The sequence below is a fragment of the Lentibacillus salicampi genome, from assembly GCF_004565465.1.
Taxonomy (GTDB): domain Bacteria; phylum Bacillota; class Bacilli; order Bacillales; family Amphibacillaceae; genus Lentibacillus; species Lentibacillus salicampi.
On the sequence record NZ_SRHY01000002.1, the window covers coordinates 1 to 57671 of the forward strand.

Annotated in this window: 44 protein-coding genes and 4 pseudogenes (1 of these 48 running past the window's edge); 29 read left to right on the forward strand and 19 right to left on the reverse strand. The window is 44.7% G+C overall.

Annotated elements, in window-relative coordinates; genetic code table 11:
- Positions 1 to 512 precede the first annotated feature (512 nt).
- From E4U82_RS02345 to E4U82_RS02365, 5 genes are all read left to right on the forward strand, one after another.
- Positions 513 to 1574, forward strand: a complete 1062-nt coding sequence (locus E4U82_RS02345) for an Rpn family recombination-promoting nuclease/putative transposase (RefSeq protein ID WP_135108438.1) — start codon at positions 513 to 515, stop codon at positions 1572 to 1574.
- Between the two features lie 496 nt (positions 1575 to 2070).
- Positions 2071 to 2283: a hypothetical protein gene (locus E4U82_RS02350; RefSeq protein WP_135108439.1), complete on the forward strand. Its 213-nt coding sequence runs from the start codon at positions 2071 to 2073 to the stop codon at positions 2281 to 2283.
- A 510-nt stretch (positions 2284 to 2793) separates the two neighbouring features.
- A complete protein-coding gene (locus tag E4U82_RS02355; RefSeq protein ID WP_245183498.1) occupies positions 2794 to 3309 on the forward strand; it encodes a hypothetical protein in 516 nt (171 codons plus the stop codon).
- Between the two features lie 368 nt (positions 3310 to 3677).
- Positions 3678 to 3809 (forward strand): SEC-C metal-binding domain-containing protein, encoded by a 132-nt coding sequence (locus E4U82_RS20610; protein ID WP_135108440.1) that lies wholly within the window; start codon positions 3678 to 3680, stop codon positions 3807 to 3809.
- Between the two features lie 487 nt (positions 3810 to 4296).
- Positions 4297 to 5865: a BCCT family transporter gene (locus E4U82_RS02365; RefSeq protein ID WP_245183499.1), complete on the forward strand. Its 1569-nt coding sequence runs from the start codon at positions 4297 to 4299 to the stop codon at positions 5863 to 5865.
- A gap of 131 nt (positions 5866 to 5996) precedes the next feature.
- On the opposite strand, the gene E4U82_RS02370 is transcribed toward E4U82_RS02365, so the two are convergent.
- A complete protein-coding gene (locus E4U82_RS02370) occupies positions 5997 to 6833 on the reverse strand; it encodes a YitT family protein (RefSeq protein ID WP_135108442.1) in 837 nt (278 codons plus the stop codon).
- A gap of 162 nt (positions 6834 to 6995) precedes the next feature.
- Here E4U82_RS02370 and E4U82_RS02375 point away from each other — a divergent pair, with 162 nt between their 5' ends.
- Together E4U82_RS02375 and E4U82_RS02380 are read left to right on the forward strand one after the other, a co-directional pair.
- Positions 6996 to 7397 carry an alkaline phosphatase family protein gene (locus tag E4U82_RS02375; protein ID WP_167751299.1) on the forward strand — a complete coding sequence of 134 codons (402 nt, stop codon included), beginning with the start codon at positions 6996 to 6998 and terminating at the stop codon, positions 7395 to 7397.
- Positions 7398 to 8055: 658 nt separating this feature from the next.
- Positions 8056 to 10785 carry an MBL fold metallo-hydrolase gene (locus tag E4U82_RS02380; protein WP_135108444.1) on the forward strand — a complete coding sequence of 910 codons (2730 nt, stop codon included), beginning with the start codon at positions 8056 to 8058 and terminating at the stop codon, positions 10783 to 10785.
- A gap of 89 nt (positions 10786 to 10874) precedes the next feature.
- On the opposite strand, the pseudogene E4U82_RS20230 reads toward E4U82_RS02380, so the two are convergent.
- The 3 genes and pseudogenes from E4U82_RS20230 to E4U82_RS02395 all read right to left on the reverse strand — a co-directional run.
- Positions 10875 to 10970, reverse strand: a pseudogene (locus E4U82_RS20230) (AEC family transporter); the annotation flags it as partial.
- 358 nt (positions 10971 to 11328) lie between these two features.
- The gene (locus E4U82_RS02390; protein WP_135108445.1) at positions 11329 to 12291 is read right to left on the reverse strand and encodes a hypothetical protein; all 963 of its coding nucleotides are present in this window, start codon (positions 12289 to 12291) and stop codon (positions 11329 to 11331) included.
- Positions 12292 to 12313: 22 nt separating this feature from the next.
- On the reverse strand, positions 12314 to 14341 hold the full coding sequence (locus E4U82_RS02395) for a DEAD/DEAH box helicase (protein WP_245183500.1): 2028 nt from the start codon (positions 14339 to 14341) through the stop codon (positions 12314 to 12316).
- 269 nt (positions 14342 to 14610) lie between these two features.
- Between E4U82_RS02395 and E4U82_RS20235 the strand changes: the two are divergent.
- Positions 14611 to 15348, forward strand: a pseudogene (locus E4U82_RS20235) (DUF1186 domain-containing protein); the annotation flags it as partial.
- A gap of 84 nt (positions 15349 to 15432) precedes the next feature.
- Positions 15433 to 15525: pseudogene (locus E4U82_RS20745) on the forward strand (SEC-C metal-binding domain-containing protein); the annotation flags it as partial.
- A 135-nt stretch (positions 15526 to 15660) separates the two neighbouring features.
- On the opposite strand, the gene E4U82_RS02405 reads toward E4U82_RS20745, so the two are convergent.
- Positions 15661 to 16548 carry a fructose bisphosphate aldolase gene (locus E4U82_RS02405; RefSeq protein WP_135108448.1) on the reverse strand — a complete coding sequence of 296 codons (888 nt, stop codon included), beginning with the start codon at positions 16546 to 16548 and terminating at the stop codon, positions 15661 to 15663.
- Positions 16549 to 17189: 641 nt separating this feature from the next.
- Between E4U82_RS02405 and E4U82_RS02410 the strand changes: the two genes are divergently transcribed.
- The 4 genes from E4U82_RS02410 to E4U82_RS02425 all read left to right on the forward strand — a co-directional run bounded on the left by E4U82_RS02410 (position 17190) and on the right by E4U82_RS02425 (position 22977).
- Positions 17190 to 18080: a DMT family transporter gene (locus E4U82_RS02410; RefSeq protein WP_135108449.1), complete on the forward strand. Its 891-nt coding sequence runs from the start codon at positions 17190 to 17192 to the stop codon at positions 18078 to 18080.
- Between the two features lie 491 nt (positions 18081 to 18571).
- A complete protein-coding gene (locus E4U82_RS02415) occupies positions 18572 to 19924 on the forward strand; it encodes an alanine/glycine:cation symporter family protein (protein ID WP_135108450.1) in 1353 nt (450 codons plus the stop codon).
- A gap of 178 nt (positions 19925 to 20102) precedes the next feature.
- Complete coding sequence (locus E4U82_RS02420) at positions 20103 to 21458, forward strand: MFS transporter (RefSeq protein ID WP_135108451.1); 1356 nt, start codon at positions 20103 to 20105, stop codon at positions 21456 to 21458.
- Between the two features lie 226 nt (positions 21459 to 21684).
- Complete coding sequence (locus E4U82_RS02425) at positions 21685 to 22977, forward strand: acetamidase/formamidase family protein (RefSeq protein ID WP_135108452.1); 1293 nt, start codon at positions 21685 to 21687, stop codon at positions 22975 to 22977.
- Positions 22978 to 23125: 148 nt separating this feature from the next.
- Here E4U82_RS02425 and E4U82_RS02430 read toward each other — a convergent pair whose 3' ends face one another.
- The gene (locus tag E4U82_RS02430) at positions 23126 to 24235 is read right to left on the reverse strand and encodes a glycerol dehydrogenase (RefSeq protein ID WP_135108453.1); all 1110 of its coding nucleotides are present in this window, start codon (positions 24233 to 24235) and stop codon (positions 23126 to 23128) included.
- Positions 24236 to 24836: 601 nt separating this feature from the next.
- Between E4U82_RS02430 and E4U82_RS02435 the strand changes: the two genes are divergently transcribed.
- Positions 24837 to 25757: a glycine betaine ABC transporter substrate-binding protein gene (locus tag E4U82_RS02435; protein ID WP_245183501.1), complete on the forward strand. Its 921-nt coding sequence runs from the start codon at positions 24837 to 24839 to the stop codon at positions 25755 to 25757.
- 79 nt (positions 25758 to 25836) lie between these two features.
- Here E4U82_RS02435 and E4U82_RS02440 read toward each other — a convergent pair whose 3' ends face one another.
- From E4U82_RS02440 to E4U82_RS02455, 4 genes are all read right to left on the reverse strand, one after another.
- On the reverse strand, positions 25837 to 26031 hold the full coding sequence (locus E4U82_RS02440) for an NAD(P)H-dependent oxidoreductase (protein ID WP_135108455.1): 195 nt from the start codon (positions 26029 to 26031) through the stop codon (positions 25837 to 25839).
- Positions 26032 to 26277: 246 nt separating this feature from the next.
- Complete coding sequence (locus tag E4U82_RS02445) at positions 26278 to 28191, reverse strand: glucose PTS transporter subunit IIA (protein WP_135108456.1); 1914 nt, start codon at positions 28189 to 28191, stop codon at positions 26278 to 26280.
- A complete protein-coding gene (gene murQ, locus E4U82_RS02450) occupies positions 28184 to 29104 on the reverse strand; it encodes an N-acetylmuramic acid 6-phosphate etherase (protein ID WP_135108457.1) in 921 nt (306 codons plus the stop codon). Before murQ ends, E4U82_RS02445 begins: the two co-directional genes overlap by 8 nt.
- The gene (locus E4U82_RS02455) at positions 29070 to 29975 is read right to left on the reverse strand and encodes a MurR/RpiR family transcriptional regulator (protein WP_245183515.1); all 906 of its coding nucleotides are present in this window, start codon (positions 29973 to 29975) and stop codon (positions 29070 to 29072) included. The genes murQ and E4U82_RS02455 overlap by 35 nt, the downstream gene beginning before the upstream one ends.
- 289 nt (positions 29976 to 30264) lie before the next feature.
- Between E4U82_RS02455 and E4U82_RS02460 the strand changes: the two genes are divergently transcribed.
- Complete coding sequence (locus E4U82_RS02460) at positions 30265 to 31218, forward strand: hydroxyacid dehydrogenase (RefSeq protein ID WP_135108458.1); 954 nt, start codon at positions 30265 to 30267, stop codon at positions 31216 to 31218.
- 93 nt (positions 31219 to 31311) lie between these two features.
- Here E4U82_RS02460 and rraA read toward each other — a convergent pair whose 3' ends face one another.
- Entirely contained in the window at positions 31312 to 31791 is a 480-nt protein-coding gene (rraA, locus tag E4U82_RS02465) for a ribonuclease E activity regulator RraA (protein ID WP_135108459.1), read from the reverse strand.
- Positions 31792 to 31925: 134 nt separating this feature from the next.
- Complete coding sequence (locus E4U82_RS02470; RefSeq protein WP_135108460.1) at positions 31926 to 33470, reverse strand: multicopper oxidase family protein; 1545 nt, start codon at positions 33468 to 33470, stop codon at positions 31926 to 31928.
- 568 nt (positions 33471 to 34038) lie between these two features.
- Between E4U82_RS02470 and E4U82_RS02480 the strand changes: the two genes are divergently transcribed.
- Both E4U82_RS02480 and E4U82_RS02485 read left to right on the forward strand, forming a co-directional pair.
- Entirely contained in the window at positions 34039 to 34968 is a 930-nt protein-coding gene (locus E4U82_RS02480; protein ID WP_135108462.1) for an LCP family glycopolymer transferase, read from the forward strand.
- Positions 34969 to 35149: 181 nt separating this feature from the next.
- Positions 35150 to 35515, forward strand: a complete 366-nt coding sequence (locus E4U82_RS02485; RefSeq protein ID WP_245183502.1) for a hypothetical protein — start codon at positions 35150 to 35152, stop codon at positions 35513 to 35515.
- Between the two features lie 130 nt (positions 35516 to 35645).
- Here E4U82_RS02485 and E4U82_RS02490 read toward each other — a convergent pair whose 3' ends face one another.
- From E4U82_RS02490 to E4U82_RS02500, 3 genes are all read right to left on the reverse strand, one after another.
- A complete protein-coding gene (locus E4U82_RS02490) occupies positions 35646 to 36428 on the reverse strand; it encodes an ABC transporter ATP-binding protein (protein ID WP_135108464.1) in 783 nt (260 codons plus the stop codon).
- Positions 36429 to 36448: 20 nt separating this feature from the next.
- Positions 36449 to 37624, reverse strand: a complete 1176-nt coding sequence (locus E4U82_RS02495) for a pyridoxal phosphate-dependent aminotransferase (protein WP_135108643.1) — start codon at positions 37622 to 37624, stop codon at positions 36449 to 36451.
- A 184-nt stretch (positions 37625 to 37808) separates the two neighbouring features.
- Positions 37809 to 39395 carry an amidohydrolase gene (locus E4U82_RS02500; RefSeq protein ID WP_135108465.1) on the reverse strand — a complete coding sequence of 529 codons (1587 nt, stop codon included), beginning with the start codon at positions 39393 to 39395 and terminating at the stop codon, positions 37809 to 37811.
- Between the two features lie 212 nt (positions 39396 to 39607).
- Between E4U82_RS02500 and cbpA the strand changes: the two genes are divergently transcribed.
- The 4 genes from cbpA to E4U82_RS02520 all read left to right on the forward strand — a co-directional run bounded on the left by cbpA (position 39608) and on the right by E4U82_RS02520 (position 44150).
- Positions 39608 to 40231, forward strand: a complete 624-nt coding sequence (cbpA, locus tag E4U82_RS02505) for a cyclic di-AMP binding protein CbpA (protein WP_135108466.1) — start codon at positions 39608 to 39610, stop codon at positions 40229 to 40231.
- Positions 40232 to 40600: 369 nt separating this feature from the next.
- Complete coding sequence (locus E4U82_RS02510) at positions 40601 to 41350, forward strand: DeoR/GlpR family DNA-binding transcription regulator (RefSeq protein WP_135108644.1); 750 nt, start codon at positions 40601 to 40603, stop codon at positions 41348 to 41350.
- Positions 41347 to 42264, forward strand: coding sequence for a 1-phosphofructokinase (pfkB, locus tag E4U82_RS02515; protein ID WP_135108467.1), 918 nt, complete (start codon positions 41347 to 41349; stop codon positions 42262 to 42264). Before E4U82_RS02510 ends, pfkB begins: the two co-directional genes overlap by 4 nt.
- Positions 42265 to 42278: 14 nt before the next feature.
- Complete coding sequence (locus E4U82_RS02520) at positions 42279 to 44150, forward strand: PTS fructose transporter subunit IIABC (RefSeq protein WP_135108468.1); 1872 nt, start codon at positions 42279 to 42281, stop codon at positions 44148 to 44150.
- Positions 44151 to 44265: 115 nt separating this feature from the next.
- On the opposite strand, the gene E4U82_RS02525 is transcribed toward E4U82_RS02520, so the two are convergent.
- Entirely contained in the window at positions 44266 to 44733 is a 468-nt protein-coding gene (locus E4U82_RS02525) for a DinB family protein (protein ID WP_135108469.1), read from the reverse strand.
- A 392-nt stretch (positions 44734 to 45125) separates the two neighbouring features.
- Here E4U82_RS02525 and E4U82_RS02530 point away from each other — a divergent pair, with 392 nt between their 5' ends.
- Positions 45126 to 49985, forward strand: a complete 4860-nt coding sequence (locus E4U82_RS02530; RefSeq protein WP_209300529.1) for a 5'-nucleotidase C-terminal domain-containing protein — start codon at positions 45126 to 45128, stop codon at positions 49983 to 49985.
- A gap of 47 nt (positions 49986 to 50032) precedes the next feature.
- Here the strand turns inward: E4U82_RS02530 and E4U82_RS02535 are convergent, their stop codons facing one another.
- Positions 50033 to 50851, reverse strand: a complete 819-nt coding sequence (locus tag E4U82_RS02535) for a metallophosphoesterase (RefSeq protein WP_135108471.1) — start codon at positions 50849 to 50851, stop codon at positions 50033 to 50035.
- A 247-nt stretch (positions 50852 to 51098) separates the two neighbouring features.
- Between E4U82_RS02535 and hmpA the strand changes: the two genes are divergently transcribed.
- The 4 genes from hmpA (at position 51099) to E4U82_RS02555 (ending at position 54022) form a co-directional block, all read left to right on the forward strand.
- The gene (gene hmpA / locus E4U82_RS02540) at positions 51099 to 52325 is read left to right on the forward strand and encodes an NO-inducible flavohemoprotein (RefSeq protein ID WP_135108472.1); all 1227 of its coding nucleotides are present in this window, start codon (positions 51099 to 51101) and stop codon (positions 52323 to 52325) included.
- A gap of 3 nt (positions 52326 to 52328) precedes the next feature.
- A complete protein-coding gene (locus tag E4U82_RS02545; RefSeq protein ID WP_245183503.1) occupies positions 52329 to 52823 on the forward strand; it encodes a zinc-ribbon domain containing protein in 495 nt (164 codons plus the stop codon).
- A 392-nt stretch (positions 52824 to 53215) separates the two neighbouring features.
- The gene (locus E4U82_RS02550; RefSeq protein WP_135108473.1) at positions 53216 to 53548 is read left to right on the forward strand and encodes a hypothetical protein; all 333 of its coding nucleotides are present in this window, start codon (positions 53216 to 53218) and stop codon (positions 53546 to 53548) included.
- 285 nt (positions 53549 to 53833) lie between these two features.
- On the forward strand, positions 53834 to 54022 hold the full coding sequence (locus E4U82_RS02555) for a hypothetical protein (RefSeq protein ID WP_135108474.1): 189 nt from the start codon (positions 53834 to 53836) through the stop codon (positions 54020 to 54022).
- Positions 54023 to 54228: 206 nt separating this feature from the next.
- On the opposite strand, the pseudogene htpX reads toward E4U82_RS02555, so the two are convergent.
- Positions 54229 to 55145, reverse strand: a pseudogene (gene htpX / locus E4U82_RS02560) (protease HtpX).
- Positions 55146 to 55309: 164 nt separating this feature from the next.
- Here htpX and E4U82_RS02565 point away from each other — a divergent pair.
- The gene (locus tag E4U82_RS02565) at positions 55310 to 55498 is read left to right on the forward strand and encodes a hypothetical protein (RefSeq protein WP_209300530.1); all 189 of its coding nucleotides are present in this window, start codon (positions 55310 to 55312) and stop codon (positions 55496 to 55498) included.
- Positions 55499 to 55696: 198 nt separating this feature from the next.
- The gene (locus tag E4U82_RS02570; protein ID WP_135108475.1) at positions 55697 to 56557 is read left to right on the forward strand and encodes an EamA family transporter; all 861 of its coding nucleotides are present in this window, start codon (positions 55697 to 55699) and stop codon (positions 56555 to 56557) included.
- Positions 56558 to 56597: 40 nt separating this feature from the next.
- On the opposite strand, the gene E4U82_RS02575 is transcribed toward E4U82_RS02570, so the two are convergent.
- Positions 56598 to 56807: a hypothetical protein gene (locus tag E4U82_RS02575; RefSeq protein ID WP_135108476.1), complete on the reverse strand. Its 210-nt coding sequence runs from the start codon at positions 56805 to 56807 to the stop codon at positions 56598 to 56600.
- A 367-nt stretch (positions 56808 to 57174) separates the two neighbouring features.
- On the opposite strand from E4U82_RS02575, the gene E4U82_RS02580 reads away from it, so the two are divergent.
- On the forward strand, positions 57175 to 57671 hold the 5' portion of the coding sequence (locus E4U82_RS02580; protein ID WP_135108477.1) for a transposase. 265 nt of this gene lie beyond the right edge of the window; only the first 497 of its 762 coding nucleotides appear in the window; its start codon is at positions 57175 to 57177; its stop codon lies beyond the right edge, outside the window.

Genomic DNA, 57671 nt, shown 5'->3' on the forward strand with positions numbered 1-57671 from the left:
AATGATAGAAAAGTGGGTTTGCGACTATTGTTCAATAGGAAAAATTGCAATTGAACCTAAAAAACAGAACTGAAAAGATGTTCTGTTTTTTTCTGGCTCAACTGCAATTCTTTCCTTAATTATTATATCATAGTTAAGGGTATGGTGCCGTCACTTTTCGGTGACTCCTGTTAAATAACGATACTCCCTCACCCGTATAATCGAAACATATCCGGAAAAAGTGGCATGTCCTGATGAAAAAAATTTTAAATATTTTTCAGCATGATGCCCCTAAATCCAAGTTTCTTTCGATTGTAGTACAAAGAGGCCCATCCATTATGTGCTGTGTTGAAAACAGGGCTGAGGGGACGTATTTTACATATGTGTCCAAACAGGAGGGCGTTTCATTTCAGTATCCATGTATAAATAGAGAAATGTATACGGGAACACTTGTTTTTATAACAGTATTTTGATATCATAAAATCAGAAAAACAACTCGTTACGTCCTCACAAATTCTAAAGGAAGTGTTGATATGGCAGTGGCTGAACTGTACAATAAAAACACCCTTGATCACACGGCAAAGTTTCAAGTGTTGGAAGACGGAAGTGAGTATTCCAGGCGAAAACGCGAAAGTAAGGAAAATCGAAAAGCAACATTGCTCAAACGGATCCCGCTCGAACGCTTAATGGATTTGAAAGTCGATTATGCATTCAAGCAACTCTTCGGAAATGAAAAGAACAAAGCGATTACAGTTGTATTTTTGAATGCGATTTTGCAAAAAACAGGCAGAAACCAGATCAAAGATATCTCATTTGTGAATAGGGAACTTGGCGGGGAATATAGTGATGATAAGCAGTCAAGGCTGGACTTGCTGGTTGTAACGGAGGCGGATGAGTGGATTAATGTGGAAATCCAGTTTACGAATCAATATGATATGATTAAGCGTTCGATATATTACTGGTCCAAAGCCTATACCAATCCGCTTGGAAAAGGAATGGCATATAAAGAGCTACGCCCGGTCATTGCGATTAATATTCTTAACTTTGATCTTTTAGAACAAACAGAACGCTTTCACACCTCGTATCATTTATACGATGATGAAGAACAATTCAAACTGACGAATGTGATGGAATTTCATTTCATAGAGATGGGCAAGTTAATAAAGGACTGGAAACGTGATAAACTGGACCCATGGAACAGTGTGCTGGCCAGATGGCTTTTGCTGCTTGGTATGGTCGATCATAGAAACGGGAAAATCTATGATGATATTTATAAGGAATTGGAGGAGATTGCCTTGAAGGATCCATCGCTGTTTGAAGCCTTTCAAAACTGGGAAGGGCTGAGCACGGAACAGGAACAAAGGATAGCTTATGAAGCCCGCTTGAAGCGGATTATGGATGAGGAAGCAGCCAAGCGTGAAGCTGAATTGCGGATACAAGAAGCAGAGCGAAAGGAAAAAGAGGCAGAACAAAAAGCAAAAGAATCTATTGCCCGCCGACTTTTGAAGAAAGGTATGGAAATTGAATTTGTTGCGGATTCCACAGGTTTGGCCAGGAATACAGTCATGGATATCCGAGATGATATGGGAAAATAACGATATTTTGACTAGCTGCAAATTCCACTTTTATACTTATAAGCATTAATTAATTATCATGTACAACTTCATTGTTATTTTGAAGTTGTACATGACCGCTAGTTTTTTGCAACAGAACATGTTCCTTTTTGTTGATCTCAAACTCAAATTTAGTTTACACTTGTTCAAATTAAAACCTAACTAAGAGATATTAAAATATTGAATTTTGTTATGGACAAGAACTCGAATTCTTGTATAATAATAGGTAAATAGTAGTGGTGTTTTAGCATATTTCTTTTAATTTAAACTTCTGAAAATCCTCTTAGATTGGCAAAATGGGAAAATGATAGGATTAGCATCGCTGACAATCTTCACATAGACCTCCAGTATTTTAACATTTCCCGAATAGCAAGTGACCCACTCGTATTACTCAGTCATTAGAAATCAGCTCGATAATAACGATTTTGTTTTTGTCCATTTGCTTTAACAATAAAATAACGAAGGAGCGATTTTTCTCATGGGAACAAATTATACGATTGGTGTTGCTCGGAGCTTTACAGCGACTGCTAATCAAAACCTATCAATGGAAGAATGGCGATCAGCTCTGAATGACCGGCTTGATCTGGACTGTTTTGCGTTGTCACAGGAAGAAAATAAGCTTCATGGAAAATTGGATGAATCTATTTTCGATGATCAAATTACCGATTTTTATCGGCTCCTCGCTATTTGATGTTGGGAGCATAACCAAAAGATAGAATCGTAGTCGGTTTGACACGGAGCCTCTGCGGGCATGATTCACGAGCCAAGACGCCAGTATCAAAGGATATTGGCTCACGCATCCCATGCTATCATGCCCGCCTCTCCGTATAAAACCTCCTAAACTACCTTCTGCCCCCATACTAAATAGCGGGGAGGCTTTTTATCAAGTTCTTGGCTCTATTTTAGGTGAAAAAAGAAACCCGAATTTTGACTATTATTTCGAGACTTATGGAACGGATATTAACAATTACCAGATGGATAATGAACGCATTTCATTTAAAAATGATAATAGATTGAATATACAGCTCCATTTTAGTTATGCACTTTTATTCGTTGAAGGTAAGGTGTTCGCGGAAGAATTTTATACGGAGCCGGTCCTGCTTAATTGGCTGTTCCGCAACAGCACAATCGATAATAAATTAGCGGGATGTGTTGTAAGCGGAATTGTTGGCTGATTAAATAACGTTCGGGAGGTTTTGAGTTGAAATTAACGTTAGCGGAGTTATTACCCCTAAAAGTGACGATGTTGAAGCAGATTCAGGAGAAGATCGATGAGCGGGATAACGCAGCCTATGTCGAATTTGCCAAGGGTGATGTGGAGACATTGCCTGATAAATCATTTGACCAGCTGACACGGGAATTGAAACAGGTTCGGGAAGACTATCGGAAAATTGATTATCTTATTGCCAAGGCAAACACCGACCATATTTTCAAATGGGAAGATGGCGATTTGTCTATTGCTGAAGCGATTGAATTGGCAAAGCAATTGCGTGGTGAAGCAATTTTGTTAAAGAGGTTCGGGGTTCGGAAGCCGATGGAAAGGATTCAAGCCTACCATATGCAAGAGACAATCTATCGGAAAGCCTTGTTTGATCCGGGCAAGTTAAAAGAGCGCGCGATGAAGCTGGAAAAGAAAGCAAATCGGCTGTCAATGGCAATCGAAAAACAGAATCACCAGGTGGAAGTGGAATTTTATGAAGCTGATAAATATTTGTAGCAAGGGTGTTGTACCTTGCTTTGAGCAAAAGAATATCTTTTGTTCAAAGCTGGGTATAACCCGGCTATAAGGGGAAAAAGAAAACATGCTTTTAAACGTTTTGTGCCAAACAAAAGAACACTGATATTACAATGATATGTTAAGCACATGATAAAGCGATACGGATAAACAGTTTACGCGTAAACAAATAACGTTGTGACGGCTGACGGACGTACTTTTGGGATAAATGGTCCAATGATTCTTTCTGACTCCTTATATGAGAGGGGGTAGCCAAGTGGTGTGCCCCCTTGTTTAAAGAATAGGAATAATTACTGCTATAGCCAAGCTTGATGTGACGGATTTTAAACCGAAATAAACGTTATAAAGAAATGAAATCTGTCGAAATAGACGCTTTACAGGCAGGCAAAAAAACAAATGAATTTGTACAGGAAAAGCCAAAAAGGAATGCCTCTTGTCTATGTGGGAATGGGAAAAAGTATAAAAAATGCTGTGGCGAATAATAAGTTTCGAATAATTTGGATCTTAAGTGTGAAGATAATTTTAAACCATTTTGTGTATACCGTAGCAAACAGCCATAAAACCCCATCATTTGAACTCTTTCCTTTGCCTATTGGCTCTGATTCCCTTCCTAAGGACAATCTATTTTCAAGATCAGGTCATTAATAAATGAAGTTATATGATTATTTCGGGAGAAGCGCTGACGTTGTCCAGGTTTATTAATCAAAAAAAAGGTAGAAAAGAGTGAATAAACGTTTCTTCGCAAATTCCACAAAGGTAGTAAAACTATGCCCAGGATAAGCAATTTTGGTGGAATGACAATTGAAAATGGAAGGTATGTGAAAGGAAACGTCCCACTTCCGAGTAAGAAGGACATATACGTACCACTCCGAACACTTGACACGTCTCCTTAAACCCTGTATCGTAATGCATTGTGTCATTTAAAATTTTGGTTCTCACAAACGTATGCTTGCTAAGATAATGCCACTCATGCGATGTGAGTTTTTTTATGGGAGGAAATCATTTTTGACGAGTTTAAGTAAAAATAAGAAAGGTCAAACCATTGATAAACCTGTTCTTTTTCTAAGCGGAGGTGGATTGCTGGCATTTGTGATTCTCGCTTTGATTAATCAGGAGATGGTCTCAGATAGTGTGAATTATTTATTCAACTTGTCCGCAACCTATTTTGGAGCTATTTATCAATTTGTGTTGTTGGGGACATTTTTTATTGCGTTGTTTCTGGGGTATTCAAAATATGGGAAGATCCGCTTAGGTAAGTTGGACAAACCGGAAATGAGCAATTTTAAATGGATTTCAATTATTATGTGTACATTACTGGCGGCTGGCGGTGTGTTCTGGGCTGCCGCTGAGCCGTTGAGTCACTTTTTAACGGTGCCGCCGCATTTTTCGGGTATAGAGGCTGGTACGGCTGAGGCGGTTTCACCTGCACTTGCTACCAGTTTCGTTGACTGGGGCTTTCTTGCATGGGCGATACTAGGTACACTTGGCACTTTTGTATTGATGTATGCCCATTATCATCGTGGGGCGCCTCTAAAGCCGAGAGCATTGCTTTATCCGATTCTCGGCAATAAAATCTTGAAGAATAGCGTGCTTGGAACGTTTGTGGATGTATTTTCGGTTATCTCGGTAGCGGCTGGTACCATTGGGCCGATCGGATTTCTTGGCCTCCAGGCTGGTTACGGGCTGAGTGCCTTGTTTGGTGTTCCGAATAATATCTATGTGCAATCATTAATCATAATTGGTGTTGTAGTTGTGGCCGCGATTTCGGCAGCTACTGGGATTCATAAAGGGATTCAGATCATGAGTAGTTATAATGTGATTTTATCGATTGTTATCGTTGGGGCTATTCTTGTGCTCGGTCCGGCGTTGTTTATATTCGATTCATATCTAGAGTCGTTTGGCTTATATGTCCAAAATTTCATTGATATGAGTACGTTCCGCAGTGACGGGGCTTGGCTCGGCGGATGGACTGTCTTCTTCTTTGCCTGGTTCCTTGGTTATGCACCGATGATGGCTATGTTTGTCAGTCGTATTTCCCGAGGACGTACGATTCGGGAAATTGTGACGGCTGTGGCGGTCATTGCGCCTGTTGTGACAACGTTCTGGTTTACAATCGTTGGTGGAACAGGGATCTTTGAGGAAATAAAAAATCCAGGTTCTGTATCTGAAGCACTCAATAACGCTGGTCCACCGGCAGCGATGATTGCCATCGCGGAACAGTTGCCGCTTGGAACAATTATCGGATTTCTGCTGCTCTTGACAACCATTATATTCGTTCTGACAACGACCGACTCGATGTCACTGACGATTTCAATGGCCATTACCGGTAGTGGAGATCCGTCTAAATCATTGCGTGTTTTCTGGGCTTTCCTGATGGGACTTGTCGCAACTGTCCTGATCGTCATTGACGAGTCCAGTATTGATGCGCTTCAATCCTTTATTGTGGTGACAGCTGTCCCTGTATCGCTACTAATGCTGACGACATTCTGGACCGCCCCACGTGTATGTCAAAAGCTTTTCAAAGAACAGAAACTGTAGAGGATCCCCGGCAGTAAGCATCTGGATAGGCGTTTCGGTACAAAAAACTTGGCTTTCACTGTAGATTTTGTGAAAGCCAAGTTTTTTTAACTGAAGCGGGAGAAATTTAGGTATAAACAACCGCTTTCTGATTACTTTTTTGCCCAGGAGAAGCTGCCGCCGAAAACATCACGAACGTCATGGACGACAACGAATGCCCGGTCATCAACGGAATTAATAATGCGTTTGAGTTTCAAGATCTGGTATTTGTTAATGATGATGTAGGCCATATCTGCATTTTCTTTCATGTAGCCGCCATATCCTTCAAATACCGTAGCGCTGGTTTTCGTTTGTTGAATGACTTCATCGGTGATTTCCGGAGCATAGGCGGAAATAACGCTGACGGCTTTGCGTGTGTCAAGCCCTTCCAGGATGATGTCTGTCGCTTTCTTGCCAACAAATAATGAAACGATTGTATACATCGTATTGAGTGGTCCGATGATAAAAAGTCCGGACAGCACAATCACTGCGTCGAGCGCAAAGTTCGTTCTTGTCAGATCCCAGCCAAAGTTGTAGTGCAGCATCCGTGCAATGACACTTGTACCCCCCATGGAACTGCCGGTTCGCAGGATAAGTCCAGCTCCAATGCCAATGAAAAATCCTGCGAAAATAGCTGAAACAAGCGGATCGCCCAAAGATTCAATTTTTTGTTCCGTTATATAGATTAAGAATGAAAGGAGCGGGGCTGTGATTACTGTCAGGAATATGGTACGCCTTGGCAGAACCCAGTAGCCAATCAGTAAAATAATTGATGCCAGTATAAAGTTCACTATACCCGGTGACCAGCCGAATGCATAGTACAAAATAATCGACAAGCCTGGCAGTCCACCGTCTGCAAGATCGTTCGGGATTGACAGAAAGGTCAGCGCCAAAGCATAAAGCAATGTGCCGGCCACTATCATAATCAAATCCCTCATCAGTTTTTTCATTTGACACATCTCCTTGTATAACTATAGAAAGCTGTCAATCTGCTCGATATTGGACACAGTTTAGCATGTTTTATTTTAAGTCAGCAATGTTTTATGGCGTTCCCCGATGACAACTTTTAGATCAAATTCTTTTTAACCAAAAGCGCCCGGGAAGGAAGTGGTGTGTTTTCACCACTCACAACCGTTTTTCCCTCAACGACCGCAGCTGCTTTAACGGCTATCTATACAGGTTCCATTCCGGCTAAACATGGCCTGACCAGTTTTTCAGCACACATACCTGATCTGAAGGATGTTGCCAATCTCGTATTCTCGTATGGCTTTTCTGATGGCAGACAGATTGCTGATTTCGATCCCTTTCTGAATAAACTGGCCGCTTCCCAATACTTAGCGGAAAAGGGCGTACATTCAACATCCATTACCGATAGAAATTTCAAAGGCTCGCTCTTGAGTGCAGTGCATCACCGGGGCAGTGCTTTTTCCGGTTATCATTTCACCTCAACGATAGCGACATTGGCTGCTGACGCATTGCGTGAAAATGAGCGAAATTTCATTACCATCTATTGACCCGGGAGGGTGGGCAAATTATTTTAGGCACGGAAATGTGAAAACCAAATTCAAAACGTGGATGCATGGATAAGAAGAAGGATCCGAATGGTACAACTGAGGAGCTGGAGACATGTTAAAAGTCTTCATCGCGAGTTACGAAAGAAAGGTTGGAAAGAAGAAAACCTGCGAGGTATTCGCATGTTTGCATGGAGAAGTTCATTAAGTCCAATGGTGCATGCCGGCTTAGACAATGAATTCTTTACATAGCTAAAGCTTGTAAGTCTCGAATCTGTTTATGATGAACTTTATCTCTAAATGAGATAACTGGGAGGAGCCACATGCGTTGACCCGCACGTGTGGATCTGTGAGAGGCGTAGTCAGTAATGGCTACGCCTACTCGGTTGTTAACATAATATGAGCCATTTTAAGATGAAAACTGTTCTTCCGCCAACAATTATCGGATATCTAATTACATCTATCCCAGCCCTTGAATTTGAAACGATTGCTATAAAAGAGGCTCATGACGTCCGGCAGGATTTAAAATTTTAAAATTCATGCCCCAAATGCCAATTTCTTTCGATTATAGTCATACGTGTAGTGGTATAGGTATATGAAAAAAACCAAAATATCAGTATAATAGACTCAGGAACAATTTTTGCAATCAAGAGGTGTTTTAATGAAGGTATCTGTATTGGGCGGGGGAAATGAGATTGGTGCCTCCTGTTTACATATTCAGTTTGACGAGTCGAGTATTTTGATTGATGCAGGCATGCGGATGCAGGGTGAGGATGGCCTGCCGATGCTGGGAATGCTGGAAGAATTGAGCAAGCCGGATTCCATTCTTGTGACACATGCGCATGCGGACCATATTGGCGCGTTGCCTGTGGTGCATACATTGTATCCGGATGTCCCGGTGTATGCGACACCGCCGACAGCTGATCTGATGCAATTGATGATGAAAGATTCATATAAAATTTTACTGGAGCAAAGCCGTGCAAACCAGGCGTTGATGCCGTATACCGAAGAGCAGATGAATCAATTGCTTATGGATGTGCGTGTTTTGCCGGCGAATGGTGTGTTGAAAATCGGTGATCTTACCATTACGGCTTATCGTGCAGGACATATTGTCGGTGCGGTCATGTTTATGATTGAAGCGGGTGGTGAGCGTCTATTGGTGACGGGTGACTTGTCGTTCCGCGGCGGGCGGACAATTCCTGGTGCGAAGGTTACGGAAGGCACGCGTCCGGATGTGGTGGTCATGGAATCGACATACGGGAACCGCCTGCATACGGACCGGAATACCGAGGAGAAACGGCTGGCGGAACATGTTGCAGAAACCGTCACGAATGGCGGTTTTGCCTTAATCCCTGCCTTTGCGCTTGGCCGGGCACAGGAAGTTTTGCTGATTTTACAGGACTATATGGAGAAAGGTTTGATCCCGTCATTTCCGATTTATGTGGACGGTTTGGTCACACCAGTCAGCAGAATATACCGGAATTATCCGCACTATTTGAAGGGGCCGGTTGCTCACCGGATTCGCACGAACGGGGATGCGTTTCTGACTGAAGGCAGATGCATTCCAGTCAGTGCGAAAGAGCGGGATACGATTATCGAGGGGAAACCGGCCTGTATTGTCGCCTCATCCGGCATGCTGACCGGCGGGGCAAGTGCATGGTATGCGAAACATTTGGTGAAGGATGAAAAGAATGCCATATATCTGACGGGTTATCAGGATGAGGAAAGTCCCGGCAAAAAATTGCTTGCCCTGGCAGCGGGTGACGAAAGCACAATTGATATCGACGGGACATCGTATGATGTGAACTGCCGGGTGGATAAATTTGGGTTGTCGGCCCACGCGGATGCCAGTGAGATGACGCGCTTCCTTGAAACCCTTGACCCGACGTACACACTGCTTGTCCATGGGGATGATGATGCCAGGACGGCTCTGGAAGACAAAATCCATCCCCGGTTTCACCCTGTGTTGACAGAAAATGGGGAGACCTATCCATTCGAGAAACGTAAGGAAGGAAAAGGGGTTACAGGCAAACGGTATAAACGGAATCGTGAGCAGGAGCGGCTTCGCTCGTATATCGGACATGTTCTGTTGTATCAAAAAGACACGGATAACACCTTGAAGTTTGGCCTTTGTCAAAATGTCCATCCCAAAATGGCCACTTTTTATTGTGATACGCCAAAAGGGAAGTTGGATAAAGTGGCATCAGCCATGGTTTTGGACACACTGGGGCCGTGGAGTCTCCCAATCGATGACTTTTCTGAAGCAGCAAAGGACGTCTTGACATTCAGCCGCCCTTATCTGAAAAATATCGATTGGGATGTGCTGCCGGATTATATCATGTCATTGCAGGAAATTTTTCAAAAACTGCAGGTGACGGATGAAGCGCAGCAATTTGCGATTGCACTTGCTTTGCAAAGCATCCCGGACACACAGAAACATGTGGACAGGGAAGGCCGTTCCGGATACAAACTCAATAAGGATATCACGTTCCAATTAAGCAATCTGGCTTTACCGATTCAGGCAGTGAAAATGAACGCCAATCACGCAATGGATGCCGTCCGGGACTATTTTGCAGGTAACACGCATTTTTTGAAGTGCGGGGTGAAAGAAAACGGAACGGAAAATGAATATCTCCTCTTGTCATTCGATTTTCCAGGCAGTATTACAAAGGTTGACCAGAGACAGATAACAGCCGATATCAAACAACAGACAGGATGGGATGCTGTGATTTCCGATTCCGTCAGACATGAGGCATTTCAGCCGCTGCTCACATCCCTTATGGAGCAACATGTCGGCATGCCATCTGTCCATATCCAGGATGGTGTGGTCATGACGAAAGAAGCGAAACCGGAAAACAGCAGGCGTATCAGGGATGCGTTCAAGCAGACGACAGGGTTTCAGCTCGTATTTTCCGAGGAATCGAGTGGGGTCGGCGTCAGTGACACTTACGGTGAGGAAGCACTTTATATGGCCGGTTCAGATGTGGCGCCGATGGAGAATAATCAGGCCATTGCAGTCGCGAAGCAATATGGCGAGGATTATGGTGTATCCATTTATAAAACAAGTATGAAAAATCAAAGCGGTCAGCCCCTGATGGAATTGCACTTCATTTCACCGGAAGTGGCGGCAAGGTATAGTGAGATGATGCAGACGTTATCGAAGGAAATCGGTATGGCCGTCACCTATGCCAAAACACCGAAGCAAAATGAAATTATCCGGATCACCAATGAATGGCTCCCGGACAACTGGGGGCAAACAGGCAACCCATCCGTGCACATGGATAAAGCAGAAGTGTCTGTCAAGGTGGCGGAAAAGCCGGATGGCGATGAGTTTGAAAACGCCCGTTCAGGGATAGAGGCTGAAACCGGCTATACGCTGCGGCTGAAATGAACGGGGGGGGGCCGCTGCACCCCCGGGATCGGAATCAGTGTCCGTCAACGGCAGGGTTTTTAAACGACCCCCCCCCCCCCGAGTTTTTCCTAAAATAATATCCTTGCAAGGTAAATGATACCTGTAACGGTCACAGCGCTGAACAAGGTCGAAAATAAAACAATCTGAGCTGCGAATTGCGGGTAAGGAAGAAGAAGCTGGGGAACATACAAAAGAAAACATTGCCCGCCGGCTTTTGGAAAAAGGGATGGAAATTGAGTTTGTTGCGGATTCTACAGGTTTGGCCAGGGATACAGTTGTGGATATCCAGCGTGATATGAACAAATAAAGATGTTTTGATTAACTGTCATCAAAATCTTTGACTTGTTGTAAACAGTATATCATGTACAGCATCAATTGTTTTTTTGATGTTGTACATGATGCATTTGTTTAGTTTTTGTGTAATAGATTAAATTGTTAAGATCATCTCCAAATGATTCTTGTATGGAACGTCCCGACTTTCACACAACGGTCTTGAATACTGTCAGGTTTGGATAGTAAGCCCTACACTTCATCCGGCTTTTTGAAAAACGCCTTCGTAACCGGATTAAAATAGAGCATCAGGTGACTTTGATTGCCTCTGAACTCCCGACTAATAGCATATTCCAGTAACGGCACGAAATAGATGATGGCATTTTCAAGACTGACTTCCACTGTCCCGTTTGCTTTGTTATAGATCTCTTCCAGTTGCTTGTCCCGTTCGAGTTTGATAGTTTCCGTTTTGGCGCGGATTTCCTCCCGTTTCGCTTCACTCTGGCCTTTGCGGTTAGCGCGTTTGTCATTCTCGGCGACAAGGGCATCATAATAATGATTGATCCGATCGATATCTGTGGCAATCCGGTGTTCATCGACTTGTGCGTCTTTCTCCTGGTTGCTTTTTTCTGTCATATAGGAGGTGGCCTCCCGGAGTGCCGTTTCCATATCAGGTTTCACGGGAACAGGGTAAGTGTATACTGCTTGCTGCTGGTACATAATATAATCCTGTTTTTCTTTCATGACAGGGTCAACTTCATTCGTGAGTGTATTAATCCAGACCTGATCTTTGTTTTCCAGCTTTTCATCTGTTACAAGAGCGGTATGGTATTGAAATACGACCCAGACTCCGATGACGGATCTTTCTGATTCAATGGCTGTTTTACCTTGTTCGTCCTGTAAATAAGCCTTAATTTTTTTCTGCGGGTTGCCGAGTTCCAGTCGGTCAACCTCGGCATAGCGCAGTGTTGATTTTGCCTGTTCATGAACAAGCGTCAATAATTGCTCAAGTACATAACTGCCAAACGTCACGAATTCGGAATCCGGATTTTCCTGGGCCACCTCGTAATCAAAGGAAAGCTTGAGTTCCGTTTTATTCTGGAAATAGACTGTGTAGGCTTCCGGTATGAGCACGTCGCACAATGCATATTCCACAGGCATCACCATTCCGCCGAGGGTTTCGATTGTGTCGGTTACAAATTGCTGTAATTGCATGATTGCGATCACCTCACTTCACTTAAAATAACGTATCATCCAGATCCCGCCGCTTGATCAGTTTTTGTTTGTTTTGCAGCATGGTCTCACCAATTTCATCGAGTTCTTTTTCCACTTCTTCTTTGTTTTCAGCGTCAACCCAGGCTTTCATCACCATTTCGGAAAAGTCCTCGTCATCCTCCATATCACCGAGAATGGCATCGACTTCCCCGACTACGAGCTCAAACATATTAATTTTCCGGTCGAGCAGGTCCAGAATATAATATTCGATGGTGTGTTCAGCGACCAGGTTGTAGACGAAAACATCCCGCTCCTGCCCGATTCTGTGAATACGTCCGATGCGCTGTTCAATCGCCATTGGGTTCCAGGGCAGGTCATAGTTGATCATCCCGTTGCAGAATTGCAGGTTGCGTCCTTCACCGCCAATTTCGGTGCTGACCAGGACATCGGCTTCGTCACGGAAGTACGTGACCTGTTCTTCTTTTTCTTTACGGCGCAATCCCCCATGAAACTCAGCGACTTTAAAACCGCTGTCTTTCAGAAAATCACTTAAATAACGCTGGGTGGAGGCAAATTTCGTAAACACGATCATTTTACCGTCAAATTCCTGTAAAATAGATGCGGTTTCCCGGGCCTTCTCATTTCCTGCTGCACTGTCCGCAATAATCGCCCGTGCTTCATCCAGGAACTGCTGTAAAGCTTTCCGGTCAAACGCTGATAATTTTTCATTCGCCGCAAGCCCCTCCAGTGACGGGATGAGGGCAGTTATCGTGCTGCCGATCTGTTCCTGCAGATTTTTCAATCGGAAGCGATTTAATACACTATGCTGTCGTTCATAATTATTTCGGATAAACGTACTCAAATGATCATACAATTCTTTTTCACGTGGTGGAATGGTAATGGTTCTGGTATAGGCCGTCCGTGTCGTGAATGTGACATCCACGTTGTTCCGTTTATTGCGTATCATGACATCGCCCAGCAATCCTTTCAGCCTGTCCACATTTTTGACTTCAATGCCTTCTTTACCGTCTATAAAATTTTTGCGGAAGTTACGGTAGGTACTCAATTGCCCCGGTTTCAGAAGTGTAATCAGATTATACAGCTCCTCCAAATGATTTTGAACCGGTGTGGCCGTCAACAGAAAGATGTATTTTTTATTGATGGCATTCACGAACTGCCACTTTTGTGTCCGCCTGTTTTTCAGATGATGGGCTTCATCAACAATCACTAAATCGTAAAACTGTTCACTGATGTTGGTGCGATGGTTTTTCCGTTTGGCTGTATCAATGGAGGCGATCACTTTCTGGTAATGGCCCCATGCGGCATCACCCATCTTTTTAAATGCCGGGTCGTCGGCTCTGATAAAATCCTGGTTAAATTTCCGTTTCATTTCATTTTCCCATTGCTGGACGAGTGATGGTGGTGTCAGGATCAGGATCCGCCTTGTCAAGCCGCGCATGATATATTCAAGCATGGCCATGCCTGCTTCAACGGTTTTGCCAAGACCGACTTCATCGCTGAGCATGACCCGGCCTTTAAAACGGCTGAGCACCGATTGGACCGTTCTGATCTGATAATCAAACGTCTCCATTTCACGTAAATAGGGGAGACACAGCAATTGATTGTCGTTCGGATTCAGCTGAAATTTCTCTGCAGATTGATAGAGCTGAAACCAGGCGTTATTATGGTTTGCAAAATTGGCCAGATCCTTGAGTACAGCCTGTGCATGATTCGGGTTGTGTAATTCATTTACAGTTGGAATGTCTTCCTGGGAAGCGACTTTTATCTGATCTTTTTTTGTCACGCCGATCCACAAATAGTCCGCATGATAATTGGCGAAAAATCCTTTAATCCCTCTTCCCTGAAGCAGGCGCTCATCCCAGTTGATGGTGAATTTCCGCTTCAATCCCCGATCATTTTCCATTTCAAATGTTTCATCTGATATATTCATTTGTCGGAAGAACGCACATAAAGCATTGTCCATTTCCATTGCCTGCAAATCCAGCAATTCTTTGTTTTGTTTGAATAGGTATTGTTCCAAGAGTAACACCCGCTTTATACTAGAAATGATACTATAAGTCTATCACAGGATCGTCAGGGGAGGAATGGTCAGTGGGATAAGAATTCAGGTTTATATTCCGGTTTCACACTTTTAAAGCATACAAGTTAATGCGTAATGGTTGCTCATAAGCCTGTATTCTCATGAATGTATGCGGTTGTTTTAAAACACGGAGTTTATACTTTTTATTCTAAATGATATTCTAATTTCAACAGACGATGCCTTTGGATAAAAAACTTTGTTAAAGAAGGGGATACTAAGTGCAAAATCTTTTTGAAAAGATCAGCTATAATAATGGACATTTCCCGAAGAAAGAATTGGAGGAAATTATTTCAGAGAAAGAAACATATATCCCGGAACTGTTATCTGTTGCCGAGGATGTCAGGGTGAATTATAAAAAATATATTGAAAAGAATACGGGTAACTATTTGGGCCATATCTATGCGTTTTATTTGCTGGCTCAATTTAGAGTGAAGGCGTTTTATCCGGTGTTCGTGGATATATTAAAATTACCCGAAGATGATCTGGATGTACTATTGGGAGACTTTTTAACGGAAGATAGTGGAAGGATACTGGCTTCTTTGTATGATAAGCCCGACGATATAACGTTATTAAAAGAGCTGATTGAAGATGAAAACGTATATATTTATGCCCGTGGCCAGGCGGCCCGTGCGCTTACAATGCTGGCTTTGTGTGAGAGCGTAAAGCGGGACGATGTATTAGAGTATTATAAATCCTTATTGAAACATGCAATAGACGGCGCTGATTATCATCCATATGTTATAACTGAAATTATTTGTTGTTCAGAAGACTTGTATCCGGATGCATTGTATGACGATATAAAGCAGGCATATGAACAGAATATTGTATTAACAGATATTATTAGACTCGAAAATATTGATCGGACGATGGGACAGGACAGAGAACGATTTTTGGATGAACAGCGCAAACGGAGCAGCAATAACCTGATTAATAATACGATTAAAGAGATGCAGTATGCGGCTTCTTTTTATAAGGACCGTGAAAAAGATAATAAGAAACGAATGAAATTGAAAGGTCATAAAGTGAAATTCCCCTCTATGAATCAGCCAATTGTAAATGATAATAAAGTAAGGCGCAACGACCCATGTCCATGCGGGAGCGGTAAGAAATATAAAAAATGCTGTGGTGCATAAATTTCGAGAGACAAGGGTTGAAATGGGCAGAGTCACGTTCATGTCAGCGGGAATGATCACCGGGGTGTAACATGGAAAATGACGATAATGGTATCAAAACCCCCGGGGCATCCCGGGGGTTTTGAATTATTCATCTCACGTAATCGAAGCTTGATAAATGGATTCCACGGCTTTACTTAGTACGTCATTGAATTCTTTGTCGCTTTGATTAACATTCAAATCTTGTGTCAGCGCACGGGAGAAGCTGGCGATGAGGTCGTTATTTTCTTTAAGTTTTTCATTGGCTTCATCTGCAGCATAACCGCCCGAGAGTGCAACAACGCGGACAACATTCGGATGCTCAATTAGTTCTTTGTACGTGTTGGCGACGGTTGGGATCGTCAGCTTCAGCATTACATGGTCGTCCTGGTCAAGATTATCAAGGTGGCTCTTAATTTCCGATTTCAACAATTCTTCACATTTCTCTTTTTCCGGACTGTTAATATCTACTTCCGGTTCAATGATTGGTACAAGACCGGCATCGATGATTTTTTTGCCTAAGTCAAATTGCTGGTCAACGACTTTCTTGATGCCTTCTTGATTGGCTTCTTTGATAACGGAGCGCATTTTGGTTCCAAAGATGTGGCGTTCATTCGCCCGTTTGAGTTTGTCGTCGAGGTCGTCAATTGGTTTCATCAGCTGCACACCGTTTGATTCTTCAGCAAGGCCTTTATCGACTTTCAAAAAAGGGACAACGCCTTTGTCCTCAGCTAAATAATCACCCGTGTATTTTCCTTCGATTTCACGGTCCATTGTTTGCTCAAACAGGATGGCACCGATAATTTGCTCGGAATCGAAAGCTGGTGCTGTGATAATTCGGGTCCGCATATCGTGCACCAGGTCAAACATTTCATCCTCATTCGAATATTGGTCTTCTGTAACGCCGTACAGAGCCAAAGCTTTAGGTGTACTACCGCCACTCTGGTCCAGCGCTGCGATAAATCCGTTGCCGTTTTTCATTTGTTCAAAGTGTTTTTGATTCATAAGGACCACTCCTTTTATGGTGATAAAATTACCTTTTTCAGCTTAAGGCAAAAAATGTATTTTGGCAAAAGCATTATTTCCTTGTACATTATATCATGAATGACGCCCAGGTTATAGTCCGGTGCATAAATTACCATATCAACAGAACAGGTACAACCTTTCGGCTATGCATAATATCGGAACCATTCAGACAACGCCTCCGTTTTGGAATAGCTATCGTTACATTTTTTATAATCCAAAACAAAATTTTTAATCCAAACGTGCTTCCTGATTCTATCCTGAAAGCGACCCTATGGTGCACCCTCTTCATAACTATAATCGGTATCATACGTGCATTTGGGGGCATGAAAATGATTTTAATTTTTTTCTGCTGGTGAATGCCACTTTTCCCAAACTTGTTTCGATTATATAGGTGAAGGGGTCTGAATATAGATGAATGATTCCATCATTTACCAAATGGTGCTGTAGATCGAGCAAAAACCGCTTGAATCACACTGAGCAACTTCCTTTCCATCTTCTCGATTTTGTATTAGGATAGCTATTTGGTGCCGATATCCGGAGTAATGTGGATAGCGGCAAGAGTGTGGTTAATATGGGCGCGCTGCCCAGAGCAAATTGGATTCAGCAACAGGGGGAACGCTATGTCTGATCGTAATAAAGGCATTCTATTATTATTGGTCTCTGCGTTGGGTTTTTCGTTTATGGGAGCTTTCGTTAAGCTTTCCGGTGATTTACCGACCATGCAGAAGGCTTTTTTTCGTAATATTGTAGCGGCTATCATTACATTAGGTTTTGTTTTGTATCATAATGAAAGGATATTCGGGAAAAAGGAGAATCAGAAATTGCTGCTGTCGCGTTCGGCACTTGGAGCAGTGGGCATCATAGCGAATTTTTATGCCATTGACCGCCTGGTTTTATCCGATGCTGAAATGCTGAACAAACTTAGTCCGTTTATTCTAATCATATTTTGTGCCATCTTCCTGAAAGAAAAAGCCCGCCGATTTCAGGTTATCGCAATTCTTGTAGCATTTATGGGGGCGTTGTTCATCATCCAGCCGGAATTTTCCGTGGATATTGTCCCTTATATCGTCGGGGTGGTCGGAGCGGTGTTCGCCGCGGGTGCCTACACGATTCTTCGTGTCCTGGGCAACAAGGAAAAGCATTATACAGTAGTTTTTTACTTTTCATCATTTACAACAGTGCTTCTGCTACCGTTTACGATTTTTATGTATGAACCGATGAGCTGGCAGCAATGGGTATTACTGCTCCTGGCCGGGGCGTGTGCGACAGTGGGCCAATTTGGCATCACGCTTGCCTACAAGTTTGCACCCGCCAATGAGATTTCGATTTTCTTTTATTCAACGGTCGTGTATTCGGCGCTGTTAAGCATTGTGTTGTTCGGCCAGATTCCGACGCTGCTCAGTGTGATCGGCTACGTTGTCATATTCGGCGCATCGTTCTACATGTTCCTGAAAAATAACCGGATGGATAAGAAAGAAGCAGCACGGGGAGAACAATTGAAATCGTCATAAGAAAAGCGCGGGGCGCCCGTTTAGCAACGTACAAACTGGAGCACTTCGCAATGAGATAAAGGAAACACGGTGAGCTGGAAGCGAACCGATGTTGACTTATCGTAGTGGAGGAGTGTGAAGTTTGGGGCTGCGCTAAAGCTCGCCCCACCAAAAGATCTGCTATTGCTGGGCGCTGGAGCTGGACATGGCTATTGCTGACAAAGAGCTTAATATAGCCGGAAATTTTATACTTTCTTATCTTTTAAAAAAGACTGCCTTGAACATCATGAATCGTGCTGTTCAGGGCGGTTTTTTTGGATGTGGAGTCTGGCTGATCCGGGGCCCCATCTCCCACTGAAAATACTTCTTGACTTATTACTGAATTTTCGGTTTAATGAAAACAAGCAGATAAGTGTGACGGCAACAGGGTCATAAGGAAGGATATGCTTAAAAAGGGGGGTCTGCAGGATTAATGATTTCAGTATCATACCCGTAAAGGAAAGGAGACGATTATGGCACAGATTGATGAATTTTTAAGCCAGGTAAGTGATATTGTTTGGGGCGTGCCTTTGCTTGTCTTATTGGTGGGTACAGGAATTTATTTAACCATTAGACTTGGTGTATTGCAGGTTCGTTCATTGCCATATGCTTTAAAATTGGCTTTTTCCAGAAACCAGGATAAAAACTCGGATGGGGATATTTCCCATTTTCAGGCACTCATGACTGCTTCGGCCGCAACGGTTGGGACCGGTAACATTGTTGGTGTGGCAACAGCTGTTGTTCTCGGCGGTCCCGGGGCTATTTTATGGATGTGGGTTGCCGGATTTTTTGGCATGGCAACCAAATATGGCGAGGCAATTCTGGCTGTCAAATACCGTGTGAAAGACTCTGAAGGGAATATGGCCGGTGGTCCTATGTATTATTTGGAACACGGCTTAAAACAGAAATGGCTTGGTGTGTTATTTGCGGTATTTGGAGCGCTTGCCGCATTTGGTATTGGTAACGGGACGCAGGCAAAGGCTGTTGCTGATTTAATGAATAGTACATTTTCCGTTCCGTTTTGGGTAACTGGTATAGTACTTGTTATTTTTGCAGGATTGGTTATTCTTGGCGGTATTAAGTGGATTGGCCGTGTGACAGCTTTCTTTGTTCCGATTATGGCGGCTTTTTATATCGCTGCCGGATTAATAGTTATGATTATGAATATTAACCTTGTACCTGAAGCACTTGGAACGATTTTTACATACGCGTTCTCAGGTGAAGCCGCAGCCGGCGGGACAATTGGTGCCGTTATACGATTTGGTGTTGCACGGGGACTATTTTCCAATGAAGCTGGTTTGGGGTCTGCTCCGATTGCAGCTGCAGCGGCCAAAACGGATTTGCCGGGCAGACAGGCGCTGGTCTCGATGACACAGGTTTTGATTGATACATTTATTGTTTGTTCGATTACCGGGATTACCATTGTCATGTCTGGTGATTGGCAGGACGGCTCCATTGATGCGGGGGTACTGACGGCTTCCGCGTTCGGTACATTGTTGGGCAGTGCAGGTCCGTATTTAGTCACATTCGGATTGTTGTTTTTCGCAACATCAACCATTTTGGGATGGGGCTATTACGGCGAAAAATGTTTCCAGTACTTGTTCAAAAATCCAACTGCCGTGAAAGCTTACCGTACTGTCTTTGTGCTCTTCATTTTTGTCGGTGCGACAGCGTCACTTGATGTGATCTGGACGATGGCAGACGTTTTAAACGGTTTGATGGCAGCTCCCAACCTTATCGGTCTGATATTTTTGTCGGGTGTTATTATATTAGAAACCAAACGTTTTCAGGAAAAGGCGAAGGAAGAAAGAAAGGAAGCATCGTAAGGATGAATTGCATGCATTTTCCCTTCGCTTGGTAAATGGATCCGATTTTCACGGGAAAGTGGCTTATAAAAACCACCAATAAAAAATGGACGTCGTACGAAGGCCCTGCTAATTGACAGGGCCTTTATGTTTGGAAGGAGTTCTACTAACATGGCTGAAAACATACGGGGGGATCAACATGACAACAAAAACACCTAAACCATGGCTGCTTGTTTTAACGATCGGATTAGGTACCTTGCTTAATCCGTTAAATTCATCCATGATATCTGTTGCGCTGACCAGATTGCAGGAGGCTTTTGCCTTAACATTTGCGGATGCCTCCTGGCTGATTTCAATATTTTATCTGGCAAGTGCGGCCGGTCAACCTGTTATGGGCAAGTTGAGTGACATGTTCGGACCCAAGCGTTTGTTCATGGCAGGTCTCCTGTTGGTTGCCGGGGCATCTGTCCTGGCACCATTTTCGCCGAATTTCCCGTTTCTTCTGGGGTGCCGGGCATTGCAGGCAATTGGCAGTTCGACGCTATTCCCGAGCGGCATGAGTATGGTACGCTCACACATTACGAAAAAACAGGGGAGGGCGCTGGCTGTATTGTCGATTTTCTCAACAACATCGGCCGCATTCGGTCCTTCCATTGGTGGTTTTTTGATTGCAGCATGGGATTGGCAATCTATCTTTTTGATTAATTTTCCATTCATTATCCTATCGTTTCTATTGGCCCTGTTTGTATTGCCGAATACCGGTCAGGGAACTTTTGAACTGAGGCGAATTGATTTTATTGGGATCCTCCTGTTCACCAGCTCAATTGTCGGCCTGATCCTGTTTATACTATCGCTGAATGAAACGATTCATTGGTGGGCACTCGTCCTGTTTGTCCTGGGAGCAGCTGCTTTTTATGGTTACGAACAGAAGCAGGCTGATCCGTTCATTGATACGAAAGGGTTAACAAAAAATCGCAATGCGTTGTTTGTGTATATTCAGTTTATGAGTATCAATCTTGTCTATTATTGCTATTTCTTCGGCTTTCCGACGTATTTGCAACAAGTACGTCATTACAGCGAACAGCACACAGGTCTGATTATGCTGACACTTGCAGGGTTCGGTGTGATTACGGCTCCGATTGCCGGCCGTCTCATTGACCGCTATGGATCGAAACCGCCGCTTATGATCGGTGCATCGTTCTTATTGGGCGGTACGGGTCTGCTTCTGACCTATCATGAGGCATCCCCGCTGGTCTGGCTAATGATGATCATGTCCGTTCTTGGCATGAGTCAGGGCTTTAATAATATTTCAACACAAACCGCGCTTTATGAAAATGTGCGCCCGGAAGAAACCGGATCAGCATCCGGGCTGTATCAGACGAGCCGGTATATGGGGGCTATTCTTTCGTCCAGTTTGCTGGGCTTGACGTTTAACGAGCACATGGACACGGCGCACCTTCATTTAGTTGCAATGATTTGTTTTGTCTGCTGTATCGTCGTGCTTTCCCTGGCGGTGAAGCTGCCAGCACGGAACAAGGTGCGACGGGTTGAATAACCAGCATTGATTGAAATAATAGAGGGAAGTATGGACAACGATTGGCTCTATAGTTTTTTATTTAACCGGTCATAGTCATAAAGTACGGGTCGCTTTTGGTGCAATGATTAATGGTAAATTTACAATAAAATGAACTTATCTCCAATTCATCAAACAGGCAACCTATTAAGTAAGCGATTTCGTTATATGGTAGAATAATATTGAGTAATAAAAAGGAGGGACTCAAATGGTGGCAAAACAAACCGTTTATGTCAACGATTTTACAGATGGCGTCCTTGATCCTGATAAAGAAATGGAATATGTCGTACAGGATGGCGGATATATTGTGGCAAATACAACCCCTGGCTGCTGGGGACCGATGATCACACCTCAGCTGAAGGGCGGACACGAGGTAACGAAACCTGTTTATGTTGAAGGTGCGGAAGTTGGGGATGCGATAGCCATTCACATTAAGTCGATTGAAGTAACTTCCATGGCAACCGCTTCAGGGAATGATGAACCTGTGGAAGGGAAATTCCTTGGTGACCCGTTTATCGCCGGAAAATGTCCGAACTGTGGTACGGTCAATCCTGAAACAGTGATAGAAGGTATTGGGCAGAAGGCTGTTCGATGCAAGAATTGTCATGAGGATATCACACCTTTTATTTTCACAAATGCTTATACCATGGCCTTTAATGATGAAAAATCCATAGGCATGACTTTGGATAAAAATAGTGCGGAAAAGGTTGCCCGTGACGCAGAAGGCTATATGCGCACACCTGAAGCGTCCATTCAGAATCCGGTGGTTACGTTTGCGCCACACGATATTATCGGTGCCATTGCAAGGTTCAGACCATTTTTGGGACAGCTTGGTACGACACCAGCAAGAGCATTGCCGGACTCACATAATGCCGGGGACTTTGGGCAAGCATTGATTGATGCGCCTCATGATTATAGTGTGACAGAAGAGCAGCTGGAGGACCGTACAGATGGTCATATGGATATTAATCGTGTGCGCAAGGGTGCTGTTCTTATCTGTCCGGTCAAAGTACCTGGAGGTGGCGTCTATTTGGGTGACATGCATGCGATGCAGGGTGATGGTGAAATTGCCGGGCATACGACAGACGTAGCGGGTAATGTGAACCTGCAGACGAATGTCATAAAAGGGCTGAAAATTGATGGTCCAATCCTGCTGCCGGTTGAAGAAGATTTGCCGCACATGGCTAAGCCATTCAGTGAAGAAGAAAAACAGCAGGCAAGTCAATTAAGTGAGAAATGGGGCGTGGAATTGGAAGAATCATACCCCATTTCGTTTGTGGGAAGCGGTGCCACGTTAAATGACGCCACAACAAACGGCATGGAGCGGGCTGCTAAATTATTCGGCGTTCCCGTTCCGGAAGTTATGAACCGTGCAACAATAAATGGTGCGATTGAAATAGGCCGTAATCCTGGTGTTGCAACTGTCACTTTTCTCGCTCCGAAAAAATATTTGAAAGATAATGGTCTGCTTGATTTGGTTACAAGAAAATATGGTCAATAATATAGGACGGGGGATCTGGCCTTTGTCCCATCCACAAAAACCTTGCAGGACATGCCCTGCAAGGTTTTTGTTATAAGTATGTTGACCTTATAAGAAATACTTTGGCACTCGCTATAAGACGAGGCGAATGCCCAGTGTTTTTCTAATGTTATTTATTGTGTTTCTCCTTATATGCCTTTGCATATTGATCAGCTGCATAGATGGCATCAGCTACATCGTCAGCTGTGATGTTAAAGGCCTGGTGGATTGTTTCACCGTCAGTTGTTGCCGCTTCAGCCACTTTCATAATGTCATCCCTTGAAGCATCTTTTAATTTGATATCTTCCAGTGTGACCGGCAGACCGAGGCTGACGTACAACTTGATATAACGTTCTATTTCGCCAATGCTATGTTTTTCCAGAGTGAGTTGAACAAGAGTGCCAAACGCGACTTTCTCGCCATGTGTCAAGTGGTGGATGTCGCCTTTGAGTGCGGTGAAGCCATTATGGATAGCATGAGCAGCTCCCAACCCACCGCTTTCAAACCCTAAGCCGCTAAGCAGGGTGTTGGCTTCCACAATCGATTCCAGTGCAGGTGTTACCGACTTGGATTTAACGGATTCATAGGCGAGATGGGCATACTGAAATAAAGTCTCTTCGCATTTTTCGGCTATCGCCTGTGCAGCAATCGTTGTGCGTCCGCCTGCCATCGTGTCGCCTCCTGCATTGATAACGCTGCGGGCCTCGACCCATGTAGCCAGTGCATCGGCAATCCCTGAGGCAAGAAAACGCGGTGGTGCGCCTGCAATAATTTTCGTATCGACCATGACCAGATCGGGATTTTTATTATAGAAGCGATAACCTTCAAAGACGCCGTCATCCGAATAAACGACGGAAAGGGCACTTGTCGGTGCATCGGTTGACGCTGTTGTCGGAACAATTACCGTGAAGCCGTTCACTTCATCGGAAACAGCTTTTGCGGTATCAAGCGTTTTACCGCCGCCTACACCGATGATGACGGACGCATCCGCTTGATTGGCAATCTCTGTAATCCGTTGAATCTCCGTCTTGGAAGCTTCCCCGTTAAAAAGGACTTCCTCGACTTTAATGTTTTCCTGTTTCAGCTGTTCAACAACATCGTTTCCGGCGATGTCCCAAACCGTTTCATCTGCTATGACGACGGTTTCCTTACCGATATCTTTTACGTACCCGCCGATATTTTGAATCGCATTTTTTCCCTGAACATATTTGGCGGGGCTGATAAATATTCTTTCACTCATGATGTAACACTCCTTTTCAGCTATGTCCACATTATGTATTCCCAAGTTAGCCGAAAAAAACACTTGTCTATTCTGTGAAATATAAGTAATTGGTGACTTTATAAGAAAAACGATTCATTCACTAACGAACGAGTGAATGCGCGTTTTTCTAATGAACTTATGTGTCTGCAGCTGGAACAGGGGATGACTTTTAAAAGAGTCAAAAAAATCTATTTTTATTCTAATATTCTTGTAAAACCCTGAAAGCAACCGTATTTCTGTATAATTAAGAAAAATGATTCAATAAGTCAATTTATAATCCAATATCGTGTGAATCATCTTATATACACGTAATAGCTTGATAATACTCATTTAGGGTGATGTCGGCTCTTTTGTTATGATTAAATAAGTTATACTGGATTATATCAAACAAGCACTGATAGTATCTTGGTATTGGCCGTAAATGCCGGGTTGTTTGGTAGATTTTCAGTCACTAACCATGACCTTACAGATCGTCCTTTCATTAATGTGAAGGGGCTGTGTAAGGATTGCGAATTTAATATTTTAGGGGGTTTTTATTATTTTCAGACATCATTTTAAATTTGGTCTGATGGCTTTTGCCTTGCTTCTAATAATGCTACTGGCAGCATGCGGAGGCGGAAGTGAAGAAGAGACGGAAGCTGATGCCTCGGATGATGAGGGATCTGAAGAAACAAGTGAAGGGCCTGAAATAGGGCAGAAAGATTTAACCCAGCCTTACGTGGCATGGGCAAGGGAAACGATCAGTACACATATGCTGGGTGCATTACTTGAAAAGGTCGGCTACAATGTTGAATTGAAACAAGTTGAGGCTGGTCCGATGTGGTCAAGTGTTGCTGATGGTTCAGCCGATTTTCATACGTCAGCATGGTTGCCGGCAACGCACGCCTCTTACTGGGAAAAATATGAAGGAGACATTGTAAAGGTCAAACAGGTACTTGACAAGGCACCGTTGGCTTTAAGCGTTCCGAGTTACATGGAAGATGTGAATTCAATTGAGGATTTGAAAGGTAATGAGGAACTTGGTGAAGCAGTTGATTGGCAGGTTATCGGGATTGATCCGGGTGCCGGCATAATGGAAAATACGGAAGAAGCGTTTGAAGCGTATGGTTTGGACAACTGGGAACTGACGACAAGCTCTGAAGCGGCGATGCTGGCTGAATTGCAGTCGGCCGTTGAAAATGAAGAACCGATTGTTGTGCCGCTTTGGAAACCGCATTGGATTTTCGGGACGATGGATTTGAAAATGCTTGAGGACCCACAGGAAATTTATGGCGGGGAAGGTGACCAGATTTATACGGTAGCCCGCAAAGGTTTGGAAGAAGATGCCCCAAGAGCTTACAAAGTGATGGAGCAATATAATGAAAGTTATGAAATGATTGACGAAATGATGCCGAAAGTTCATGCGGAAGATCAGGATCCGGCAGAAGTTGTACAGGAATTCATTGACAATAATCCCGATCTTGTTGACGAATGGCTTGACGGCGTACCAAGGGAAGAATAATTGATAAATGGAACAGGGGCGTGTCAGGCCCTGTTCCATTTTTGTGGTACAATGGATCTGCCCCGCTTCACAGTGGTAGTCAGACACCTTGTCCCGCACTCAGCATTCCACTGAAGTTTTTCACTGCTCGTTCAACGATGTCCAAAAGTGGAAGCTTGTCAACTTTGATAAGCTCCAAATCAAAATGACTGCTATAACGATTTTTGATGTTTTTCAGCAGCATGTTATTGTATGAATCATCACGAATACTGCCTGATATACCTGCAATCCTCATTTACCTAACCTCACCTTACTGTAAAATAGATGGTTCCGCTTCGCCAATTGTAAATGGATGGCACTCTATCCAGCTAAGGTTATCATACATCCGGTGAAAATGAAAAAGACTTCTATGGCGGGGTGTTGAGAATCTCTGTCAAATTTCATGTAAGACATACCGCTTAATTAGCCAGCTGAAAATTTTCTACAATTGATACACTAATCAAAAACAGGGAACAGGGCATAACCTGTTCCCGCTGCTATTCTATTTAATTGTCAGTAATTTGCTTCCTGCATCAATTTGCTTCTGCTCTATGGGATTAATAGTGTCATAAGCGTCAGAATTGGTAATGACAATCGGTGACGTCAAATCAAATCCTTTATTTATGATAGCCGCCATATCAAATTCACATAAAAGGTCACCTGTTTCAACTTTTTCATCTTTTGCGATTTTTAACTGAAATACTTTTTCTTTAATATCAACCGTGTCTAGTCCAAGATGTAATAATATCTCCATGCCATTGTCAGTCGTTATTCCAATAGCGTGTCCTGTAGGGAATACGGTTGTCACTTTACCATTTGTAGGGGCGTATAATTTTCCCTCGCTTGGGTAGATGGCAATTCCTTTTCCAACCGCTTCTGTTGCAAAAACTTCATCTTTCAATTCATTCAACGGGCGTAACTCTCCTGATAAAGGACTATTTATATGAAACCCTTCTTGCTGATTGGAAGTGTTCGCTCCTTCTTTTTTCGTCCGAGTTGCACTTTCACCATAAAGCTTGTAGACCATTTCTTCTTTATAGCCAAATAGATATGTCAGCACAAATCCGCCGGCATAAGAAATGAGAAGCCCGACGATATATAATAAATAGTTGTTGTCCGCGATAAGTGGAATCATGACGATACCGGAAGGTCCAACAGTGATGGCCCCTACGTTGAACAAGGACAAAAATGCACCACCGAATCCTGCTCCAAGACTAGCAGTGATAAATGGCCTGCCAAGCGGTAAGCTTACCCCGTAAATTAGCGGTTCCCCTATACCCAAAAATCCTACAGGCAGTACGCTTGCGACCGTATTTTTTAGTCGTTTATTTTTGGCTTTGATATAAATAGCGATCATGGCACCAACTTGTCCACCGCCAGCCATAGCCAGAATCGGGAGTAATGTTGTCGAGCCAAATTGATCGATTAATTCAAGGTGCACGGGGATGAGTCCCTGATGCATACCGACTGTCACCAGTGGTAGGAATGTTGCGGCAAGCACAAATCCGCCAATGACACCGCCTGCTTCTAACATAACATCCACCAGGAACCATGTAATACCGTCCATAAGTAGGCCAGCTATCGGCTGGATAACGACGATTGTCACCATCGACCCGACCATAACGGTGATTAGCGGTGTCAGAACGAGATCGAGACTGTCCGCCACTCGTTTTCGGATAAACTTTTCAATTTTGACAAACAGATAGGAGGCCACGATGACGCCCAAGAGACCACCAAGTCCTGCACTGAGTTTCAGATCCAATCCAAATAGATTCAAGGATCCGATATCACTTAAAACAGGTGCGTTAATCAGTAAACCTGCAATACCGCCGAGCACCATTGTTCCGCCGAATTCTTTAGCCGTATTAATACCGACAAACACGCCAAGTGACCCGAATAGCAGATTACCAATTGCCTGCAGCAGCATGTACCAGTTTGAATCAAGAACACCCGGGTCGAGTATGCCTGCGTCGGGATTAGCCAGGTTCGTGATTAGGTTTGCGATCCCCAGCATTAATCCAGAAGCGACTAGGCCGGGAACAATTGGAACAAAGATATTACCAATATGCCTGAATAATTGCTGGAACATTGATGTCTGTTTGGCTTTATAAGCTGCCTTTGTGTCGGATGCGACATTGAATTCGCTGTCATTGTCATCAACATCTACATTAATCGTCGTACTTTCGTGTATTTCGTTCGCAACCTTGGTTACTTTGCCTGGTCCCAGCACAATCTGAATTGTTCCCTGATCAATAACACTTAAGACCTCGTCAATTTGTTTAATTGCTTCCAAATTTACATTGTTGCCGGATTTGACATCTATTCGCAACCTTGTTATACAATTGGTGAGATTGGCAATGTTATTCTCACCGCCAAGATTCTTGACGATTGAATGTGCCAATTCTTTGTTATTCATGGTTGTCACCATCCTCGTTTCCTAGTTTGATAGCTTGACGTACAAATCCATTTGCCTGGTTTAGATATCGTTCGGCTTTTTCATGACCGCATTGCATTTTGATCATGATGATTGCTATTTTCGGATTCTGATGAGACGTTTCCAAATAGGTTGAAGCTGTATCATCATCGACTTGTGTAGCAAGTGAAATAATATTTTTAGCCCGTTCGACAAGCTTTTTATTTGTTAACTGGACATCCACCATCAGGTTTTTATAAACTTTGCCGATTCCAATCATTGAACTTGTTGAAATCATATTGGCAACGAGCTTTTGGGCTGTCCCTGCTTTCAATCGTGTTGACCCTGTTAAAGTTTCGGGTCCAACTTCAACTTCGATTGGGATGTCGGCGTAATGACTGGACTTTGCATTTTTGTTGCAGCTAATAGATGCCGTGCGAGCACCGACATTGTTACTGTATTGCAAGCCGCCAATAACATATGGAGTGCGGCCGCTGGCAGCCATTCCGATGACAGTATCTGTATCATTTAAATTCAGATCCTGTAAATCGGCTGCGGCTTGGTCCGGATCATCTTCAGCACCTTCAACAGCTTTCATGATAGCTTCTTTACCTCCGGCGATTAGACCTTGGACTTTCTTGGGATTAGTTCCAAATGTTGGTGGACATTCCACCGCGTCTAAAATCCCCAACCGACCGCTTGTGCCTGCACCAATATAAATGAGCCTGCCGCCCTTGGTAAACGAGTCAATTACAGCAGAAGCAGCTTTTTCTATTTGGTTAATTTCTTTATTTACCGCATCTGGGACAGTTTTATCTTCTTGGTTCATCACATGTAAAATGTCATGGGTACTCATTTCATCCAAATTCATAGTTTTATCATTACGTTTCTCTGTTGTTCTTGTTGTTTCGGGCATTCCTGGCATCCTCCCTTTGGCTTTGCTGTATGATGTTATAAGTTTGATTTAAATGGGATAAGGAATTGTCGTAATCCTCATATGCGCAAGCTGTATAGAGCATATCGATCACATTTAGTGAAGCAATTCGTGACGACATGGCAGCAGTTCGAAATTCATCTTCCTGAGCAGCAACAAATAACACTGCATTCGCTATGTCGCTCAAATGAGTATCCGCATATTTCGTAATCGCGATCACTTTTGCGCCTTTAGATTGTGCAATTTTGACACAATCAATAATTTGCTGTGTTTCACCCGAGTATGAAACAGCAACTGCTACATCATCCTCATTCAGGTTGACAGCTGATACCTTTTGCATATGGAAATCACTGTAGGCCGTACAGGCTTTATTGATGCGCATGAATTTTTGAATGGCATCATACGCTATCAAAAAACTGGAACCTACACCATAGAAGTCAATTTTTTTTGCGTTGACTAAATAGTTATACGATGCTGTAAATTGGTCTTTTTGTAGTAATTGCAATGAGCTGTACAACGATTGAATATTCGTATTAGTAATGACCGACATAATTTTATCGCTGGAATCGTCGGGTGATAAAGTTTCTTGCTCCAGATCGTGTAAATTTATCACTGCAAGATCGCCGGATAGTTTTAATTTAAACGACTTAAAGCCTTTATAGCCCAAGGTTTGACAATAGCGCATAACCGCAGAAGGGCTGGCATAACTAGCACTTGCAAGCTGATTAACAGACATGGAGACTGTCTTTTCCGGGTGTTGTAAAATATATTCCGCTACAGCTCCTTCTGATGGTTTGACATAGTTAAGTGATTCTCTTACTTTATAAAGAATACCTTCCAGGATAAACACCACCAATCAATTGACGTTAGCGCTTACAAGCACATTTTATCTTCGCGGATATAAAAAATCAATAAAATAATAAACATTGGTATAAAATTTCAAAATTTGAAATGTGATCCATAGATTTGAGGAAAATCATTTTTACTAAAGAAACACGAGACGCTCTGCCCTGAGCATTCTTGCTGCACAACCTGCATATACTCAAAAAAAGGCATGAACTTACGGAAATGTTGTTTACATGATGAAAAAGTCAGGAACAGATTCATAGATTAATAACCACTCAAAGAAGGGGTGACCATTTATGAAAATTCTCGTAACTGAATTGATGTGGGATGACGGCATTGAAGCGCTCAGAAAAAAAGGCTATACAGTCGACTATGATATGGAATTAAGCCGAAAGCGTGATGAACTGCTTCAAATGCTGCCTGAATATGATGCGCTGATCGTACGGAATGAAACGCGTGTGGATCCCGAATTTCTTGAAGCAGCAAAGAATGCCAAAGTGATCGGCCGACTTGGTGTCGGACTGGATAACATTGATCTCGAGGCGGCTAAGGTGCGGAACATGCCGGTTATTTCGGCTAAAAATGCGAACGCGACTTCTGTTGCGGAGTACGTGATGGCGGCAATGCTTGATGCCTCCCGTCCGCTGTCAGATGCAGATGCGGATGTGCGCCGCGGGAATTGGGACCGTAAGTTTTTCACGGGATATGAACTTCATAACCGGACACTCGGGCTCGTGGGAATGGGCGAAATTGCACATCGTGTTGCCAAACGTGCACACGCATTTGGTATGAATGTCATTGGGTATGATCCGTTTGTTGCGCCTTTCGACCATGTCGTGCAGGAAACCGGGGTGCATCCAGCTGAGACGCTCGATGAACTGCTGGATGAATCGGATTTTGTCTCTGTTCATGTGCCGCTAACCAAGGGGACAAAGCACATGATCAACAAAGATAATCTGCCATTAATGAAGTCGCACGCTTACATTATTAATTCAGCCAGAGGCGGCATTGTCCATGAACAAGATTTGGTTGAAGCGGTGCAGTCAGGCAAACTCGCGGGCGCATACCTTGATGTGCTTGAAACGGAACCGGTTGAAAAAGGGTCACAGCTTGCAAAGGTTGAATCCATCAGATTGTCACCGCACATTGCAGGTCTGACAGATGAAGCACAGTCCCGAACAGCCATGCTGATTGCCCGGGAAGTTGACAATGTGCTGAACGGCCGGAAGTCTATCTGTGCAGTTGTGTGATCATAAAAGCGGCTGCATACCAAAAATCCATCTCCGGTTTGGGAAGATGGATTTTTTCTGTTTAAGGTGAGCAAAAGCTCTGTCATTGTTGTTTTAAACTAGCTTCCTTTTCGAAATGACAATACCGTCTTCATCAACATATGCAAAGCTCCCGGGTTCCCAATCTACTTCTCCAAAAGTTAGGGTTATATCTTTTTCACCCTCACCTTTTTTGCTGCTTTTTAAAGGATTTGTTCCGAGCGCAAGAACCCCAACGTCCATCTGGGCAATGTCCGCGGAATCGCGGATGCATCCATATATAATCACCCCTGCAAGATGGCGTTTCTTTATGATGCTGGCAAGACGATCTCCCATTAATGCACAATTTCTGGAGGCACCACCATCCACAACCAGGATATGACCTTCAGGAATGGTTTCGAGAGATTTCTTTACGAGCACATTATCCTCCAGCACTTTGACAGTGGAAATCGGACCAGCGAATGATTTTTTCTTTCCATAGGTAGTTAACGGTTGTTTGCAGATCGCCAATTCGGTTGAATAATCATCACATAAATCGGTTGTCTTAACATGCATTTCTGCCACCCTCTTTCATAGTAAGGTTATTTTTTAAAACTTATCCGATATCTATATAACTGTCAAGACGCGGGCAGCGAAGGAAGATGTTCGACTAAAAAAGGTGTGACACCACTGTAAAGCGTCCGTTTATCCTATTCGCGTTTATCCTTATCAATGACTCTCATTGGTCGCATCATGTCATAATCTTCATGCTCGAGTATATGGCAATGCCATACGAAGTCACCAGTAAATGGCCCGAATTTAGCGATGACGCGTGTGATTTGTCCCGCTGGTGCTGCCACGGTATCTTTCCACCCTTTTTCGTTCGCTTTTGGCGATTCTTGCGGGCCGGTGAAGATAATACTTCCATCTTTATTATACCGATCAAGGTCGAATGACTGTCGATCGAGAACCTGGAATTGAATCAGATGAATATGCATCGGGTGGGTGAAATTTGTAACATTGATAAATGACCAGACTTCGGTTGAGCCGAGTTCAGGTGTTTCTGTTACAGGGTCTATCCATTTTTGATTATTCAGCAGTAATAGTGGCCGGCCGAGGTCGTCAGTCGAGCCAACAAGTTTCAGGTTTCGAATGCGCTGAATGTTGTTTTGCTTTAATGGAGGAATCCGTGTTAAATTCCGGGGGATTCTGCTCCTGTCTTCTGATGATAATGGGATGTTCACGTTAAATTGCAAGACATCGCCGGTCTCATCGTCAGGTTCGGCATCTGGTCCAAGGTCGTTTTTCAATGTAATGGTTTTGCCTTTGTAACCGGAAAAATCAATAATCACATCAAAACGCTCGGCAGGTTCGACCGATAAATTATCCAGTTTGACTGTTTTTTGCATTAACCCGCCATCTGCTCCGATTTGATAAAATGACTGCCCTGAATCAAGATATAGCTGATACGCACGTGAGTTGGCGGCGTTCAGAATACGAAACCGGTATTTCCGCGGCTCCACTTCCAAATAAGGCCATATTTTACCATTTACGATGTTTGTTTCACCGTTAAAGAATGGCCTGATGGACGGATTTGGCCAGTTTTCCTGAGGCTCATCCGGCTGAGGCGGGTAGAAGAGTTCACCACTATCTTTGAACGATCTGTCCATGATGATCAGCGGGATTTCATAGTCCTCTGAAGGAAGATGCATATACTTTTCCTGTTCCTCACGAATAATATACATCCCTGCCAGACCAGCATAAACGTTCAGTCTGGTAATGCCCATTGCATGGTCGTGGTACCATAATGTGGCGCCACGCTGGCGGTTGGGATAATGATAGACTTCATTTTTAAATTCAGGGCCTGTTTTCTGAAAGTCCCGCGTATACCAGGCCTCCGGGTAGCCGTCGCTTTCCGGTTTTGTCTCACTGCCATGCAAATGGGTAACGGTGCGGACTTCCGGTAATTCGTCTAGATGATGAAACGATTTATCAATCGGAAGAATATGTTTATCCGGCAATTTGTTTTCCCATTTTACCTGAATCGGCTCGCCGCGATTGACGTCGATGACTGGGCCAGGGAATTGGCCATTATAGCCCCACAGCCGTGTTGGTCTTAAATCACGATGCATCTTGTGACGGAATTCCGTCATCTGGACGTTATAATAACCCGCATGGTTGTCGGTAAGAACTGGCTTTAAGGTTTTGGGTATCGGCAAAGCATCCACAAATTTTTTAAGCTTTTTGTTCAACATGTTCAACCCCTTCAAATGTGCGCTTATAACAGTAGATGCTTGAAGGGGGAAAAAGTGAATGGGCGCAAGAGAAGGGGGGGCCTTCCATGCTGGCATGCTGGCGTCAAAATTTCAGTTGTTCCTGACATTCCAGACGAGATGGGGAGGATCGCAGTGTATGGTTCGTCTTGGGAATTGGCTATTTTACTTCTGTTCAAAGCTCCTAGGAGTCTTGGACAGAACTAAGATGTATAAAACTAAAAACGAACAATACATTGCTTTAGCGGAGGAAATATACGTAGACTCCTGCGGGACGAAAGGCCTCGGTGAGACCCCGCAGTGCGAAGCACGAGGAGGCTCACCAGCCGCCCGCGGAAAGCGAAGTATATTTCCGGAGCGGGTTATATGCTCCAACTAGTTCGGATCTTTCCTTAATAAAGCTACTTTTGTCCAAAGCTCCTAGGTTAGTCTCTATTTCACAAATTCAAGGTGACAAAAGCAGCAGTTATGTGCGATAATGTGACATAGTACATCTAAGAATAAAGACCTAATGAATCGATAAATAGAGAAGATATCGGGGGACGGAAAGATGAAGAATACGAGAGCTGGGCAGGGAAGACCAAAAAGAAGATGGCTGAGGATAATCATCGCCGTTATGGTTGTACTGATTGCAGCTGGTGGAATTTATGCTTTTACCATTTATGACAACGCCAAAGATACAGTCAATGAACAGATGCATGAGCCGGTTGACTCGATTGACCCTGGCGTGACCAAGAAAAAGATGGGAGCCTCTGAGCCGTTGAATGTGCTTTTGCTCGGAGTGGATGAACGTGAAAATGACAGCGGCCGATCGGATGCGCTGATGGTCCTGTCGCTCGATCCAAACGACGATTCCATGCAGCTTGTCAGTATCCCCCGTGATACGCGAACGACCATTATCGGCAAGGGGGTTGAAGATAAAATCAATCATGCCTATGCATATGGGGGCAGTGATATGTCAGTCGCAACGGTTGAACATTTTCTGGATATCGAATTGGATTATTATGTTCGCATGAATATGCAGGGGCTTCAGGAACTGGTTGATAAACTTGGCACGATTACTGTCGATAACGAAATTGCCTGGAATGACGGGACATATGATTTTAATACTGGTCCTGTTGAAATGGATGGGGATCAGACGATGGCTTATGTCCGAATGCGCAAGCAGGATCCGAATGGTGACTTCGGCCGTACGGATCGTCAGAGAAAAGTCATCCAAGGGATCATTGAGCGTGGCGCCTCTGTTGGCTCTGTCACGAAAATCAATGACTATATCGATGTGCTCGGCAGCAATATGAAGACTAACATGGACTTTAATGACATGAAAGCACTGTTTAACGGTTACCGGGGTACCCGGAAAAACATGGTGAGCTATCAGATGAAAGGGAGCGGAACAAGTATTGATGGGATCTATTATCTGATGGTTCCGGATGATGAAGTGGCTAAAGTGCATGGGATGATCAGTAAGGAAACATCGTGATACAGAGGAGACTAGGCAGGCGCCTGTCTCCTCTTTTACATAATATTGATTTTGTTATGGGAAAAGTTTATCACGATATGGGTAGGGAATAGATAAAGCAGTCTTTTTTAAAAGTGAGTGGGTTGAAATGAAGCGGATCGTCAGGCTTAGTTTTATCGGCATGATTTCAGGGGTCATTTTAATGAGTCTCTTAAAAGCTGTTCAGCTGTTGACCGGCAGTCAGGCATATGTATTACTGTTTAATACGGACTATGTACCCCTGCTGCACGACTGGGGGCCGGAGAATATTGGCGGTATTGCTTTTCACTTTGTATTTTGCATCGCCAGTGTTGTCGCCCTGTTTTACTTGTTGATCATCATTAGGGCGGAGCGGTCGCTTACGGCATATTTTCTGATCTATACGGCCGGCAGTGCTATTTTATATTCTCTTACCGGGTTGACTGAACGTCCGCCTGATCCAGGGAATGTCACATCGTGGGGATACTGGACGGCCGCACATGCGGTGTACGCTGTCGTCGTTGGCTGGCTTGTGAAAACGCGGGCTTAGCCGGTGGTCAGCTGCACAGAAATCCGTTCATATCAAACAGCCCGGAGATTCGGCGATCTGATGGCCGGGACGTTATCGCTTCCTATTTTCTGCGCAGCTTTTCCCATTAACAGGGTGAGAGGAACCCTGTTCAGCGAAGTGACAGCCATGGTCGCTCATGATGCCATTCAACATGTACCGGCCGATCAAAAAATCGGGAAAGACTGCCGGTGGCCAACACGTCCTGGCTGACACCTTTTGCAAATATCGTTCCATCTTTGAGCAAGAGGGTATGAGAAAACTCAGGCAAAACTTCCTCAATATGATGGGTTACAAAAATAATGGTTGGGGCGTCGTCCTGTTTGATCAATTCCTGAATGGCAGACAGCAACTCTTCACGTGCGATGAAATCCAGGCCGCTCGTTGGCTCGTCCAATAACAGAAGCTCAGGTGAAGCCATCAGACCTCTGGCAATGAGAAGTTTTTGCCGCTCTCCCTGTGAACACGTCTGGTACGTCCGGCCGGCCAGATGACGGCATCGCATCTGCTCCATGATATGGAATGCTTTGTCAAAATCTGATGGAGTCGGGGCCTCATATGAAAGCCCGATGGAAGCAAATTTGCCGCTGACCACAATGTCCTCAGCCCGTTCAGACGCTTTGAACCGCTCCTGGAGAGACGAGCTGACCCAGCCAATGGATTTGCGGAGTTCGCGGATGTCGACTTGTCCAAACGGCTTATCTAAAATACGGGCATGGCCGACTGTTGGCCAGGAATAACCGGTGACGATATTTAACAAGGACGTTTTCCCGGAACCGTTTAATCCTAAAACGGCCCAGTGCTCACCTTTTTCCACAGACCAATTGATATCGGTTAAAATGGTTTTCTGCTGCCTTCTCCAGGAAACATCCTGCAGGTCAATTACATGTGTCAAACTTATCTCTCCCTATATCCCTATTTAAAAATTTCCAGTCTGCCGATTCTGGCTGCGGCTTCCTCGAGGCGTTCAGCTGACGCAAGCAGCCCGACCCGAACGTAGCCTTCTCCATAGTCACCAAAACCTCTTCCCGGTGCGACCACAACATGGGCTTTTTCCAGTAATAGATCTGCAAATTCCTCGGATGTATAATCGGACGGGACAGGCAGCCACGCAAAAAAGGTCCCTTCTGGTATGTCAACGTCCCATCCGATATCGTTTAATGCCCGGATGAACCGGTCACGGCGTTCGGTATATGTAGCCGCAAGCTGTTTAACAGCGGTTTGATCATTATTTAAAGCTGCTGCGGCTGCACTTTGCACAGCACCGAACAGACTGACATAGAGATGATCCTGAATCAGGTTAAGGCTTTGGACGACGGATGGGTTGCCCACAGCGAACGCTACCCGCCAGCCGGCCATATTGTATGTTTTCGATAATGTATAAATTTCGATACCGATGTCTTTTGCCCCTTCTGATTGAAGGAAGCTTTGCGGTTTTTGGCCATCAAGTCCCAATGCCCCATATGCAAAATCTTGCACAACACAAATGTGATGCTTTTTGGCAAGTGCTACCGTTTCATCATAAAAGGTTTTTGTCGCCGTAGCAGCGGTCGGGTTGTTCGGGTAATTTAAAAACATTAATTTTGCACAATCAAGCGCTTCTTCAGAAATTGCGCTGTAGTCCGGTAAAAAGTTATTTTCCCGTTGCAGCGGCATGAAAGCTGGCTCAGCACTCGCCATGGCAATGCCTGAAAGATAATCAGGGTAGCCGGGGTCAGGCAAAAGTGCTGTGTCACCCGGGTTCAAGAAACATTGGCTGAGCTCCACGAGTCCTGCTTTGGCACCAAACAAGATGGTGACTTCCTGTTCCGGATCGACCGAAACGTCATATTCCCGTTTATAAAAATCAGCGGCAGCCTGCTTCAAATAGCCGAAGCCCTGGAAAGGCGAATATTTATGATTGACCGGGTTTTCAGCAGCCGTCTGCAGCTCCTTGACAATAGGCTCCGGTGTCGGCAAATCAGGGTTGCCCTGTCCCAGATTAATCACGTCATGCCCCTGTTCTTTGACTTCCTGTGTTTTGGCAACAAGCTTGGCAAAAAACTGCTCGGGTAATCGTTTTAGCATATCAGATTGTTCAAAATTTTGAATCATCTATACTCCCCCTTAGGACTGAACGACAGGTTACTGGCACCTATCAATCTGTTAAGCGACAGGATCCCTGATACCCGACGAAATGAATTGAGTTTATGATAGCTTTGTTTGAAGGGATTGTAAAGAAAAGCGACACTTTGGTACGCGAAGGAGGGGCCTTCTGCAGAACTCCCCCTTCCCCCTATCTCACGTCACCGCCGATAATGGTCATTTCAACATTGGTCTCCAGCAGTTCATCCGGATGTTCCATCTTGAATGGATCACGGGAATAAACCGTCATATCGGCCAGTTTGCCACGGGAAATAGTTCCTTTATTATTTTCCTCATTTGTCGGCCAGGCGCCCATTTCCGTAAATAGCCGGAAAGCTTCATGCATTGATAGTTTTTCTTGCGGGTTCCATCCGTCATGGCTTTCCCCGGGTGCCTTTCTTGTCACGGCAGCATGAATGCCCATAAGCGGATCAACCGGTTCGACAGGCGCATCGGAACCGCCGGCACAAATGACACCCGCTTGCTGCAATGTTTTCCAGCTATAGGAAAGTGCGGAGCGTTTTCCTCCCAGCCGTTCCTTCACCCATGGAAAGTCACTTGGAACGAACCGCGGTTGGATATCGGCAATCCGACTCGGGTTTGCCAGCCGTTTAATCAAGTCTTCTCTCAATATTTGCACGTGAATGATTCGGTCCCGGTATGAAACAGCAGGGAATTGGTCCAGAATATCGAGGACGTTTTCAAGTGCCTGGTCGCCAATTGTATGCACGGCTATTGGCATGGAAAGATTCCGTACATCCTGAACCATTTCATAGAGTGTCGCTTGATCGTACATGGCTTCACCATGCGTTTCCGGCGCATCGCTGTATGACTTTGACAGTAACGCGGTCCGTCTTCCAAGTGCTCCATCGGCAAACAGTTTAATAGCACCGATTTGTAATGTGTCATTGCCGAAGCCTGCATACATGCCATTCGTTCTGAGGTCGCCGAGAAAGTCATAATCGATTAATAGATTGGTTCGAAGGCCAAGCTGCTCCTGATTCAGCAATTCATCATACAGTTGATATGTCTGGTTGAGGCCGCCTAAAAAGTGCGGGTCATTCGTATGGACGCTCGTAAGCCCTTTTGAAAGGGCAAATTGGATCGTTTTGCGCAAAGCACTTTTCAGCTGGTCATATGATTTTTCCGGAATATATTCCGTAATGAGCTGTGACGCCGATTCCAGCAAAAGGCCGTTTGGCTTTTTGGTTCGCTCATCAAGCACAATGGTCCCACCCTCAGGGACAGGCATTGATGGATGGTAATGGCTTTCCTCCAGGGCTTGACTGTTGACGAGAAACGCATGGCTGCAAACCCGCGGAATGTATAACGGATTAGCCGGCGAGACATTGTCCAATTCGTCAATCGTCGGTATGCCGCCGTCGGTAAATAAGTTTTCATCCCAGCCCCTTCCAAGCAGCCATTCACCTTGCTTTAAGTTTTTTGCATATGCTTGTATGTTCTCAAGCATTTCACGTTTGGAAGTGACCCCGGTCAAATCCAGGTTAAGAAAATGCTCAGCAGTGATTGACAGGTGCATATGACTGTCAATCAGACCGGGGGTGACAGCCTTCCCGTACAAATTGATCGTTTCACTTTCGGGATTTTCCCAACGCAACAGCATATCAGCAGTTGACCCCATATCAATGAACCGGCCGTTTTCAACAACAACAGCCTGTGTCATCGGCCTTATTTTGTCAAACGAATAAAAGCTCCCATTTATATAGATTTTCCGCATTTATTTAACCTGCCTTCCTAGTGGCAAAGATTCGTTCGTCGAGTTCTTATCATCATAACAAAAAAACAGGCGTATCGGTAGAATGACATTTATGAATCGATCATATTTTTAATTATTGAAATTAATTCCTATCTATAGCAAAATAGAAGCAACAAGACGAGGGCAAAGGCTATTAATTAATTTTTACTGTCCTGTAGATGGGAGGCGTCTTTATGATTATTAATGAGGATTATGTTGATAAGCGGGATGTTGTTTATGTGAAGGAGACTGATAGTAAGGAACAGGCATTGAGCAGGCTGGTAGATTCGGGTTACCGTTGTATTCCGGTGCTTGATGAAGCTGAGGAAAAATATGTCGGCAATATTTACAAAGTCCACTTGCTGGAACGCGAAAATGACGGAACACTGGAGGGGCCTGTCAGTGAGCTGGTGAAGGATCAAACAGGATTCGTGAATAAAGAAGATCCGTTTGTCAAAGTGTTCTCATCGATTAAGCGGCTGCCATTTTTAGGTGTTGTCGATGACGAGAAGAACTTCCTGGGTATTTTAACCAACGGGAACATTATTGAAGTGTTGGAAAATGCCTGGGGCGTACACAATGGCAGTTACTCGCTCACGATTGGTACGATTGAATATGCTGGCGCTTTGAGAAAAATGCTCAAGGTGGTTAACAAGTATTGCAATTTGCAAAGCGTTATCTCCTTGAACAACGATTCGCAATTTGTCCGGCGTGTCTGCATTGTATTGCCGGACGATGTGAACGAAGAAACGATGCGGCGCGTTGTCGAGGATTTGGAAAAAGATAAATTTACCGTGACAGACATTGAGGTATTGTAAAAAGATAAAGGGACGGAGGCAATATCCCTATACATTATGGCGTGAGGAGACAAACCTCGCGTCTTTTTTGGTGTCTAAGAAAATTATTGTTCGAAAGCGCCGGGGAACTGGCAACGCTAAAGCTGCAGCAGAGACCTTGGTGGAACGAGCTCTTGGCGCAGTTCCAGCGCTTACCCCCTCGAGGTCTCAAGCAATCATTTTACGTGGCAAAACTCGCCACTACAAATTCTTGCTTAAGTTTTTCGGGGGTGAACAAGGCGCCCTGCGCTTTTCTTATGGGCAGACGTGGTGACGCATCTGAAAGTTTTTATTTTTGATTGTTTATGAATGTTTTTGGTGGTATTATAATGGTAATGGAGGGTTGATGTGATGTTAACCGAAGAACGGCATCAGGTTATTTTAGATTTGCTGAAGCAGGATGGTATTGTTAAATCACAGAACTTGATGGGTATCATCGGCTGTTCGGAGTCGACCATCAGAAGGGACTTGGACCAGATGGAAGAAGCCGGGGAGCTGACGCGTATCCACGGCGGAGCAAAACGTACCTATCATCTGGATGAGGAATTAACGACTTCGGAAAAATCATTCAAAAACATTCAATCTAAAGAATCAATTGGGCAAATGGCAGCCAATCTTATTGAAACCAATGATGTCATCTTCATTGATGCCGGCACGACCACCGTCGCTATGCTGTCCTATTTAAAACATAAGTATATCACGGTTGTGACAAATGGCATTCAACATGCTTCATTTCTGGCTGATCAAGGAATTGAAACCTATCTGCCAGGCGGAAAGATCAAGCCGTCAACCAAAGCCATTATCGGATCGCAAAGCTTGAACGAACTTAAAAACTACCGATTCGATAAATCTTTTCTGGGCATGAATGGCATTGATCTGGCATTTGGCTGTACGACACCGGACCCGGAGGAAGCAGTTTTAAAGCAAATAGCCCATCAGCAGGCGGCTGCCACCTTTCTACTGGCAGATCAGAGCAAATGGAATAAGGTTAATTTTGCGAAAGTGTGTGAACTGGAGGATGTCACCATTGTCACCGATCAATTAACCAATCACCTTGAGCATTATCGGGAAAAAACAACTATCATGGAGGCGGCAAAATGATTTATACGATAACGCTTAATCCTTCAGTCGATTATGTTGTCCAGGTCAATCAATTAAACCTTGGCGAGTTAAATAAAGTGGAAAATGCGATGAAGTATCCCGGCGGTAAGGGGATTAACGTCTCCCGCGTGTTGCATGAACTGGAATATGACACGACAGCCCTTGGGTTTTTGGGCGGTTTTACCGGGAATTTTATTGCAGAAGCACTGGATAACAAGGGCATTGAAACGAACTTCACACCGATTCAGGATGATACACGGATCAATATTAAACTGAAGTCTGGAACAGAAACAGAAATCAACGGCCGGGGACCGGAAATCCTGGCGAACGAAGCGGATCATTTGCTGCATCAGCTTGACAATGTCACCAGTCACGACACGGTCATTTTATCTGGAAGCTGGCCACCATCGTTAACGAAAAACTTTCAGCAACAAATGATTGAGCGCATTTCGGCATCCGGTGCCACGTTTGTCATTGATACGACAGGCAATGCTCTGAAATCGGCATTACCTTACCGGCCGTTATTGGTCAAACCCAATAAGGAAGAGCTGGCCGACTTGTTTGGCGTTACCCTCAGCAGCAAGCATGACGTCATGCACTACGGAACTAAATTACTCGATCTGGGCGCCCAGCATGCCATCGTTTCCATGGCCGGCGAGGGTGCGTTGCTGTTTACTGAAAAAGGAATTTACCATGGATCAACACCGACGGGAGAAACCAAAAACTCTGTCGGAGCTGGGGATTCAATGATTGCAGGGTTCACCGGCACGTTTAGGAAAACAAGGGATGTGATGGAAGCTTTCCGGATGAGTCTCGCTTCAGGCAGTGCGACTGCCTTTTCGAACGATTTAGCCATGGCCGGGGATATTTTTTCATTACGGGAAAAAATCGATATCACCCGCATTTCTAAATAAAGGGGAGGAGAAGCATGAACATTAATAACTTGCTGCGAAACGATATCATGATCATGGATATGAAGGCCTCAGACAAATCGGCTGCCATTGACGAAATGGTGGCGTCCCTTGAGGCAAACAATGTGGTAAATGATGCCCACACTTTTAAAGAAGCGATTTTAAAACGGGAAGAGCAGACTTCGACCGGTTTGGGTGACGGTATTGCCATGCCGCATGCCAAAACGGATGCGGTCAACGAAGCGGCGGTTTTGTTTGCCAAAAGTGAGAACGGACTGGATTATGAGGCCTTGGATGGTCAGTCGACGTATTTATTTTTCATGATTGCGGTACCGGATGGCGCGAATGATACCCATTTGCAAACGTTGGCAGCGCTATCGAAAATGCTGATTGATCAGGACTTTATCGCGCAATTAAAACAGGCCTCAACACCGGAAGAGGTCCAGGCGCTTTTCCATCAGGAAGAGAAGGATCCATCGGGAGGACCGTCTGAGAACGAAGTAGACGGTGGTGTAGAGGAGCGGCCATTCGTTGTAGCGGTTACTGCATGTCCAACCGGAATTGCGCACACATACATGGCTGAAGATAAGTTGAAAAAACAGGCAGCTGAAATGGGTGTGGACATCCGGGTGGAAACGAACGGCTCGGATGGTACGGCAAATCCCCTGACTCAAGCAGAAATTGAGCGGGCGGCAGGAGTCATTGTTGCGGCTGATAAAAATGTGGCGATGGCCCGTTTTGATCAGAAACCGGTGCTGGAACGACCGGTAAGTGATGGCATCAATAGCGCGGAAGAACTGATCACGAAAGTGGTGAATCGTGACGCCAACATTTATCATGCGGGTGAAGCCGTTGAAACGGATGACGATACAGAATCCTCAACGTCTGTATGGAGGAAAATTTATAAAGATTTGATGAATGGTGTTTCGCATATGCTGCCATTCGTTGTCGGCGGCGGTATTTTGATGGCAATTTCGTTTCTCGTGGAAGGGGTTCTGGGAGAAGATCATGAACTTTTCACCTTCTTCAATACAATCGGAAGTAATGCCTTTAGCTTTCTGATTCCAATTCTTGCCGGATATATAGCTATGAGCATTGCTGACCGACCTGGATTGATGCCCGGGCTTGTCGGCGGTTTTATGGCCGTTGAAAGCAATGCCGGTTTTCTTGGCGGGCTGGTTGCCGGCTTCCTCGCCGGTTATCTCGTGCTGCTTGTGAAAAGATGGTTCCGCGGCTTGCCAAAATCATTGGACGGCCTCAAGTCAGTGCTGCTTTATCCGGTAACAGGACTGTTTCTGATCGGGCTTTTTATGTACTTCCTGATCGATCCGGTTTTTTCAACAATCAATACCGGCATGATCAGTTTCCTGGAAGACCTCGGAACAGGCAATGCGGTCATTCTTGGGGCGCTGCTTGGCGGCATGATGGCGATCGATATGGGTGGTCCATTCAATAAAGCTGCTTATACATTTTCGATTGGCATTTTTAACGATACCGGAGATGGCAGCTTAATGGCAGCAGTTATGCTTGGAGGGATGATTCCGCCGATTGCCATTGCGCTGGCGACGACTTTCTTTAAAAGTAAATTTACGGAAGAAGAGCGCAAATCAGGTATGACGAATTATGTGATGGGCTTATCTTTTATTACAGAAGGAGCGATTCCGTTTGCGGCTGCCGATCCGATGCGTGTGATTGGCTCATCTGTTATTGGTGCGGTGATTGGCGGTGGTCTGACACAGCTTTGGGCCAGCTCAATTCCAGCGCCACATGGTGGTATATTCGTCATTCCGTTGGCTGACCATGCCCTTCTCTTCCTGGTGGCGCTTGCGATTGGATCCGTCATCACGGCAATTGTTCTCGGTCTGTGGAAGAAACCGATCCGATCATAATGTAAATGGCCGAAAAATGACATATGAATGAATGCAGGGAGTGTGATATGGAACCACGCTCCCTGTTTTTGATGGAAAAATACGTCTGGATAGAACGCCTGTCCCTGTGTACCGCTTAAATCTCGTCAGGCTGGCGGATGAAATTCGGGACTTCTTTTGCGCCAATCATGCGGACGTATGTGAACAGTTGTCCTTTGTGATGGATTTCGTGATCAATTGCATTGGAGAACCAATATGTGCCGGGTGCGCGCACTTTGTTGAACAGAATATACCCTTTCATCTGATATGTGAAAATAGTTGACATCTCTTCTTTGGTTTCTTCGGTGTACCGCTGCACGATTGTGCGGATATCGTTGATCGTTTTATAATTTTCTGTTGGCGGCATATCAAACTCGCCTTTTTTAATCCCTTTAACAAACATATGGGTTGAGGTCACGATATGTATGGCCAGCTCCCCAAGCGACATGGCACCGTCCCATGGCCTGTAATCCACATTCGTATCATCCACCAGCGCCAGTAAATCATCCAGCACCATCCGATGCTGCAGCCAGCCATTCACGGCACCTTCCATTCCGTTGCTCATTTAAATTCTCCTTTGCATCAATGGATATGTGTTCAGTATAACGGGTTTTGTGTTCGGTTGCCCAGTCGTAAGCCCTAAGAGCGCGGCGCGGGGGTTGCTTTTTTGTATCCTTAATGGACTTTTTACCTACAAATCGTGTCCCTGGACTAAAAATTAGTGCTTTTTGCATCTGTTAAAATGAGGCAAAATTATCTATATTAAAATAAATAGGCTTATCAATACGAAATCTATTAAAAGATGGGGCGTTGCCTTTTATAACGAAAACATGCCAGCGTTGACGGTGAATCGATTAGTTATCAGTGATCTGAATCTATTTGACTATCAGACATCGTAAGCAGTCTCGTGAATTCAGGGAGAAATTCCAAAAAGGGGAGAAGAGGATGCACATACAGATGAGGAGAAAGTACGCTAGTATCATGATGGTTATTGTATTGCTGGCAGGGTTACTGACACCGGCGGCCGGACCCATGACGGTTTATGCTGCACCGGCGGACGGGCCCATAACGGTCGCGGATGCCATTCAAAAGAATAATGATGGCAGCGAGCAGACTGTGAAGGGGTACATTGTCGGATATGTGATTGGACCGGGCAATGTGTCGCGGACTGATTTTCGGGAAGATTATAATGTTGCACTGGCAGATGAAGCCGGCGAAACCAATCCCGATGATATGTTATTCGTTCAGGTGACCGGCGATTACCGGGCTGAATTTGGATTGAAGACAAATCCGGGTAATCTGGACGAGGAAGTGACGGTTACCGGCAGCATGGAAGCATACCACAATCATAATGGGCTTAAAAATCCGAGTGACATGAGGTTTGCCTCCGACGAACCGGATGAGCCGCTTGAATTGCAGTCGATTGCAGATGTCAGGGACCAAGCGACAGGTAAGGCTAAAACGAAAGGTGTTGTCACCGCTAAATTAAACAACACCATTCAAATCCAGGATGAGACCGCAGCCATCGCTGTTCGTCCGGCATCACTTGATGTGCAATTGGGTGATGACATCACGGTGACCGGCAGTTTAAATGACTATCGGGGATTACTGCAGCTGGCTAACGCGACGGTTGATGAAAAAACGGCAGATGCAGCCATTCCGGATCCACTGTCCATTACCGGAAGCGAGCTGGAAAACCACCAATCAGAACTGGCTGTTATCGAAAATGTGACAATGACCGATGTGGAAAGTGGCGATGGCTGGGCGAATTATACCGCTGAAGATGAAGCCGGGAATACGTTTGTGGTACGGGATGAACGAGGTGAGTTAAATCTGGAAACAGGTGTTACCTATGATTCGATTACTGGTATTGTGACCCAATTTGATTCCGACCAGCAGATTATCCCGCGGAGCCAGGCGGATATCATTCGTGATGCATCTGCCGTACAGCCCGTAACCGCAAGCCCTCGGGCAGGGACGATCCCGGCAGGCACGGAGGTGACACTGGAAACGGCAACAGATGATGCTGATATTTTCTATACCACAGATGGCGGTGATCCAGCTGAAAATGGCGAGCTTTACAGCGGAGGAATCTCCGTTGATGAGGACGTCACCATTAAAGCAATGGCTGACAAAGAAGGGTTAACAGCCAGTGGGGTATCTGAATTCAGCTATTCTGTCTACAACCCTGAAGATGGTGTCATGATTCACGACATCCAGGGTGAAAGCCACGAATCACCGATGATTGGTAGAACCGTTCAGAATGTTGAAGGTATTGTAACGTATGAATATGAGATTAGGGGTTCGAATTATTTTCATATGCAGACACCTGAAGAAGACTACGACGGGAATGACAATACATCTGAAGGGATTGTTGTCTACACAGGGAACACTAATGATGTCAATGCAGGTGATCGTGTCAGTGTAACCGGGGAAGTTGATGAATATCAGATTGATGGGTATGACGATCGGACTGAGACAGATTTACCGGTTACAGAAATTACTGCCCGCGACGACCGTGGCGGTGAAATTGAAGTGATGGAAAGTGATGTGGACTTGCCGTCGCCAGTTGAAATCTCTTCAAGTGATATTCCGGAAGACATTGTTGGTGATGATGGTTTTGCCAGCTTTGATCCGGATCAATATGCGATTGATTTTTGGGAAAGTATTGAAGGAATGCGCGTAGAGGTTGCACCATCGCGGGCAGTTGCACCACAGGAACATGGTGATCTGGTCGTGGCGACAAACGAGTATACGCCGGATAACACGACAGATAATGGCGGTGTCCGGTTAACAGAAGAAGGCCCGAATGCTCAGACCATTCAGTTTAAGCTGCAGCCGAACGGGGAAGCAAGAGACTTTGCCGTCAAAACAGGCGATCAATTCACAGAACCAGTTGATGGTGTTGTGAATTACGGATACGGAAACTACAAAGTTTATTCCGATCTGGAAGATGTTCAATCTGTTTTTGCAGAAGGCGATACACAACCGGAAGGCACGGACATTGCTAAAGATGAAGACAAACTGACGGTTGCTACTTATAATGTGGAAAATTTCTCGGCAAATGAAAGTGAGACATCGCAGCAAAAAGCGGAAAACATTGCCCGTGCTTTTGCAGCTGATTTGCAAAATCCCGATATTGTCGGCATTGTTGAAGTGATGGACAACAACGGGCAGGATCAGGGACCTGATGATGCGGAAGCTTCTGCAAGTTATGAGCGATTGATTCATGAAATCAGTGACCAGGGCGGCCCTGACTATGAATATGCGAACATCGATCCCGAATACAATCAGGATGGGGGCGCGCCACATGGTAATATTCGCGTCGGTTTCCTTTACAATCCGGAACGTGTTTCGTTGATGGATGGTGAACATGGAACAGCTACAGAAGCGACAGATTACGAGAATGGACAACTGACGCTGAATCCGGGACGCATCGCCCCAAATAACGATGCATTTGCAAATACTCGCAAGCCATTGGCAGCTCAATTTGAATTTAATGGTGAAAGTGTCATCGTGGCTGCGAACCATTTTAATTCCAAGAGCGGTGACGATGGTGCATTTGGGAAAAACCAGCCGCCTGAATTAGGCAGTGAACCACAGCGCCGTGAGCTGGCACAAATCGTTAATGGATTTGTCAGTGATATTAAAGCGGAAAATCCGGACGAAAATGTGGTTGTTTTAGGCGATATGAATGACTTTGAATTTTCAGAGCCACTCGACATTCTGAAAGGTGATGAACTGATCAATGCCATGATGTCCATGCCTGCAGAAGAACGTTACACATACGTCTACCAGGGCAACTCACAGGTGCTGGACCACATGCTTGTATCGAAAAATCTGGCTGAAGTGACCGAGGTTGATGTCGCCCATGTCAATGCGGACTTTACGGACATGCATGGCCGTGCGAGTGATCATGATCCGATTCTGGCACAGATTGATCTGGAAGCAGCTGAAGAAGCGGATGGTAACTTTGACATGTCTATCATGCATATGAACGATACTCATGCCCGTGTTGAACCACTCACGAAAATGGTAACAGCAATTGACGAATTCAGGGAGGAAAATCCGGATTCACTTCTGCTGCATGGCGGGGACGTCTTTTCCGGAACCTTGTATTTTAATGAGTTCAGGGGGCAGGCTGATCTGGCCTTGCTGAATATGATGGATATGGATGCTTTTGTGTTCGGCAACCACGAATTTGACCTTGGTGGTGAAGAGGGCGGACATAAATCGCTGGCGGAATTTGTGGAAAATGCCAATTTCCCGTTTTTGGGTACCAACATTGACTTTTCCCAGGACCCTTACATGAATGGACTTGAAACGAATCAATCGCTGGCTGAAGATCCGGAGAACGGTGAAATTTACGATAGTATGATCAAAGAAATTGACGGTGAACAAGTGGGGATATTTGGTTTGACAACCGAGGATACGGCAAATATTGCAAGTCCGGCAGATGTCACATTTGAGGATTTCAAGGAAACAGCTGAACAGACGGTGGAAGCTTTTGAAGATGCAGGCGTTGACAAAGTTATTGCGCTAAACCACCTTGGCTATGATAGTGCACCTGAAGTGGGCAATGATTTGCGCATTGCGGAGGAGGTTGACGGCATCGATGTGATTGTCGGCGGCCATTCGCATACAGCATTGGACGAGCCAGTAAGTGTCACGAAAGATGCTGACGGGGAAACGAAAGAACCTACCGTGATTGTCCAGGCCGGGCAATATGCTGAAAACCTTGGTACGCTTGATGTGACGTTCGATGAGAATGGGGCCGTTACTGGTTATGACGGTGAACTGCTTGAAGTGGACGGGTTTGAACAAGATCCTGAAGCCGAGGAGGTTCTTGCACCGTATAAAGAACAAGTTGATGATGTCATGAACGAAGAAATTGGTGCAGCAGCTATGAAAGACCTGACAAACCCACGTCAGGATGAGCCGGGCGATGACAGTGTCCGAGCCAACGAAACAGAACTTGGCAATTTGGTAACAGATGCGATGCTCGCGGGGGCTCAGGACAAATACCCTGAGACCGTGATCGCCTTTCAGAATGGTGGAGGCATCCGTGCACCAATTGACGAAGGCGAGATTACGGCCGGTGAAGTGATTAGTGTGCTGCCATTTGGCAACAACCCGGTGATAGCCACATTGACTGGTCAGGAGATCAAGGATATTCTGGAGCACAGTGTTCGTCAAGCGCCGGCTGAAAATGGCGGATTTCTGCACGTATCGGGGATGCAATTTTACTACGACAGTGAGAAAGAGCCAGGCAACCGGGTCGTTGAAATGTCCGTTGAGGCGGACGGTGAACTGGAAGAGATTCAGCTTGATGCGGAATATCAGGTGACAACGAACGGCTTTACCGGTCAGGGCGGTGATGGCTTTGCAACGTTTGCACAGGCTTATGACGAAGGACGCGTCAAGGATATCGGCGAATCTGACTGGCAGCAATTGCGAGATTATATGGTTGAAGATTTGAATGGTGTTGTGAACCCTGAACGAGAAGGGCGGATTGTTGATCTGATGGGTGAGACGCCAGAAGAACCGGAACCAATCAATGCAGAAGATATACAGGAAAGCGTGACTTCACTTAAGGATAATGGCGAGATTATGGATGAACGTGCGGCACGTGCTCTTCACATGCATTTGACCGCCATCAGACATTATGAGAAAAAGGATTCAGGGGATAAAGTGGTCAAGCATATGGAAAGTTTTAAACTGCTCGTCCAATATCAGAAGGAAAACGGGCTTATATCGGAACAAGCACATGAAGAACTTCAGCGAATGGCTGATACACTCATCGGCCAGTGGCAATAAACCAAAAAGCAGCCCCCTTTGTTTAAAGGCAAAGGGGGCTGCTTTTTCTATTCGTGGGTGATTGTAATTAGGGTCAACTGGCTTTGGTTTAAAAAACGTATCGGAAGTCTTGTTGTTCCTACTCCACTGTCAATATACAAGTGCTGATTGGAGCCAAGTTGATACGTCCCTTTGTTAAGGCTTGGGAAAAATCCCTGGCCGGGTGCTACGAGTGCACCAATTAAAGGAAATCTGACCTGGCCGCCGTGTGTATGACCGCTCAGAATAAGGTCAGCCGGTATGGTGTCGTATTGCTTGACGATATCCGGGGCATGCGACAGCAAAATCGTATAGTACGCCTTATTTATATTACTGAAGGCTCCACTGAGGTTTTCATGTTCTGTTGAAAAATCGTCAACACCGGCTAAATTAATTGTGGAATGTTTTTTCGTGATGCAGGTGTTTCGATTGTTCAGGATGATAACTCCCCGCTTGCGAAGACTATTAAAAAATTCTTCGGTACGGCCATTTTCCCACTCGTGATTTCCGGATACGAAATAGACATGCTCATTGATGGCGGTCAACCGCTCGATCAATGAAAAAACTTGATCAAATGTCATGGTTCTTTTGTCAACCAGGTCGCCCGTCAGTACAATCAGGTCAGCGTTCGCGGCTTTGACCATGTTGATGAACCGCTCGTTGTCAGAGCCAAAAACATGATTATGCAGGTCACTGATCTGCAGTATGGTCAACGGGGAATTTGCCGATAGTTTAGGACTGCGGAATACGACCTTTTCCAGTTTAAAGTCATGCGTATCACGACGAATTCTAAGGAAACAAACGAAAAAGAATATCAAAGTTGAAAAGACTGCCAACAGCTTTTTCATGGGTGCACCACCTGAAATCAAAATAAGTCATCTAAGTTTAGCATGTTTTCATAATGGCAGGCAATAGCTGCTTTTTGCCGGGATGGGACAAGGGGTCAGACCCCTTGTCCCACTTTCACAGAAATGTCACGGCTAAGTGTGATGTACATCACTTGTCGGGTCCACTTACCGCTTTAACATAATCTATATAGGAAAATCTCCTAACCATATAAGCATGTAATCATCAATTTTGCTGGAGGGAATTGAATTGAGTCTTGATAAAGAAAAACTCGCAATTGTTAAGTCAACCGCACCAGTCTTAAAAGAGCACAGTACTGAAATTGGGAAGCATTTTTACGAATTGCTGTTTAAACGCGTACCGGAGCTCCGCAATGTATTTAACCAGACGAATCAGAAAAGAGGTTTGCAACAGGAAGCACTGGTCTACTCTGTTTATGCAGCCGGTGAGAATATCGACAGCTTGGAGAATATTGATCAGCTTGTTGAGCGTATTGCCGAAAAGCACGTGTCGCTCGGAGTCAAACCGGAACAATATCCGGTCGTTGGTGAAGCGCTCATTCAGGCTGTTCAGGATGTACTAGGTGATGCCGCGACAGATGACGTGATTGAAGCGTGGCAGGCTGCCTATGATTATATTGCTCATCTGTTTATTGATATCGAGAAGAAAAAATATACAGAAACAGAAAAGCAAGAAGGCGGCTGGATAGGATTCCGCGACTTTGTCGTTGCCGAAAAAATTCAAGAAACGGATGATGTGGTTTCATTTTATCTGAAACCTAAGGACGGCGGGCCAATAGCGTCCTATCAAGCAGGCCAGTATTTGACGCTCAAAGTCGATGTTGAAGGCGATTCCTATACACATATGCGTCAGTACAGTCTGTCCGGAGCATCCGGGAAAGACTTTTATAAGATTAGCGTTAAACGTGAAAAAGGAACTGGGCACGTGCCTGATGGGGTGGTTTCCAATTATTTGCATGACCACGCGGCAGAAGGTGACAAACTGGCATTTTCCGCTCCATCCGGCGACTTTACGATGACGAGTGAAGAAAATCCGGTCGTATTGCTCAGCGGCGGAATCGGGATGACACCGGTTGTCGGTATGCTTGAAACGATTGCCGAAAAAGACCCTGACCGCCCGGTAACATTTATCCACGCAACCCAAAACAGTTCGGCCCACGTGATGAAGGAGCATATTGAACAAATGGTCGCCGACCGCCCGAATGTTTCGTCGTTTGTCTGCTATGAAAGCCCAAGTGAAGCCGACCGGACCACCCAAAACTATGATAAGGAAGGTTATGTTGATCTTCCATGGCTCCAATCAATTCTGTCGTGCGGCAATAACGCAGATTTTTATTGCTGCGGCCCCGCCCCATTCATGAAAGCTGTCGACCAGGGGCTTAAAGACTGGGGTGTCTCCAACGGCAACCGGCATTATGAATTGTTTAATCCGGTAAGCATCCTAAAGGAAGCCTGATTTTTGGGACACGGGGTCAGACCCCGTGTCTGGGAAATTGAGCGTGATCAGCTTACGGATGAATTTTTAAATGAGTGGGACCAATGGTTGGCAGCCGGTAACGAAAGCCCTGATATGCATTACCTGAAAGACCGGAACCGGGGCATGATATTACTGCTGCTTGATAAAATACAGGAAACCGGAAGCAACAAATACATCCCGTATTTACGGGCATGGGAAAAGATTGATTACAAAAAGGTGCGGGCCAGGATCCGGGAGGTCATCCGGGACATTGAATCAGATGTCTCCGTCGACCAGCAAGCTGCAGCTGACCGGGCCGATTCAATCAACGAAGCAATGAAGGGGTTGGAACCGCATGATATCGATCTGAGATGTATCGAATGCGGCAACTATTTTACCTTTTCCGTTGGCGAGCAAAGATTTTATCAAAGAATGGGATTTGTTCATCCCAGACGGTGTCCATCCTGCCGGGAGCAAAGAGACCTGGAATTTTTATAAAAGCCTCCGTTCGGCCGGCGGGGATTTTGTTAGCATGCTGGCTGGATTTTTTCAAAAAGATTTTCAATGATTTGACAACGGTTTCAAAAACTTGTATGATTTATGGTGCACACCTCAACTTGCTTTCTGCATCGATAGTTCTTCTTTTCGCTTCTTATCCATTCTTCTGCCAGGCTTTCTATGGCATAAAACGGCGATCAACTTATTCTGTTTTCCTTTTACGCAATGACTTCAATTTGTCTGCCGCATGCTTTTCATTCAAACGAGTTATTACGTTTCACAAGACCAAAAAAAATTTCACTTCACCAGTCTCCCGGAACTCTGGAGACCCTGCCTATGTTTGTTTTTCACTTGATACATGCAACTAATTCTTGTTAATAAGGGGATGAAATATGGGACACGATATCAGTTCATTTAATAGAGCGGGACAGCAAATTGGCTATGTTCGTTTTACGATGGGAGATGTGAACGCCCCGTTATTTTATGATTTGCTTGACGCGAATGAGTATTATGCGGGTGTAAGCGGATCAGGAGAGGTGGCAATACTCCCTTTGGATCAGGTAAAAAAAGCTTTGAAAGCTTTTGACAGATGGAAAGCTAAGGATTTTGGCCATAAAGGTAATCAGGAGTTTTTATTGTGGCAGCGAAACGAGATACAGAAGTTTATGAACAGCTGTCTGGAAACGGCCCGAAAAGAAGGTACGGTTAAAGTATTTTTTGGCTAGACGGGCGGCAGTGATGGCTATTAAAAAAGAAGACAGGCAAAAAGCGGCAGGTAGTTGCTGAGCGGAAGTGGCTGTTAAAAGGGCTGGTAAGGGAAAATATGGATAAACATAAAAGTGGCGGGATGGGGTATGCAGAGGAGTATTGTTCAGATGTAAAGTTTAGTGGCAACACGTACTGTATGTTATTTAAGACAGACAGTAAAACCTACAAGATGATGCTCCGGAATTGTCATTAAAAAATCTCTATTGCGCAAACTAATATAAAAGCGTAATGGAGGTTTTTTAATGGACAAAAGCAACCAAACAAATGCGGAGGCAATCAGGGAACAGAGCCGCCGCTCAGGGATGTCGTATAATGAGGCTAAAGAATTTATAGCCCGAACGACAGGCGGGCGAGGTACGAATATTTATAGCAACACGGATGCTGAAGTGGTGAAAAGAAAAAACCAGGAATCGGAGAACAAGAAGGGATAAGACCCATCGAACCGGGATAGTCATGTAAGCAGATGGAATTCGATCGAGAGCGAGGGAAAAACGATCGAGCGGCACAGCAAATCGATCGAGATCATGCAAAATTCGATCGATTAACCAGAACTTCGATCGACCTGATCATAAAATCGGTCAAGCAAACAAAAAACGCCATGAAGCCGAAAAGCAGGCATGGCGTTTTTATATTAATTTTAGCGTTGTTCCAAACGTGCAATACGATCGTCAATGTCCGGATGGGATGAAAACAGCGACATCATTTTGCCTTTTCCGTTGATCTTCATGGTTTGGATGGCTGCATCATCTGTTCGATCATTCGCCTGAGAAATCGCTGTGCGGCTTTTCAGGGAACGGAGGGCATGGGCCATTTTGTCACGCCCGGCCAAATCTGCACCACCATGATCCGCACGATATTCCCGGTGTCGTGAATAGGCGCTGACCACAAGACTTCCAAGTATTGAGAACAATATTTGGAAAATAATAATCGCGGCAAAGCGGACGACTGTCTCCAGTTCAGAACGCACCAGACGCGATACGAGAATGGCTGCAACTCGTGATAAAAAGACGACGAATGTGTTGACGATACCCTGCAGCAGTGTCATGGTAACCATATCCCCGTTGGCAACGTGGGTGATTTCGTGGGCAATAACGCCTTCAACCGCGTTATCATCCATTTCATTCAGTAACCCGCTTGAAACCGCAACAAGCGAGCGTTTTTTGGTTGGACCTGTCGCAAATGCGTTCACTTCGCGGGATTGGTAGATGCCGACTTCAGGCATATGCATGAGGCCTGCTGCACGCGATAGCTTGTGAACTTTTTCAACAATGGCACGTTCCTGAGTGGAAAGCGCGCCGTTCGGATCAAGTACTTTGACCCGCATCATTTTTTGGCAATGAAGCGTGACATGCCCAGTGAGAGGAATGAGCCAATGAAGCCGACCAGCAGACTGAACACCATTAATGAACCATAGTTGATGCCCGCTAATCCGTCATCACCATTGATAAATGAACCACTGACCCCTGTAAATGAAACAATAATGGACCAGACAATGACGATGGTGGTTAATACCAGTATATTTGTCAGTAAAAAAAGAAATAACCGTTTAGCCATTTGTTTCCTCCTCAGATGCAAAGAATATGATTCTAGTATAGCATGTTTTAAGAGTGGAAGAGAAGTACAACATAATTTGTTTCAGGACGGCAGGGAAGAAATTTCAGGTATTTTTTGATAGTATAGTAGATTAAGTATGCTTCAGAAAACAGTTGAATCGATTTATGGCTTGGATTTATACGCTTTTATTATTGGTCATGCTGATGTGGGGGCTGAATGTATCTGCCATCAAAGTGCTGGTGGATGCGATTGATCCGATGCTCTTAACGGCATTTCAGTTGAATGACGGCAGGGGTTGCCGTTTTGGTGATTTGTGCCGTAATGGGGATTTTCCAGCTGTCATACAAGCATGAGTGGCTTGTCATTTTTTACATATCGATTTTTAATGTCAAGTTGCATCATTCATTCGTCGCGGTCGGTCTGTAGTATTTTTGGGGACCGGCGCTTGGGAATATGTGATGTTGAAACGGCGGGAAAGGAAGCCCGGCAGTCGGGTCTGATGTCGTTATGGTATAAAAAGGAGAAAATTGTTTTGCAGAAAGGAGTCGTGTATGTCTTTTCTGGCGCTTACACTTATTGTCATATCAGCGTTCATGCATGCCACCTGGAATTACCTGGCTAAACGGTCAGAAGGCGGGTATGCGTTTGTGTGGCTTTATATGATGATCACTCTGGTTGTTTTTGCCCCCTTTGTCATTGGTCTTTTGATTTTTCGCAACGTTCAGATTGGCTGGTTGGAACTTGGCTTCATGTTAGGGAGTGCACTTATTCATTTAGCTTATTCGTTATTGCTGCAAAAGGGCTATAAAGTGGGGGATTTTTCCCTTGTTTATCCCGTCTGCCGTGGGACAGGACCTTTAATTGTAACGATTGCCGCTGTGTTTATTTATGATGAAAAGCTGACAACAACCGGTGTCATCGGAATCGCACTGATTACCGGCAGTATCTTCGTGATTACGGGGGGCATGGAGGCAATTAGGAAAGCCAATACATTTATACCGCTTTTGTACGGGATGCTTATTGGCGTGATGATTGCTTCGTATACACTGTTGGACAAAGGGGCGGTCAGTGTTGCAATGATGTCACCGCTTATGCTGATCTATGGCAGTATCGTTGCACAGGCCATCATTTTGTCGCTGTTTGTTTTCCGGAGCTTTGAAGATGTACGTCATGAATGGCGTCATCATAAGAAAGAAGCAATTGGTGTCGGAATCCTCAATCAATTTGCATATGTACTTGTGTTAACGGCCATGACGTTTACACCCGTCAGCTATGTGGCACCGGTACGCGAAATGAGTATATTGATCGGTACCATCATGGGCACCCGGATGCTATCAGAGGGATTCGGTCCGCGCCGAATTGTCGCAGCTGGCACAATGGTCGCTGGTGTAATTGCCGTGGCCGTACAGTAGGTTGATGCGGGGGACATAGGGTCAGACCCCATGTCCCAATTCAATGCTCCGTATTCTGCCATGTTTTCCCGTCCATATTGTTGCGGGCAACCTCCTGAATTGATGAGAGCGGCCTGTTGTTTGTCCGTTTTTCATTATGCTCAGGGTATTGTTCGAATCCATTATCAATGACATCGTTTAAAATGGCGGGGTTTCCGGTTTCATTTTGCACGTTTTTAGTATGCTGATTCAATTGGTCATTATTCCTCATGATAAGATACCCACCTCCATACCTATTGTTCTCGGTAGCTTCCCCTGTTTTTATCTTTCTATACGTTGAGGCAGAGAATTCGCTTTCGGGTCAAGGCTCAGACTTTTTTTCGGAAAAAAGGGTTTTGTATTTTTGTGTAGAATACATAAAGGGGAGAATGCTTTCCGCGAGGACCATTCATTTCTAATTATAATCTTCGACAGACAAATTTACTGCCTTCTCCAGGCAGGTCTTTCCTTACCTTTTTTTACCCGTTACTTTGGTTAACACCTTTATTTCGAACTCATCTTTAGCTTTATAAAATTATGGGACAAAGGGTTGGTGGGACAAAGGGTCAGACCCCGTGTCCCGCGAAGGAGGTGAATCTATGGCCAGAAAACTGCGAAAGAGGAGTGTTAATGGGATATACCATATTATGTTGCGCGGCATTAATCGGCAGGTGATTTTTGAAGATCGGGAGGACAGGATTAAGCTGCTGGGAACTATCGGAAAATGTAAGGCCGTGAGTAAGTTTGAGCTATATGCTTATTGTTTGATGGACAACCATGTGCATTTATTGATCAAAGAAAAAGAGGAGAGCATATCAAAAGTAGTTCAGCGGATCAGCACGGGTTATGTTCTATGGTATAACGATAAATATGAACGCAGCGGCCACTTATTTCAGGATCGTTTTAAAAGTGAAACGATCGAGTATATTCCAGGTTTTATGAGAGTTCTCCGATATATACACCAAAATCCTGTCAAGGCTGGTATGGTAAGCGATATAGGCGAGTTTCAATGGACAAGCTTCCACGAATATTCTGGATATCCTACACTGGTTGACACGGAATTCAGCCTTCAATTATTTTCCCCTGAAAAGAATAG

Excerpts from the sequence above, each read along its gene's own strand:
- E4U82_RS02445 (WP_135108456.1), bottom strand. The coding sequence starts at position 28,191 with ATGAATAACAAAGAATTGGCACATTCAATCGTCAAGAATCTTGGCGGT.
- E4U82_RS02525 (WP_135108469.1), bottom strand. The coding sequence starts at position 44,733 with ATGAGCAACGGAATGGAAGGTGCCGTGAATGGCTGGCTGCAGCATCGG.
- rraA (WP_135108459.1), bottom strand. The coding sequence starts at position 31,791 with ATGCATGTTAAGACAACCGATTTATGTGATGATTATTCAACCGAATTG.
- E4U82_RS02365 (WP_245183499.1), top strand. The coding sequence starts at position 4,297 with ATGCGATGTGAGTTTTTTTATGGGAGGAAATCATTTTTGACGAGTTTA.
- pfkB (WP_135108467.1), top strand. The coding sequence starts at position 41,347 with ATGATTTATACGATAACGCTTAATCCTTCAGTCGATTATGTTGTCCAG.
- E4U82_RS02500 (WP_135108465.1), bottom strand. The coding sequence starts at position 39,395 with ATGCGGAAAATCTATATAAATGGGAGCTTTTATTCGTTTGACAAAATA.
- E4U82_RS02565 (WP_209300530.1), top strand. The coding sequence starts at position 55,310 with ATGGCTTGGATTTATACGCTTTTATTATTGGTCATGCTGATGTGGGGG.
- E4U82_RS02425 (WP_135108452.1), top strand. The coding sequence starts at position 21,685 with ATGGTGGCAAAACAAACCGTTTATGTCAACGATTTTACAGATGGCGTC.
- E4U82_RS02575 (WP_135108476.1), bottom strand. The coding sequence starts at position 56,807 with ATGAGGAATAATGACCAATTGAATCAGCATACTAAAAACGTGCAAAAT.
- E4U82_RS02550 (WP_135108473.1), top strand. The coding sequence starts at position 53,216 with ATGGGACACGATATCAGTTCATTTAATAGAGCGGGACAGCAAATTGGC.
- E4U82_RS02410 (WP_135108449.1), top strand. The coding sequence starts at position 17,190 with ATGTCTGATCGTAATAAAGGCATTCTATTATTATTGGTCTCTGCGTTG.
- cbpA (WP_135108466.1), top strand. The coding sequence starts at position 39,608 with ATGATTATTAATGAGGATTATGTTGATAAGCGGGATGTTGTTTATGTG.
- E4U82_RS02570 (WP_135108475.1), top strand. The coding sequence starts at position 55,697 with ATGTCTTTTCTGGCGCTTACACTTATTGTCATATCAGCGTTCATGCAT.
- E4U82_RS02345 (WP_135108438.1), top strand. The coding sequence starts at position 513 with ATGGCAGTGGCTGAACTGTACAATAAAAACACCCTTGATCACACGGCA.
- E4U82_RS02430 (WP_135108453.1), bottom strand. The coding sequence starts at position 24,235 with ATGAGTGAAAGAATATTTATCAGCCCCGCCAAATATGTTCAGGGAAAA.
- E4U82_RS02480 (WP_135108462.1), top strand. The coding sequence starts at position 34,039 with ATGAAGAATACGAGAGCTGGGCAGGGAAGACCAAAAAGAAGATGGCTG.
- E4U82_RS02555 (WP_135108474.1), top strand. The coding sequence starts at position 53,834 with ATGGACAAAAGCAACCAAACAAATGCGGAGGCAATCAGGGAACAGAGC.
- E4U82_RS02405 (WP_135108448.1), bottom strand. The coding sequence starts at position 16,548 with ATGAATCAAAAACACTTTGAACAAATGAAAAACGGCAACGGATTTATC.
- murQ (WP_135108457.1), bottom strand. The coding sequence starts at position 29,104 with ATGCCCGAAACAACAAGAACAACAGAGAAACGTAATGATAAAACTATG.
- E4U82_RS02510 (WP_135108644.1), top strand. The coding sequence starts at position 40,601 with ATGTTAACCGAAGAACGGCATCAGGTTATTTTAGATTTGCTGAAGCAG.
- E4U82_RS02485 (WP_245183502.1), top strand. The coding sequence starts at position 35,150 with ATGAGTCTCTTAAAAGCTGTTCAGCTGTTGACCGGCAGTCAGGCATAT.
- E4U82_RS02350 (WP_135108439.1), top strand. The coding sequence starts at position 2,071 with ATGGGAACAAATTATACGATTGGTGTTGCTCGGAGCTTTACAGCGACT.
- E4U82_RS02520 (WP_135108468.1), top strand. The coding sequence starts at position 42,279 with ATGAACATTAATAACTTGCTGCGAAACGATATCATGATCATGGATATG.
- E4U82_RS02380 (WP_135108444.1), top strand. The coding sequence starts at position 8,056 with ATGAAGGTATCTGTATTGGGCGGGGGAAATGAGATTGGTGCCTCCTGT.
- E4U82_RS02415 (WP_135108450.1), top strand. The coding sequence starts at position 18,572 with ATGGCACAGATTGATGAATTTTTAAGCCAGGTAAGTGATATTGTTTGG.
- E4U82_RS02460 (WP_135108458.1), top strand. The coding sequence starts at position 30,265 with ATGAAAATTCTCGTAACTGAATTGATGTGGGATGACGGCATTGAAGCG.
- E4U82_RS02470 (WP_135108460.1), bottom strand. The coding sequence starts at position 33,470 with ATGTTGAACAAAAAGCTTAAAAAATTTGTGGATGCTTTGCCGATACCC.
- E4U82_RS20610 (WP_135108440.1), top strand. The coding sequence starts at position 3,678 with ATGAAATCTGTCGAAATAGACGCTTTACAGGCAGGCAAAAAAACAAAT.
- E4U82_RS02535 (WP_135108471.1), bottom strand. The coding sequence starts at position 50,851 with ATGAAAAAGCTGTTGGCAGTCTTTTCAACTTTGATATTCTTTTTCGTT.
- E4U82_RS02390 (WP_135108445.1), bottom strand. The coding sequence starts at position 12,291 with ATGCAATTACAGCAATTTGTAACCGACACAATCGAAACCCTCGGCGGA.
- E4U82_RS02530 (WP_209300529.1), top strand. The coding sequence starts at position 45,126 with ATGAGGAGAAAGTACGCTAGTATCATGATGGTTATTGTATTGCTGGCA.
- E4U82_RS02370 (WP_135108442.1), bottom strand. The coding sequence starts at position 6,833 with ATGAAAAAACTGATGAGGGATTTGATTATGATAGTGGCCGGCACATTG.
- E4U82_RS02440 (WP_135108455.1), bottom strand. The coding sequence starts at position 26,031 with ATGAGGATTGCAGGTATATCAGGCAGTATTCGTGATGATTCATACAAT.
- E4U82_RS02420 (WP_135108451.1), top strand. The coding sequence starts at position 20,103 with ATGACAACAAAAACACCTAAACCATGGCTGCTTGTTTTAACGATCGGA.